The 57,084-nt window shown below is 73.4% G+C and carries 47 protein-coding genes and 1 pseudogene (2 of these 48 running past the window's edge); 19 read left to right on the forward strand and 29 right to left on the reverse strand.

All coding sequences use genetic code 11. The features are described from left to right. The 8 genes from ABZ923_RS07810 to ABZ923_RS07845 form a co-directional block, all read right to left on the reverse strand. On the reverse strand, window positions 1–1,458 hold the 5' portion of the coding sequence (locus tag ABZ923_RS07810; RefSeq protein WP_361468124.1) for a carboxyl transferase domain-containing protein. The gene continues 141 nt to the left of window position 1, outside the view; only the first 1,458 of its 1,599 coding nucleotides appear in the window; it begins with the start codon at window positions 1,456–1,458; its stop codon lies off the left edge, out of view. Continuing rightward, on the reverse strand, window positions 1,455–3,131 hold the full coding sequence (locus tag ABZ923_RS07815) for an acyclic terpene utilization AtuA family protein (protein ID WP_361468127.1): 1,677 nt from the start codon (window positions 3,129–3,131) through the stop codon (window positions 1,455–1,457). The genes ABZ923_RS07810 and ABZ923_RS07815 overlap by 4 nt, the downstream gene beginning before the upstream one ends. Then, complete coding sequence (locus ABZ923_RS07820) at window positions 3,128–3,922, reverse strand: TIGR03084 family metal-binding protein (RefSeq protein WP_361468129.1); 795 nt, start codon at window positions 3,920–3,922, stop codon at window positions 3,128–3,130. Before ABZ923_RS07820 ends, ABZ923_RS07815 begins: the two co-directional genes overlap by 4 nt. Window positions 3,923–3,982: 60 nt before the next feature. Beyond that, on the reverse strand, window positions 3,983–5,695 hold the full coding sequence (locus ABZ923_RS07825) for an NAD-dependent malic enzyme (protein WP_361468132.1): 1,713 nt from the start codon (window positions 5,693–5,695) through the stop codon (window positions 3,983–3,985). 443 nt (window positions 5,696–6,138) lie between these two features. Next, the gene (locus ABZ923_RS07830) at window positions 6,139–7,083 is read right to left on the reverse strand and encodes an EamA family transporter (RefSeq protein WP_361468134.1); all 945 of its coding nucleotides are present in this window, start codon (window positions 7,081–7,083) and stop codon (window positions 6,139–6,141) included. Window positions 7,084–7,195: 112 nt separating this feature from the next. Then, window positions 7,196–9,208, reverse strand: a complete 2,013-nt coding sequence (locus ABZ923_RS07835; RefSeq protein WP_361468136.1) for an ABC transporter ATP-binding protein — start codon at window positions 9,206–9,208, stop codon at window positions 7,196–7,198. An 86-nt stretch (window positions 9,209–9,294) separates the two neighbouring features. Continuing rightward, window positions 9,295–9,426, reverse strand: coding sequence for a hypothetical protein (locus tag ABZ923_RS07840; RefSeq protein WP_361468139.1), 132 nt, complete (start codon window positions 9,424–9,426; stop codon window positions 9,295–9,297). A gap of 166 nt (window positions 9,427–9,592) precedes the next feature. Further along, entirely contained in the window at window positions 9,593–12,832 is a 3,240-nt protein-coding gene (locus ABZ923_RS07845) for an FAD-binding and (Fe-S)-binding domain-containing protein (RefSeq protein WP_361468142.1), read from the reverse strand. A 156-nt stretch (window positions 12,833–12,988) separates the two neighbouring features. Here ABZ923_RS07845 and serC point away from each other — a divergent pair, with 156 nt between their 5' ends. Then, complete coding sequence (serC, locus tag ABZ923_RS07850; RefSeq protein WP_361468145.1) at window positions 12,989–14,107, forward strand: phosphoserine transaminase; 1,119 nt, start codon at window positions 12,989–12,991, stop codon at window positions 14,105–14,107. Between the two features lie 86 nt (window positions 14,108–14,193). Here serC and ABZ923_RS07855 read toward each other — a convergent pair whose 3' ends face one another. Together ABZ923_RS07855 and ABZ923_RS07860 are read right to left on the reverse strand one after the other, a co-directional pair. After that, window positions 14,194–15,750, reverse strand: coding sequence for an alpha/beta fold hydrolase (locus ABZ923_RS07855; RefSeq protein WP_361468148.1), 1,557 nt, complete (start codon window positions 15,748–15,750; stop codon window positions 14,194–14,196). A gap of 164 nt (window positions 15,751–15,914) precedes the next feature. After that, entirely contained in the window at window positions 15,915–16,892 is a 978-nt protein-coding gene (locus ABZ923_RS07860) for a WD40 repeat domain-containing protein (protein ID WP_361468150.1), read from the reverse strand. Between the two features lie 121 nt (window positions 16,893–17,013). Between ABZ923_RS07860 and ABZ923_RS07865 the strand changes: the two genes are divergently transcribed. Beyond that, complete coding sequence (locus ABZ923_RS07865; RefSeq protein ID WP_361468152.1) at window positions 17,014–17,688, forward strand: GDSL-type esterase/lipase family protein; 675 nt, start codon at window positions 17,014–17,016, stop codon at window positions 17,686–17,688. A gap of 90 nt (window positions 17,689–17,778) precedes the next feature. Beyond that, window positions 17,779–18,375, forward strand: a complete 597-nt coding sequence (locus tag ABZ923_RS07870; protein WP_361468154.1) for a Uma2 family endonuclease — start codon at window positions 17,779–17,781, stop codon at window positions 18,373–18,375. Here the strand turns inward: ABZ923_RS07870 and ABZ923_RS07875 are convergent. Further along, on the reverse strand, window positions 18,372–19,493 hold the full coding sequence (locus tag ABZ923_RS07875; protein WP_361468156.1) for a hypothetical protein: 1,122 nt from the start codon (window positions 19,491–19,493) through the stop codon (window positions 18,372–18,374). The two genes, ABZ923_RS07870 and ABZ923_RS07875, sit on opposite strands and share 4 nt — an antisense overlap. Window positions 19,494–19,625: 132 nt before the next feature. Between ABZ923_RS07875 and ABZ923_RS07880 the strand changes: the two genes are divergently transcribed. Beyond that, window positions 19,626–20,618: an aldo/keto reductase gene (locus tag ABZ923_RS07880; RefSeq protein WP_361468159.1), complete on the forward strand. Its 993-nt coding sequence runs from the start codon at window positions 19,626–19,628 to the stop codon at window positions 20,616–20,618. A 218-nt stretch (window positions 20,619–20,836) separates the two neighbouring features. Here the strand turns inward: ABZ923_RS07880 and thpR are convergent, their stop codons facing one another. Next, the gene (thpR, locus tag ABZ923_RS07885) at window positions 20,837–21,409 is read right to left on the reverse strand and encodes an RNA 2',3'-cyclic phosphodiesterase (RefSeq protein WP_361468162.1); all 573 of its coding nucleotides are present in this window, start codon (window positions 21,407–21,409) and stop codon (window positions 20,837–20,839) included. A gap of 39 nt (window positions 21,410–21,448) precedes the next feature. On the opposite strand from thpR, the gene ABZ923_RS07890 reads away from it, so the two are divergent. After that, window positions 21,449–21,973 carry a GNAT family N-acetyltransferase gene (locus ABZ923_RS07890; protein WP_361468164.1) on the forward strand — a complete coding sequence of 175 codons (525 nt, stop codon included), beginning with the start codon at window positions 21,449–21,451 and terminating at the stop codon, window positions 21,971–21,973. 593 nt (window positions 21,974–22,566) lie between these two features. Here ABZ923_RS07890 and ABZ923_RS07895 read toward each other — a convergent pair. Further along, window positions 22,567–23,838, reverse strand: a complete 1,272-nt coding sequence (locus ABZ923_RS07895) for an MFS transporter (protein WP_361468166.1) — start codon at window positions 23,836–23,838, stop codon at window positions 22,567–22,569. Between the two features lie 97 nt (window positions 23,839–23,935). Further along, window positions 23,936–24,373: a MarR family transcriptional regulator gene (locus ABZ923_RS07900; protein ID WP_361468168.1), complete on the reverse strand. Its 438-nt coding sequence runs from the start codon at window positions 24,371–24,373 to the stop codon at window positions 23,936–23,938. A 156-nt stretch (window positions 24,374–24,529) separates the two neighbouring features. Here ABZ923_RS07900 and ABZ923_RS07905 point away from each other — a divergent pair, with 156 nt between their 5' ends. After that, window positions 24,530–24,712: a ribbon-helix-helix protein, CopG family gene (locus ABZ923_RS07905; protein WP_053658239.1), complete on the forward strand. Its 183-nt coding sequence runs from the start codon at window positions 24,530–24,532 to the stop codon at window positions 24,710–24,712. A 16-nt stretch (window positions 24,713–24,728) separates the two neighbouring features. Here ABZ923_RS07905 and ABZ923_RS07910 read toward each other — a convergent pair whose 3' ends face one another. Beyond that, window positions 24,729–26,180: an NCS2 family permease gene (locus tag ABZ923_RS07910; protein ID WP_361468171.1), complete on the reverse strand. Its 1,452-nt coding sequence runs from the start codon at window positions 26,178–26,180 to the stop codon at window positions 24,729–24,731. Window positions 26,181–26,330: 150 nt separating this feature from the next. On the opposite strand from ABZ923_RS07910, the gene ABZ923_RS07915 reads away from it, so the two are divergent. Continuing rightward, on the forward strand, window positions 26,331–26,588 hold the full coding sequence (locus ABZ923_RS07915; protein WP_361468173.1) for a DUF2530 domain-containing protein: 258 nt from the start codon (window positions 26,331–26,333) through the stop codon (window positions 26,586–26,588). A gap of 58 nt (window positions 26,589–26,646) precedes the next feature. Then, on the forward strand, window positions 26,647–29,043 hold the full coding sequence (locus ABZ923_RS07920) for an HAD-IC family P-type ATPase (RefSeq protein WP_361468175.1): 2,397 nt from the start codon (window positions 26,647–26,649) through the stop codon (window positions 29,041–29,043). Window positions 29,044–29,046: 3 nt separating this feature from the next. Here ABZ923_RS07920 and ABZ923_RS07925 read toward each other — a convergent pair whose 3' ends face one another. From ABZ923_RS07925 to ABZ923_RS07940, 4 genes are all read right to left on the reverse strand, one after another. Continuing rightward, the gene (locus tag ABZ923_RS07925) at window positions 29,047–29,880 is read right to left on the reverse strand and encodes a hypothetical protein (protein ID WP_361468177.1); all 834 of its coding nucleotides are present in this window, start codon (window positions 29,878–29,880) and stop codon (window positions 29,047–29,049) included. Between the two features lie 226 nt (window positions 29,881–30,106). Next, window positions 30,107–31,000, reverse strand: coding sequence for a hypothetical protein (locus ABZ923_RS07930; protein WP_361468180.1), 894 nt, complete (start codon window positions 30,998–31,000; stop codon window positions 30,107–30,109). A gap of 40 nt (window positions 31,001–31,040) precedes the next feature. Then, window positions 31,041–31,823: a calcium-binding protein gene (locus ABZ923_RS07935; protein WP_361468182.1), complete on the reverse strand. Its 783-nt coding sequence runs from the start codon at window positions 31,821–31,823 to the stop codon at window positions 31,041–31,043. 133 nt (window positions 31,824–31,956) lie between these two features. Continuing rightward, window positions 31,957–35,085 carry a molecular chaperone Hsp90 gene (locus tag ABZ923_RS07940; RefSeq protein WP_361468184.1) on the reverse strand — a complete coding sequence of 1,043 codons (3,129 nt, stop codon included), beginning with the start codon at window positions 35,083–35,085 and terminating at the stop codon, window positions 31,957–31,959. Window positions 35,086–35,219: 134 nt separating this feature from the next. Here ABZ923_RS07940 and ABZ923_RS07945 point away from each other — a divergent pair, with 134 nt between their 5' ends. Beyond that, window positions 35,220–35,714 (forward strand): hemerythrin domain-containing protein, encoded by a 495-nt coding sequence (locus ABZ923_RS07945; RefSeq protein ID WP_361468185.1) that lies wholly within the window; start codon window positions 35,220–35,222, stop codon window positions 35,712–35,714. A 22-nt stretch (window positions 35,715–35,736) separates the two neighbouring features. Here the strand turns inward: ABZ923_RS07945 and ABZ923_RS07950 are convergent, their stop codons facing one another. Both ABZ923_RS07950 and ppk2 read right to left on the reverse strand, forming a co-directional pair. After that, window positions 35,737–36,699, reverse strand: coding sequence for a YihY/virulence factor BrkB family protein (locus ABZ923_RS07950; RefSeq protein ID WP_361468186.1), 963 nt, complete (start codon window positions 36,697–36,699; stop codon window positions 35,737–35,739). A gap of 15 nt (window positions 36,700–36,714) precedes the next feature. Next, on the reverse strand, window positions 36,715–37,734 hold the full coding sequence (ppk2, locus tag ABZ923_RS07955; protein ID WP_361468189.1) for a polyphosphate kinase 2: 1,020 nt from the start codon (window positions 37,732–37,734) through the stop codon (window positions 36,715–36,717). A 133-nt stretch (window positions 37,735–37,867) separates the two neighbouring features. Between ppk2 and ABZ923_RS07960 the strand changes: the two genes are divergently transcribed. Continuing rightward, entirely contained in the window at window positions 37,868–39,493 is a 1,626-nt protein-coding gene (locus tag ABZ923_RS07960) for an alkaline phosphatase D family protein (protein WP_361468192.1), read from the forward strand. Window positions 39,494–39,533: 40 nt separating this feature from the next. Further along, window positions 39,534–39,620: pseudogene (locus ABZ923_RS07965) on the forward strand (ATP-binding protein); the annotation flags it as partial. Between the two features lie 18 nt (window positions 39,621–39,638). Here ABZ923_RS07965 and ABZ923_RS07970 read toward each other — a convergent pair. Beyond that, complete coding sequence (locus ABZ923_RS07970) at window positions 39,639–40,565, reverse strand: DUF3027 domain-containing protein (RefSeq protein WP_361468194.1); 927 nt, start codon at window positions 40,563–40,565, stop codon at window positions 39,639–39,641. Window positions 40,566–40,831: 266 nt separating this feature from the next. Here ABZ923_RS07970 and ABZ923_RS07975 point away from each other — a divergent pair, with 266 nt between their 5' ends. The 4 genes from ABZ923_RS07975 (at window position 40,832) to ABZ923_RS07990 (ending at window position 44,364) form a co-directional block, all read left to right on the forward strand. After that, complete coding sequence (locus ABZ923_RS07975) at window positions 40,832–42,232, forward strand: MFS transporter (RefSeq protein ID WP_361468197.1); 1,401 nt, start codon at window positions 40,832–40,834, stop codon at window positions 42,230–42,232. An 89-nt stretch (window positions 42,233–42,321) separates the two neighbouring features. After that, entirely contained in the window at window positions 42,322–42,798 is a 477-nt protein-coding gene (locus ABZ923_RS07980) for a DUF2771 domain-containing protein (RefSeq protein WP_361468200.1), read from the forward strand. Further along, window positions 42,771–43,517, forward strand: a complete 747-nt coding sequence (locus ABZ923_RS07985; protein WP_361468203.1) for a futalosine hydrolase — start codon at window positions 42,771–42,773, stop codon at window positions 43,515–43,517. Before ABZ923_RS07980 ends, ABZ923_RS07985 begins: the two co-directional genes overlap by 28 nt. Further along, on the forward strand, window positions 43,507–44,364 hold the full coding sequence (locus ABZ923_RS07990; protein ID WP_361468206.1) for a 1,4-dihydroxy-6-naphthoate synthase: 858 nt from the start codon (window positions 43,507–43,509) through the stop codon (window positions 44,362–44,364). The genes ABZ923_RS07985 and ABZ923_RS07990 overlap by 11 nt, the downstream gene beginning before the upstream one ends. A 16-nt stretch (window positions 44,365–44,380) precedes the next feature. Here the strand turns inward: ABZ923_RS07990 and ABZ923_RS07995 are convergent, their stop codons facing one another. Next, on the reverse strand, window positions 44,381–44,764 hold the full coding sequence (locus ABZ923_RS07995) for a cold-shock protein (protein ID WP_318202817.1): 384 nt from the start codon (window positions 44,762–44,764) through the stop codon (window positions 44,381–44,383). Between the two features lie 175 nt (window positions 44,765–44,939). Between ABZ923_RS07995 and ABZ923_RS08000 the strand changes: the two genes are divergently transcribed. After that, a complete protein-coding gene (locus ABZ923_RS08000) occupies window positions 44,940–45,203 on the forward strand; it encodes a hypothetical protein (protein WP_361468209.1) in 264 nt (87 codons plus the stop codon). Here ABZ923_RS08000 and ABZ923_RS08005 read toward each other — a convergent pair. Together ABZ923_RS08005 and ABZ923_RS08010 are read right to left on the reverse strand one after the other, a co-directional pair. Further along, window positions 45,167–45,811 (reverse strand): HAD family hydrolase, encoded by a 645-nt coding sequence (locus tag ABZ923_RS08005; RefSeq protein WP_361468212.1) that lies wholly within the window; start codon window positions 45,809–45,811, stop codon window positions 45,167–45,169. The two genes, ABZ923_RS08000 and ABZ923_RS08005, sit on opposite strands and share 37 nt — an antisense overlap. A gap of 319 nt (window positions 45,812–46,130) precedes the next feature. Then, window positions 46,131–47,114, reverse strand: coding sequence for a hypothetical protein (locus ABZ923_RS08010; RefSeq protein ID WP_361468215.1), 984 nt, complete (start codon window positions 47,112–47,114; stop codon window positions 46,131–46,133). A gap of 96 nt (window positions 47,115–47,210) precedes the next feature. Here ABZ923_RS08010 and ABZ923_RS08015 point away from each other — a divergent pair, with 96 nt between their 5' ends. After that, window positions 47,211–49,808 (forward strand): helicase-associated domain-containing protein, encoded by a 2,598-nt coding sequence (locus ABZ923_RS08015; RefSeq protein ID WP_361468217.1) that lies wholly within the window; start codon window positions 47,211–47,213, stop codon window positions 49,806–49,808. 21 nt (window positions 49,809–49,829) lie between these two features. Here the strand turns inward: ABZ923_RS08015 and ABZ923_RS08020 are convergent, their stop codons facing one another. Continuing rightward, window positions 49,830–50,369 carry a hypothetical protein gene (locus ABZ923_RS08020; protein ID WP_361468220.1) on the reverse strand — a complete coding sequence of 180 codons (540 nt, stop codon included), beginning with the start codon at window positions 50,367–50,369 and terminating at the stop codon, window positions 49,830–49,832. 175 nt (window positions 50,370–50,544) lie between these two features. Here ABZ923_RS08020 and ABZ923_RS08025 point away from each other — a divergent pair, with 175 nt between their 5' ends. Beyond that, window positions 50,545–52,188 carry a DNA repair helicase XPB gene (locus tag ABZ923_RS08025; protein ID WP_361468223.1) on the forward strand — a complete coding sequence of 548 codons (1,644 nt, stop codon included), beginning with the start codon at window positions 50,545–50,547 and terminating at the stop codon, window positions 52,186–52,188. 4 nt (window positions 52,189–52,192) lie between these two features. Here ABZ923_RS08025 and ABZ923_RS08030 read toward each other — a convergent pair whose 3' ends face one another. After that, on the reverse strand, window positions 52,193–54,211 hold the full coding sequence (locus ABZ923_RS08030; RefSeq protein WP_361468226.1) for an NAD(P)/FAD-dependent oxidoreductase: 2,019 nt from the start codon (window positions 54,209–54,211) through the stop codon (window positions 52,193–52,195). 231 nt (window positions 54,212–54,442) lie between these two features. Between ABZ923_RS08030 and ABZ923_RS08035 the strand changes: the two genes are divergently transcribed. Continuing rightward, window positions 54,443–56,392 carry an NAD-binding lipoprotein gene (locus ABZ923_RS08035; protein WP_361468228.1) on the forward strand — a complete coding sequence of 650 codons (1,950 nt, stop codon included), beginning with the start codon at window positions 54,443–54,445 and terminating at the stop codon, window positions 56,390–56,392. Here ABZ923_RS08035 and ABZ923_RS08040 read toward each other — a convergent pair. Next, entirely contained in the window at window positions 56,389–56,718 is a 330-nt protein-coding gene (locus ABZ923_RS08040; RefSeq protein ID WP_361468231.1) for a hypothetical protein, read from the reverse strand. The genes ABZ923_RS08035 and ABZ923_RS08040 overlap by 4 nt on opposite strands. Further along, window positions 56,682–57,084, reverse strand: partial view of a glycosyltransferase 87 family protein gene (locus ABZ923_RS08045; protein ID WP_361468233.1) — the end only. It continues 785 nt past the right edge of the window; 403 of the gene's 1,188 nt are visible here — the last part of the coding sequence; the start codon falls outside the window, past its right edge; the stop codon is at window positions 56,682–56,684. The genes ABZ923_RS08040 and ABZ923_RS08045 overlap by 37 nt, the downstream gene beginning before the upstream one ends.

Raw genomic sequence — 57,084 nt, forward strand, 5'->3', positions numbered from 1 at the left:
GGGCAGCGACTCGGACTCGATCTGCTGCTCCACCATGGCGCGCAGGGCCGCGTCCGCGTCCTCGTCGTACGGCTGCCCCTTCGCCGCCGCGGACTGCCGGGCGACGATCGACAGCACGCCGGCGAGCTGCTGCGGGCCCATGACGGCGGACTTGGCGCTGGGCCAGGCGAACAGGAAGCGGGGGTCGTAGGCGCGGCCGCACATGCCGTAGTGCCCGGCGCCGTAGGACGCGCCCATGAGGACCGACAGGTGCGGGACCCGGCTGTTGCTGACCGCGTTGATCATCATCGCGCCGTGTTTGATGATCCCGCCCTGCTCGTACTCCTTGCCGACCATGTAGCCGGTGGTGTTGTGCAGGAACAGCAGCGGGATGTCGCGCTGGTTGGCGAGCTGGATGAACTGGGCGGCCTTCTGCGACTCCGCGCTGAACAGGACCCCCTGGGCGTTGGCCAGCACCCCGACCGGGTAGCCGTGCAGGGCGGCCCAGCCGGTCACCAGGCTCGTGCCGTACAGCGGTTTGAACTCGTCGAAGTCGGAGCCGTCCACGATCCGGGCGATGACCTCGCGCGGGTCGAACGGGATCTTCAGGTCGCCCGGGACGATGCCGAGCAGCTCCTCGGGGTCGTACCGGGGCGGCTCGGCCGGGCCGGGGTCCGGGTGGGCCTTGCGGTGGTTGAGGCGGGCCACGACGCGGCGGGCCTGGCGCAGCGCGTCGGGCTCGTCCACGGCGAAGTAGTCGGCGAGGCCGGACACGCGCGCGTGCATCTCGGCGCCGCCGAGGGACTCGTCGTCGCTCTCCTCGCCGGTGGCCATCTTGACCAGCGGCGGCCCGCCGAGGAACACCTTCGCCCGCTCCTTGACCATGATCACGTGGTCGGACATGCCGGGGATGTAGGCGCCGCCGGCGGTGGAGTTGCCGAAGACGACGGCGATCGTCGGGATGCCGGCGGCGGAGAGCCGGGTGAGGTCGCGGAAGATCGCCCCGCCCGGGATGAAGATCTCCTTCTGGGACGGCAGGTCGGCGCCTCCCGACTCCACCAGGCTGATGCAGGGCAGCCGGTTGGCGAGCGCGATGTCGTTGGCGCGCAGGGCCTTCTTCAGGCTCCAGGGGTTGCTGGCGCCGCCGCGTACGGTCGGGTCGTTGGCGGTGATCAGGCACTCCACGCCCTCGACCACGCCGATCCCGGTGACGAGCGAGGCGCCGACGGGGTGGTCGCTGCCCCAGGCGGCCAGCGGGGACAGCTCCAGGAACGGGGTGTCGGGGTCCAGCAGCAGTTCGATGCGCTCGCGGGCGAGCAGTTTGCCGCGCGCCCGGTGCCGCTGGACGTACTTCTCGCCGCCGCCCGCGAGGGCCTTGGCATGCTCGGCCGCCAGCTCGTCGAGCTTGGCGAGCATGGCCGCGCGGTGGGCCCGGTAGTCGGGGCCGGTGGGGTCGAGAGCGGTCTGCAGAACCGTCACAGCAGGGTCTCCGGGATGTCCAGGTGGCGGGAGCGCAGCCATTCGCCGAGGGCCTTGGCCTGCGGGTCGAAGCGGGCCTGCGCGGCGACGCCGGCGCCGAGGATGCCCTCGACGACGAAGTTGAGGGCGCGCAGGTTCGGCAGCGGGTGGCGGGTGACGGGCAGTTCGCGGGTCTCGGGCAGCAGCTGCCGGAAGGTCTCGGTGGTCAGCGTGTGCGCGAGCCACCGCCAGGCCTCGTCCGTCCGCGCCCACACCCCGACGTTGGCGTTCCCGCCCTTGTCCCCGCTGCGTGCCCCGGCGACCAGCCCGAGGGGCGCCCGCCGGACCGGGCCGGGCGGGAGAGGTTCCGGGAAGGGCGGAGGCGGTACGGCGTCCAGGGGCCGCGTCTCCTGGGGCGCCGGCACAGGGATACGGCGTCCGTCGTGGAGGACGGCCCTGTGGTCCACGTCCCCATGGGGCACGTACACATCCTCGAACACCCCATAGGGAGCGCCCTTTCCCGGTGGGGACAGCACATGGAAGCCCGGGTAGCTGGCGAGTGCCAGTTCCACGGCGGCCCCGCTCAGCGCGCGGCCCACGGCCTGCTGGTCCGGGTCGCGGACGACGAGCCGCAGCAGCGCGCTGGCCGTCTCCTCGGTGTCCGCGTCGGCCCGGTCGGTGCGCACCAGGTCCCACCGGACCTCCTGGGGCGGCGACTTGGCGAGGGCGGTGTCGAGCTGTTCCCGCACCAGGGCCGCCTTGGCCTCGATGTCGAGTCCGGTGAGGACGAAGACGACCTCGTTGCGGAAGCCGCCGAGCCGGTTGAGCCCGGCCTTGAGCGTGGGCGGCGGCGCCTCCCCGCGCACCCCCTCGATCCGCACCCGGTCCGGCCCCTCCGTGCGCAGCGTCACGGTGTCCAGCCGGGCGGTGACGTCGGGCCCGGCGTACCGGGCGCCGCCGGTCTCGTACAGCAGCTGGGCGGTGACCGTGCCCACGTCCACGAAGCCGCCGGTGCCGGGGTGCTTGGTGATCACGCTGCTGCCGTCGGCGTGGATCTCGGCGAGCGGGAAGCCGGGACGGCGTACGTCGCCCTCGCCGAAGAACGCGTAGTTCCCGCCGGTCGCCTGGGTCCCGCACTCCAGCACGTGCCCGGCCACGACGGCCCCGGCGAGCCGGTCGTACTCCGTGGGTGTCCAGCCGAAGTGCGCCGCGGCGGGCCCGGTGACCAGGGCCGCGTCGGTCACCCGGCCGGTGATCACCACATCGGCGCCGGCCCGCAGGCACGCGGCGATGCCGAACCCGCCGAGGTAGGCGTGGGCGGCGAGGGTGCCGGGACGGGTGGCGGCCAGGTCGTCGCCCTCGACGTGCGCGACCCGCACCGGGACGCCGAGCCGGTCCGCCAGCTCCCGGACGCGGTCGGCGAGTCCGGCCGGGTTGAGGCCGCCCGCGTTCGTGACGATCCGCACGCCGCGCTCCCGGGCCAGGCCGAGGCAGTCCTCCAGCTGGCGCAGGAAGGTGCGGGCGTATCCGGCGGACGGGTCCTTCAGCCGGTCGCGGCCGAGGATGAGCATGGTGAGTTCGGCGAGGTAGTCACCGGTGAGGACGTCCACCTCGCCGCCGGTGAGCATCTCGCGCAGGGCGTCGAAGCGGTCGCCGTAGAAACCGGAGAAGTTGCCGATGCGCAGCGGCCTCACCGGCCGGCCCCCTTCGGCGGGCGGCCGGTGCCGGGCGGGCCCGCGAAGGCCTGGGCGATGCCGAGCCAGCGGTCGGCGTCCGGGCCCGCGGCCGTCAGGGCGAGGTCGCCGCGGTGGGCGCGCTGGGTGACCAGGAGGCAGAAGTCGAGGGCGGGCCCGGTGACGCGTTGCGGGGCGTCCTCGGGGCCGTACGCCCACACCTCGCCGGACGGCGCGGTGAGTTCCACCCGGAACTCCTCGGCCGGCGGGGTGAGTCCGTGCACTCCGAAGGCGAAGTCACGGGTCCGTACCCCGAGTCGGGCCACATGCCGGAGGCGGTTGGTGGGTGGGCGCACCACACCCAGGGCGTCGGCGACGTCCAGCGCGTGGGCCCAGGTCTCCATGAGGCGGGCCGTGGCCATGGAGGCGGCGGACATGGGCGGGCCGTACCAGGGGAAGCGGGCGCCGGGCGGTGCGCCGCGCAGGGCCTCCTCCAGGGCGGTGCGCCCGGCGCGCCAGGCCGCCAGCAGGTCGGCGGGCGGCTGCGCGGCGCCCTCCTCCGCCCCCTCGTCCACGAACGAGTCGGGGGCGGCCAGCGCCTTCTCCACCAGCGTCCGGAAGGCGCCGGCGTCGGTGACGGCGAGCAGGGCCGAGTGGTCGGTCCAGGCGAGGTGCGCGATCTGGTGGGCGACGGTCCAGCCGGGCGCCGGAGTGGGCAGGGCCCACCGGTCCCGGGTCAACTCGGCCACGAGCAGGTCGAGTTCCTCGCTCTCGGCACGCAGGTCGTCGATGACGGGCGTCGGGTCGGCCATGGGGGGAGCATGGCAGCGCCACCAGAAACAATCAAGCGTGCTTGCATAATTTTCGGGCCGTCACACCGCTTCCACGGGCGGGTACACCGGCTCCCACCGGGCCGCCCGCACCGCCGCCTCGACGTCGTCCAGGCCGACCCGGGCGACACCCTCGTCCACCGCCGCGCGGGCCACGGCCACGGCGACCGCCTCCGAGGTGGCACGCAGGTCGCGGATCGGCGGGAGGACCGGCGCGTCGGCGTGCGCGACCTCGGTGTCACCGGTGCGGCGGGCCACCGCGTCGGCCGCCGCGCGCAGCATGCGGTCGGTGATCCGGGAGGCGCGGGCGACGATCGCGCCGAGGCCGAGCCCGGGGAAGACCAGCGCGTTGTTGGCCTGCCCGATCTCGTACGCCGTACCGTCCCGCTCGACCGGCGCGAACGGGCTGCCGGTGGCCACCAGCGCCGCGCCGCCGGTCCATTCGAGCAGGTCGGCTGGGGTGGCCTCGGCGAGGTCGGTCGGGTTGGACATGGGCAGGATGATCGGCCGCTCGGTGTGCTCGGCCATGGCGCGGACGAGGCCCTCGGTGAACGCGCCGCCCTGGCCGGAGGTGCCGATCAGGATGGTCGGGCGGACCCGGCGGACCACCTCGTCCAGCGGGACGCCGGGCAGGCTCTCGTCCCGGCGCCAGCCGTCGGCCTCGCCGGCCGGGCGGGCGTACGGCCGCTGGACGTCACGGAGCCGGTCGCCCTGGTCGGCGGTGAGCAGGCCGTACCGGTCGACGCACCAGAAGCGGGCGAGCGCCTCGTCCTCGGACAGCCCCTCCGCGATCAGGGCGTCGCGCAGCTGGTCGGCCACGCCGATACCGGCGGTGCCCGCGCCGAAGACGACGATCCGGTGCTCGGGCAGGGGCGTGCCGGTGGCGCGGACGCCGGACAGGACGGCGGCGAGGTTGACGGCGCCGGTGCCCTGGATGTCGTCGTTGAAGGTGCACACCCGGTCGCGGTAGCGGTCGAGGACGCGGCGGGCGTTGGCGGTGCCGAAGTCCTCCCAGTGCAGCAGGGCGTTCGGGAAGAGCCGGGTGGCGGCGGTGACGTAGGCGTCGATGAAGGCGTCGTAGGCGTCACGGTCGGCGCGCGGGTGCCGGTTGCCGAGGTAGAGGGGGTTGTCGAGGAGTTCCTTGCGGTTGGTGCCGACGTCGAGCATGACGGGCAGGGTGCGGCGCGGGTCGATGCCGGCGGCGGCCGTGTAGACGGCCAGCTTGCCGACCGCGATGTCGATACCGCCCACGCCCCAGTCGCCGATGCCGAGGATGCCCTCGCCGTCCGTGGCCACGATCAGGTCGACGTCGTCGGCGCCCAGGCCGCTCGCCCGCAGCGAGCGCTCGATGTCGTCGGGGGCGTCCACGGAGAGGTAGACGCCGCGCGGGCGGCGGTACTCCGTGCTGTAGCGGCGGATCGCCGTGCCCACGGTCGGGGTGTACACGATGGGCAGCATCTCTTCGAGGTGGTCGCCGACCAGCCGGTAGAACAGCGCCTCGTTGCGGTCGTGCAGGGCGGTCAGATGCACGCTCTTGGCCAGATCGCTCGGCTGCTCCCGGAACTGGCCGTAGGCGCGTTCGGCCTGCTCGTCCTGCGTGAGTACGCGGGGCGGTACGAGCCCGACCAGGTCGAGGGCCCGCCGCTCCTCCTCGGTGAACGCCGTACCCCGGTTGGTCCGGGGGTCGGCGAGCACGGCCCGCCCGCGCGCGGCGATCCTCAGCGGCTTCCGGGTGGTGTCACGGGCATCGGTCATGGGATCCGCCTTTCCGTCGACACGCCGGGTTTCCACAAACCCGGGTCCGACTGCATCCCACCCTCGGGGAGGGAGGCGGTGCGTGCCCCGGGTCGTGCGGGGCCCGGCGCGGCGCCGCCGGAGCCGCCGGGGGCGGGGGGCGGCGTCGGGGGCGGGGGCGCGGCGCCGGGGGCGGAGAGCGCGGCGCCGGGGACGGAGGGGGGCGCCGGGGACGGTGAGCGCGGCGCCCGGGACGGGGAGGGGGCGTAGGGGACGGAGGGCACGGCGTCGTGGACGAGAGCACGGCGTCGGGGACGGAGGGGGGTGCCGGGAACGGAGAGCGCGCGCCGGGGTCGGAGGGCACGGCGTCGTGGACGAGGGCACGGCGTCGAGGACGGAGAGGGGGGCGCTGGGGACGGAGAGGGGGGCGGGCGCCGGTTACGGCTTCGTGTGCGGGGGGCCGGTCAGGGGGCGGCGGGGGGTGCGGGGGCCTTGCCTCGGCCGACCTGGGTCCGTACCGCGCCGATGCTCGCCGCGATGACCAGGGCGATCGCGGCGGCCTGGGCCGGGGACAGGGACTGGCCGAGGATGAGGAAGCCGGCCGTGGCCGCGAGGGCGGGCTCCAGGCTCATGAGGATGGCGAAGGTGGAGGCCGGCAGGCGGCGCAGGGCCAGGAGTTCGAGGGTGTACGGCAGGACCGAGGAGAGCAGGGCCACCGCCGAGCCGAGGGCGGCGGTGGTGGGGTCGAGCAGGCGGCTGCCCGCGTCGGCGATGCCGATGGGGAGGAAGAGGAGGGCGGCGACGGCCATGGCCAGCGCCAGGCCGTCGGCCTGCGGGAAGCGGCGGCCCGTACGGGCGCTGAAGATGATGTAGGCAGCCCACATGGCGCCGGCCCCCAGGGCGAAGGCGACACCTGTGGGGTCCAGGTTGCCGAAGCCTCCGCCGCCGAGCAGGAACACGCCCGCGAGGGCCAGGCAGGCCCAGAGCGCGTTGATCGCGCGGCGGGAGGCCAGGACGGAGAGGGCCAGCGGGCCCAGGACCTCCAGGGTGACCGCCGGGCCCAGCGGGATGCGGTCCACCGCCTCGTAGAACAGGCCGTTCATCGCGCCCATGGCGATACCGAAGACGACCACCGTGCCCCAGTCCGTGCGGGAGTGGCCGCGCAGCCGGGGCCGGCAGAACAGGAGCAGGACGATCGCCGCCGCGACGAGGCGCAGGGTCACCACGCCCGGCGCACCGGCCCGGGGCATCAGGGTGACCGCCAGCGCGCCGCCGAACTGCACCGAGATACCGCCGGCCAGCACCAGCCCGACCGGTCCGAGCGAGCCGAAGGGACCGGAGCCGCCGCTGCCGCCGGAGGGGGCGGGGGTGGCTTGGGACGGCGATGTGGTGCTGGGTGCGGCGGTCACGGGCGGTCCTGGTGGCTTGTTCGGTGCGTGCATCGCGATGGACTACCAGGTCCAGGGTAATGGACTTCGACAGGTGCGTGAACCCTTTTTGGGACTGTCCCGGATGCCGGGCTCAACTGCCCGGCCAGGCCTCCTCGTTACGGAACAGGGGACGGCCGTCCGGCAGCACCGAGGGCACGTGTCCGGCGTTCCCGCACGCGGGGGCGTACGCCGCGGAGCCGTATCCGTGTCCGTGTCCGTACCCCTGGCCTTGCCCGTGCCCCTGCCCGTACTCGTACGCCGGCGCGGGTGCCGGGGCCGGGGGCTGGTGCTCCTCCCACAGCGGCATGCGCAGCTCGCCGGTGTCCATGACCGTGCTGTTCTGCGAGCGGTGCAGCCGGGCGTAGGCCCCGCCCCGGGCGAGGAGTTCCTCGTGACGGCCGGTCTCCGCGATGCGGCCCCGGTCCACGACGATGATGCGGTCGGCGTCGGGGGCGAGGTTCAGGTCGTGCGTGATCATGATCGTCGCCCGGCCGGCCATCAGGCGGCGCAGCGGTTTGACGATGCGGCGGGCGGCCATCGCGTCCAGGCCCGTCGTCGGCTCGTCCAGGACCAGGACGGGTGCGTCGCGCAGGAGGGCACGGGCGATGGCCAGGCGCTGGAGCTGGCCTCCGGAGAGCCGGGCCGAGTGGGGGTCGACCCGGGTGTCGTACCCGTCGGGGAGCCTGCTGATGAAGTCGTGGGCGTCGGCCGCCCTGGCCGCCTCCTCGATCGCCCGGTCGCTGGCGCCGGGCCGGCCGCAGGCGATGTTGGCGCGCACGGTGTCGTGCAGCACCAGGGTTTCCTGCGGGAGCAGGGTGACGTACTCGCGCAGCCGGGCCAGCGGGAAGTCCCGAAGGGGTACGCCGTCCAGGAGGACGTCCCCGGAATCCGGGTCGTAGAAGCGCAGCAGCAGCTTGGACACCGTGGACTTGCCCGCGCCGCTCGGGCCCGTAATGATCACCAGCTCGCCGGGGCGGACGGCGAAGGAGAGGCCGTCGAGGGCGGTCCGGTCGGCGCCGGGGTAGCGGAAGGAGACGTCCCGCATCTCCACCGTGCCGTCCGGGCGGCCCGTCTCCGTGCCCCGCCGCGGGTCGGTGACCGACGGCCGTACGTCGAGGATCTCGATGAGCCGCTCGGCGCCCGCCGTGGCCGCGGTGACCGTGAGGCCGAGCTGGGCGAGGCCGCGCACGGGTGGGTAGAGGTAGCCGAGGAACGCGGCGAAGGCGAGGAGCTGGCCGAGGGTCATCCGGCCGGTGGAGATCTCCCAGGCGCCGATGCCGATCACGGCGAGCACGCAGACCGTCTCGATGACCTGGACGAGCTGCTCGTAGGCCTCGTTCAGGCGGGTGGAGCGGACGGAGGCGCGGAACCAGGCGTTCGCCTCCTCGTGCAGCCGGCGGCGCTCGGCGTCCCGGCGGTCGTAGGCCTGGGTGAGCACGATGTTGCCGAGGGACTCCTCCACCACGGAGGTGATCGCGCCGTCGGCGACCCGGCCCGCCCGGGAGACGTCCTTGATGGAGCCGGAGAAGCGGCGGGCGGCCAGCCAGAAGAGGGGGGCGAGGACGAAGGTGGCGGCGGCCAGGTCCCAGCGCAGCCAGAACGCGGCGGCGGCGTAGAAGAGGGCGGAGAAGGCCGCCGAGGCGGCGCCGACCAGCCCGGACACCACCATCGTCTCGATCGCCTCGACGTCGCTGGTCAGCCGGGAGAGCAGGTCGCCCTGGCGGTGGCGCTGGAAGAAGTGCGGGGGCAGTTGCTGGACGTGGTCGAAGACGTGCTCGCGCAGCCGCATCACGAACCGCTCGGTGGCCCACGCGGCCAGCGAGTTGCCCGCGTACGCGACGAGCGCGCCGGCCACCGCGACGCCCAGCCACTTCGCGGCGGGGCTCCAGAACGCCGCCAGCGATCCCTTCTGCAGGGCGTGGTCGGTGAGTTCGCCGAACAGCAGGATGGCCTCGGTCTCGGCGAGCGCGGCGAGCACCGTGCACAGCCAGACGACCAGCAGCCATTTTCTGAGCCCCTTGGTCAGCGGCCAGAAACGACGGAACGCCGCCCGGGCGGGAATAGTGGGTGTTTCGTACTCGAATTCTTCACCCTCGTCAGCCATCAGGAATCCTTTCCGAATCACCTGCCCGCGGGAAGTGGAAAAGGGGTCGACGGTGCACCGTCGACCCCTTTCGGTTCAGCCTCGGATCACTTGTCCTGGCCGGGCAGCGGCTTGGGCAGCGGCTTCGGGCCGTGCTTCTTCGGCTTCGGCTTCGGCGGCGGCGGGAGCTGCTTCGTCTTGGGCTTGGGGGGCAGCGGGGCAAGCTTCTTGAAGCTCATTCCGACTCCTAATGTCGCACGGTTCTTGTGGTGCTGAATTCCGCGTCCGGAACCCGACACCGAAGAACTTACACGCCGACCGGGAGCCGGAACGGCGAATTTGGCAAGGGGGTGCTGTGAATACCTTTGGGGTTCCTGAGAGACCCGTCCGAACCTGGGAATTCCCTTATGCGGACACGTCCAGCGCCTGTGCCAGTACCTCTGCCAGATGGCGGCCCCGGACCCCGGCGAGCTGGTCGAGCTGGGTGCGGCAGGAGAAGCCGTCCGCCAGGATCAGCGTGCCGGCGGGTGCCTGGCGGACCGCGGGCAGGAGCTGTTCCTCCGCGCAGGCCCGGGAGACCTCGAAGTGGCCCTTCTCGAAGCCGAAGTTTCCCGCCAGGCCGCAGCAGCCCCCGCTCAGCTCGCCGGTGAGGCCGGCGGCGGCGCGCAGCCGGCGGTCCGGGGTGTCGCCGAGCACCGCGTGCTGGTGGCAGTGGGTCTGGCCGGCCACCGGGCGGTCGACGGCGGGCGGGGTCCAGTGCGGGGCGTGGCGCTCCAGCGTTTCGGCGAAGGTGAGCACCGCGGCGGACAGCCGGGCGGCTCGCGGGTCGTCGGGCAGGAGTTCCGGGAGGTCGCTGCGGAGGGCCGCGGCGCAGCTGGGTTCCAGGACGACGACCGGGACCCCGGCCCGCAGCACCGGCTCCATCAGGTCCAGGGTGCGGCGCAGGACCTTACGGGCGCGGTCCAGCTGGCCGGTGGAGATGTAGGTGAGCCCGCAGCAGACCCGGGCCCGGCGGGCGGTGAGCAGCGCGGTCACCGCCCTGGTCCGGCCGTCCCCGATCGCCCCGTGGCCCGGCACCCGCGTGGGCGGAAGGGCCACCCGCAGCCCGGCCGCCTCCAGCACGCGAACGGCCGCCTGCCCGACGGACGGCGCCAGATGCTCGGTGAAGGTGTCCGGCCAGAGAACGACCAGATCACCGGCGTCCCGAGCGGGCACCTCCCCTGCGCCGGCGGGCTCCGAAGCCGGCAGCCCACCCGCACCCGCGGCCGGCAGGCCCCCCGCGCCCCCGACCGACGGCCCACCCGCACCGCCAGCCGAAGGACCAGCTCCGCCCAGGGCCGACGGCCCACCCGCACCGCCAGCCAAAGGACCGGCCCCGCCCACGGCCGGCAGCCCACCCCCGCCCGCGGCCGACGGACCGCCAGCGCCCCGCGCAGAGACCTCCCCCTCCCCCACAGCCGAAGGACCACCCACACCCCCGGCCGGCAGGCCCCCCACACCCACGGCCGACGGCCCACCCGCACCGCCAACCAACGGCCCGGCCCCGCCCCCGGCCGGCAGGCCCCCCGCACCTCCGCTCGGCTTCCGCCCCCGCCACCACCCGGTGAACGTCTGTGTCGCCAGGCGGGGGAGTTGTCGTTCCGGGGTGATCCCGGCCAGCCGTTTGCCGAGGCCGGCCAGCGGGCCCACTCGGGCCAGGGCGTTGACCAGCGGAGCCGTCCGCGTGCGGGTGGTCCAGTGCAGCCACTCCGGGAGGCGGCCCATGCTGTGGTGGGCGGCGGGGCGGGGACGGTCGGCGTAGTGGTGGTGGAGGAACTCCGCCTTGTACGTGGCCATGTCGACGCCGACCGGGCAGTCCGAGCGGCAGCCCTTGCAGGACAGGCAGAGGTCGAGGGCGTCCCGGACCTCCGTGGACTGCCAGCCCTCGGTGATCACTTCGCCCGCGAGCATCTCGTGCAGCAGCCGGGCCCGGCCGCGCGTGGAGTGCTGCTCGTCGCCGGTGGCCCGGAAGGAGGGGCACATCACGGCGGGGCCGGCCGCCGTGGCCGTACGGCACTTGGCGACGCCGACGCAGCGGCGGACGGCCGCGGCGAAGTCGCCGCCGTCGGCCGGGTAGCCGAAGGCCACGTCGACCGGGCGGCTCGGCAGGACGGAGAAGCGGAGGTTCTCGTCCAGCCGCGCCGGGCGGACCAGCATGCCGGGGTTGAGCAGGTCGTCCGGGTCCCAGACGGCCTTGGCCCGCTCGAACAGCGCCACCGTCTCCTCGCCGTACATCCGCGGCAGCAGTTCCGCGCGGGCCTGCCCGTCGCCGTGCTCCCCGGACAGGGAGCCTCCGTGCGCCACGACCAGGTCGGCCAGTTCCTCGGAGAAGCGGCGGAAGCGGCCGACGCCGGCGTCGGTGAGCAGGTCGAAGTCGATGCGGACGTGGATGCAGCCGTCGCCGAAGTGGCCGTAGGGCGCGCCGCGCAGGCCGTGCGCGGACAGCAGGGCGCGGAAGTCGCGCAGGTAGGCGCCGAGCCGGGCGGGCGGTACCGCGCAGTCCTCCCAGCCGGGCCAGGCCTCCGTGCCGTCCGGCATCCGGGTGGCGGTGCCGGCCGCGTCCTCGCGGATCCGCCACAGGGCCCGCTGGGCCGCCGGTTCGGTGACGACCAGTGCGGCCACGACGCCGGCGGCGCGCACGATCTCCTCCGCCCGCGCGCGGGCCTCGGCCGCCGTGTCCCCGCCGGTCTCCACGAACAGCCAGGCGCCTCCCTCGGGCAGCCCGGAACCGGGCGGCACCAGGTCGGCGGCCATGCCCTCCACCGTGAGCGGCCGCAGCGGCAGCAGGCCGGCGGCGGCCTCGGCGGCCGCGCCCTCGTCGGCGTACGCCAGCACGGCCAGGGCACGCGCGCGGGGTGCCTCGACCAGGCGGACCACGGCCTCGGTGAGGATGCCGAGGGTGCCCTCGGAGCCGCAGAAGGAGCGGGCGACGTCCGCGCCCCTCTCGGGCAGCAGCGCGTCCAGGGCGTACCCGGAGATGCGGCGGGGCAGGTCCGGGAAACCGGTGCGCAGCCGGGCCAGTTCGCCCTCGGCCAGCTCGCGCAGCCCGGCCGGGGCGCCCGCCCAGCCCGGTCCGAGCCGGAGCCGCTGCCCGCGCGCGGTGAGGACCGACAGTTCGCGGACGCTGTCCGCGGTGGTGCCCCAGGCGACCGAGTGGGAGCCGCAGGAGTTGTTGGCGATCATGCCGCCGAGCGTGCACCTGCTGTGCGTGGAGGGGTCGGGGCCGAAGCGGAGGCCGTGCGGGGCGGCGGCCTCCTGGAGGCGGTCGAGGACGAGCCCCGGCTGGACGACGGCCGTCCTGCTGCCCGGGTCCAGCTCCAGCAGGCCGGTCATGTGCCGGGTGAAGTCCAGCACCACGCCGGTGCCGGTCGCCTGCCCGGCGATCGACGTGCCGCCGCCGCGCGCCACCACCGGCACGCCGCGTGCCCGGCACACCTCCAGCACGGCGGCCACGTCGTCGGCGTCCCGGGGGGCCACGACGCCCAGCGGGACACGCCGGTAGTTGGAGGCGTCCATGGTGACCAGCGCCCGGGCGGTGGCGTCGAAGCCGACCTCGCCCCGCACGGCCGCGCGCAGCTCCGCTTCGAGACCCAAGTGATCCGTCATGCCTCCAGGATGCATCCGGTCACGGACAGTCACCGATACTTGTCCACAACCCCGTCCCTATCGTCGTACAACCTCACAAGTCCACGTCCCGGTGATCTCGTCTCATCGAACGGACACGTCTCCACCTCGCTTTGCGCCACCGGCTAACCTCGTCCCGTGGCCGACATCCAGATTCCCGCTGACATCAAGCCCGCCGACGGACGTTTCGGCGCTGGCCCCTCCAAGGTGCGCACCGAGGCGCTGGACGCCCTCGCCGCCACCGGCACCTCCCTGCTGGGCACCTCCCACCGGCAGGCGCCGGTGAAGAACCTGGTCGGCAAGGTCCGCGAGGGCATCTCCGAGCTGTTCTCCCTCCCGGAGGGCTACGAGGTCGTCCTCGGCAACGGCGGCTCCACCGCCTTCTGGGACATCGCCACGCACGGCCTGATCGAGAACAAGTCGCAGCACCTGAACTTCGGCGAGTTCTCCTCGAAGTTCGCCAAGGCGGCCAAGCTCGCCCCCTGGCTGGCCGAGCCCACCGTCATCGCCTCCGACCCCGGCACCCACCCGGAGCCGCAGGCCGAGGCCGGTGTCGACGTCTACGCCTTCACCCACAACGAGACCTCCACCGGTGTCGCCATGCCGATCAAGCGCGTGGCCGGCGCCGACGAGGGCGCGCTGGTCCTGGTCGACGCCACCTCCGGCGCGGGCGGCCTCCCGGTCGACATCGCCGAGACCGACGTCTACTACTTCGCCCCGCAGAAGTCCTTCGCCTCCGACGGCGGCCTGTGGATCGGCGTCTTCTCCCCGGCCGCGATCGAGCGCGCCGAGCGGATCCACGCCTCCGGCCGGCACGTCCCGGAGTTCTTCTCGCTCCCCACGGCGATCGACAACTCCCGCAAGAACCAGACGTACAACACCCCGGCCCTCGCCACCCTCTTCCTGCTCAACGAGCAGCTGGAGTGGCTCAACGGCCAGGGCGGCCTCGCCTGGTCCACGGCCCGCACGAAGGACTCCTCGACCCGGCTGTACGGCTGGGCGGAGGAGGCCAAGTACGCCACCCCGTTCGTCTCGGACCCGGCCAAGCGCTCGCAGGTCATCGGCACGATCGACTTCTCCGACGAGATCGACGCCGCCGCTGTGGCGAAGGTGCTGCGCGCCAACGGCATCGTGGACACCGAGCCGTACCGCAAGCTGGGCCGCAACCAGCTGCGCATCGCCATGTTCCCGGCGATCGACCCGGCGGACGTCGAGGCGCTGACCAAGTGCGTCGACTACGTCATCGAGAAGCTCTGACTTCTCGAGTAGTACGACGCCGAAGGGCGCCCGGTGACGAACACCGGGCGCCCTTCGTGTGTGTGTGGGGGGGGGAAGCCGGACCGTCAGAAGCGGGGCACCAGAGACGGCTTCGCGCCCTGGCCGGCCGGCGGCTTGCAGGTGACGTCCCGTGCCGGGAGCCTGCCGGTGCTCAGGTAGGCGTTGACCTGGCTGTCGGCGCAGGAGCGCGGGTTGCCGCCGTAGACACCGTGGCCCTCGCCGCCCTTGACGTACACCATGCGGGAGCCCTTCAGGACGCGGTGCATGCCGAGGCCGCTGGCCAGGGGGGTCTGGGAGTCCCACTGGTTCTGGACGGTCAGCAGGCGGACCCTGTTGTCGACCCGGGTGACGGACTCCACCGGCTTGTCCCAGAACGCGCAGGGCGTGATGTTGGAGCCGAAGTCGCCGTAGAGCGGGTACCTGGCCTTGTCCCGGACGGCGTCGCGCCGGTACTGCTCCGGGTCGTGCGACCAGGCCGCGGTGTCACCGCAGAGCACGGACCAGAAGGCGGCGGAGCCGTTGTCCGCCGGGGGCTGCGCGGCCCCCGCGGACGCGGAAGCCCAGCGCGGTGCCTGCCGGACGGCGGGCGGCAGGAGGCCGTGGCGGGAGGAACCGTGGCCGGCCGCGGCCTTCTTGAGCTCGACCACCGCCTCGGCCGCGTACTTGGGGGAGAAGAACGCGGGGCGCAGGCCGGCGCGGATGTCGTCACCGGTGAACTTCTGGCCGCCGTCCTCGATGGGGGTGCGGTCGGCCCGGGCGACCAGGTCCCAGAACGTCTTGCGCACCTGGGCCGGGGTGGTGCCGAGCTGGTAGGTGCGGTGGTGCTGCGCGGTCCACTTCGTCCAGCGGGTGAACGCCGGCTCGGTGCCCGACGCCCAGACCTGGATCATGCCGCGCCAGATCCGGGCCGGGTCCACTGAGCTGTCCAGCACGAAGCGGTCGGTGCGCTGGGGGAACATCTGCGCGTAGACGGCGCCGAGGTACGTGCCGTAGGAGTACCCCAGGTAGGAGAGCTTCTTCTCGCCCAGGACCGCGCGGATGACGTCCATGTCGCGGGCGGTGTTGCGGGTGGTGATGTACGGGAGCTTGTCGCCGCCCTTGGCACGGCACTTGTCGGCGACGGTCCTGGCCCACTTGACGTCGCGGCTGAACGTCTCCGCCTTGTAGGGGTGCTCGATGTTCTGCTCGGCTCCCGTGAGGCCGCAGGTGACCGGGGTGCTCCGGCCCACGCCGCGCGGGTCGAAGCCGATGAGGTCGTACTGCTCGCGGACCTTCTTGGGCAGCACGTCCTTCATGGCGGCGGGCATGTCCAGGCCCTCGCCGCCCGGGCCGCCGGGGTTGAACAGGAGCGCGCCGTGCCGCTTGCCGGGGACGCTGGTCTTCAGCCGGGAGACGGCCAGTTTGATCGTCTTGCCGCCGGGGCGGCTGTAGTCGAGCGGGACCTTGATCGTGGCGCACTGGAACGCGGCGGGCTGCGACGCGTCGCATCTGTGCCACGCGGGCTTCTGGGCCGCGAACCTCCCCAGCGGTTCCGCCGCGGAGGCCTGCGCCGGGGCGAGGGCGGGGACGAGGGTCGCCGTGACCCCCGCGGCGAGCAAGGGCGCCAAGCGTCCTATCCGCACGATGGACGTTCCTTTCCGTCAACTTAAGGGACGGAAAGACGATTTCGTGTCCACGGGGCCGTACGGATCCACCTGGGGGCCGGTCTTGCTCCACCTCCCGGCGTACACGGAAAGGGACTTGCGGAGGAGAACCGGAACGGGCTGTTTTCCCTCCGCCCCCCGGTTCAGCCGCGCCGCAGCCGGCGCAGACCGAACAGGGCCGCCACGCCGACCGCGACGACGACGGCGCCGACCTTGAGACCGGTGCCGCCCTCGTCCGCCGAGGCGCCCGAACCGCCGTTCTTCGAGGGCGACTTCCCGGCCGGCCGGTCGGGGGCGTCCACGGCCTGCACGGCACTGTCCGCGCCCTCGCTGCCGTACATCAGTTTGCTGCCGTCGGCGGAGTACGACACGGACTCCCCCTGGCCCTGCAACGGGACGTCCAGACGCCCCTTGCGCTGGATGCGGCCGCCGTTCCAGTCGTAGGAGATGCCGCCGAAGTAGCCGCGTACGGCGAGGTGCCGGCCGTCCGGGGAGAAGGCGGCGTCGGTGGCCCAGAGGTCGACGGCCGCGACGGGCTTGAAGACGTTCGCGCCCGAGGTGGAGAGGGTGGCCGGGCCCTCGTACAGGTGCCCGCCGTCCTCCTTCTTGTCGATGATGTAGACGCGCCCGGTCCTGGGGTGGACGAGCAGCGACTCGGCGTCGCGCGGCCCGTCGGAGTACTTCACGACGTACTGCGTGGCCGTGACGGTCTGGTCGGTCAGCTTCTCCGGCTCGGGCAGCCGGTAGATCCAGACGTAGGGCCACCTGCCGCCGAAGTTGTCGCCGATGTCGCCGACGTAGATCTCGTTGTGCGGCCCGATGGAGATGGCCTCCACGTCCCGCGGGGAGCCGATGCCGCGCAGGGTGATCCGGGCGACGGTCTTCCCCGTGGCGCTGTCCACGGCGTAGAGGTACGGCCCGTCGTCGCTGTCGTTGTGCGTCCAGTAGACGCCGGGGTGCAGCCGGGAGGCGGCGAGCCCGCTGGACTCGGTGATCCGCGGGTCCTTCAGGGTGAACCCCTGGTCCCCCGCCCCCTCGGCGGTTCCGTCGGCGGCGGTGGCGGGCAGCGCGCAGGCGCCGGCGAGCAGCACCCCGGCGAGAACGGCGAACGATCGACGCATGCCCCAAGCCTGCCATCACCGGCCGGGGTTCAGGGGGCGCGACCACCGGGACCGGCGGACGTGGTCCGCCTCACAACCACCACGGATCCCATGCGTCACCGGGATCGTTCATGATGAGCGAATGCTTAGGTTCATGCCCGTGGGCGACTCCATGACGATCGGGAGCGCGGGCGACCACACATGGCGTTACCGGCTGTGGCAGCACCTGTCCGTGGCGTACGGCGGCCCGTTCACCTTCGTCGGCCCGCGCGAGACGCTCTACGACCAGCAGGCCGACGCCCCGACGTCCCTCGCCTACGCCGAACCCGGCTTCCCGCGCGCCCACCTCGCGGGCTGGGGCGAGGGCTGGCTGCACATGGCCCCGCTGATCGGCGAGGCGGTCCGCGCGCACCGCCCCGACGTCCTGCTGGTCTCCCTCGGCCTGATCGACCTGGGCTTCTACACGAACGCCGAGCAGACGGCGGAGAACGTGCGGGCGTTCGTCGCGGGCGCCCGCGAGGCGGACCCGCGCATCCGGATGGTGCTGCTGCCGGTCATCCCGAACATCCGGGCGGCGGCGGACCCGCTCTTCGCCGAGCAGGTGGACCGGTTCAACGTGCTGCTCGCCAAGACGGTCGCCGACCTGGACGAGCCGCGCTCGCCGCTCCTTCTCGCCTCGCCGCCGCAGGGGTACGACATCCACACCGACACCTACGACGGCACGCACCCCAACGGCCGCGGGGAGCACCGGATCGCCGAGGCGTTCGCGGGGGCGATGCGGGAGGCGTGGGGGGTCGGACAGGGGAACGTGGCCTGATCGGATCTTCGGGCGCGTCCCGGCCCGGGTACGTATCGTTGTACCGCGCGGCCGCACTCTTCCGGGGAGCGGCCGGGGAGGAGCGCCACGATGACCGTCCTGGAAGACAGGATCGAGATCAAGATGGCCGATGCCAACACCAGGCGCTTGGACGAGTGGTTCGAGCGGCTCGAGCGGATGCCCGTCCCCGACGGTTACAAGGTCGAGGTCGTGGGGGGCGATGTCTTCATGACGCCGCAGCGGGACGTCCACTGGCAAACCATCCGCGAGATCCTGTGGGCGCTCGAGGACCGCTTCGGGCGGCGCTCGGCGCGCGTGTTCTCGGACGTACGCATCGACTTCCCCGGCAACGGGAACGGCTTCTGCCCCGACGTGGCCAAGTTCCGCGACGGTGCGGCGAAGGACGCCGACGGGCGCTGGCGTCACGAAGACGTGGAGTTCGTCGCCGAGGTGGTCTGGAAGGGGACGGCGCACAACGACTACGGGCCCAAGAAGACCGCGTACGCTCGCGCAGGGGTCCCCGTGTACCTCGTCGCCGACCCGTACCGGGGCAGGTGCCATGTGTACAGGGAGCCCAAGGAGGGCGAGTACACCAGCGAGCTGCGCGTCGACTACGGAACCGACGTCGACCTCACCGCGACCCCGCTGCGCCTCGTGCTCCGAACCGACGACTTCCCCCGCGACTAACCCCGTTCCCACACGTACAACGCCTCCCCCGAGTCGGCCGGCGTCACCCACCCGCCGTCGCCCAGGGTGGCCGTGGGCGGCCAGGTGCCGACCGGTACCGGATAGACGACCTCCTCCGGCGTCCGCGTGCCCGCCGTGTCGAGGAGCCAGTGCCGCCCCTGCCCCCACTCCTCGTCGCCCTCGACGGTCGAGCAGATCAGGGTCGTCTCGTCCAGGAAGCCGCCCGCCCAGTCCCAGTAGGGAAGCGCCTCGTCGTTCTCGGGGTCGGCCTCGGGATGCCGGGGTACGGCGGCTTCCGCGTCCCACTCCAGGCCGTCCACGACGGCACCGGCCGTGTCGCGCACCGCCAGCGCGTCCTGATCGTGGGTCACGGTCATCAGCCGCTCCCCCGAGGGGCTCACGCCGGTCAGCGCCAGATCGCCCTCGACGTAGGCGACGGACAGCGTCCGCCCGTCCCAGCGGCCCCAGCGCAGCGGCGCCCCGTCCTGGCCCTCCCCGATGCTCAGCCCCATCTGCCCCGGGTCCGCCGGGTGCGGCAGGTGGAAGCTGCCGGCCGCCGCGGCCCCGGCGTCGGCCCGGGCGAGCAGCCGGCCGTCCGCCGGGTCCAGCAGCAGCCACTCGTCCACGACGTGCGGGGCCAGTTCGTCGGCGGACCCGCCCACCGCCAGCGGCCCGCGTACGTGCGCCCAGACGTGGGCCCCGTCCACGGAGAACCCGGCCGAGCCACGCTCGGGGTAACGGTGGTCGGGCCGGTCGCCGTACTCCTCGTAGGACCGGTGCAGTTCACGGCAGGCGCCGTACCAGCAGCCGTGCCGGACCTCCCAGCGCGTCCTTCCCGACGGCTCCACGGCGCGCACCGCGTGCACGCCCGCGAACACGGCGAGGCTCGCGTCCGGCGCCACCGCCCACGCCCCGCGCCGGCGCGGCCACGGCGCGGGCACCCGCACCCGGTCCCCGGCCGGGGCGAAGGCGTCGTCCAGCGGCTGGAGCACCAGCGCGTCGTCGGCGCGCTGGGCCAGCAGCCGGCGGCCCGGCAGGCCGAGCAGTTCGGGGACGTCCGCCTTCGCGGAGGGCAGGAGCGCGGGGACGACGGCACGGAGCCGGGCACGGACGGACACGTGACTCTCCAGGGGTGATGTGGCTGCGCGCACCCTACGGCACGCCTCCGACACCCCGGGCAGGCGTCCCGAAAGCCCTTGCGGAGCCACCCCCTTGCATAGAGCGCACTCGAAGTCGTTGGCTGGTGGACCATGGAGTACACGCAGCTCGGACGCACGGGACTCAAGGTCGGCCGACTCGTCCTCGGGACGATGAACTTCGGACCGCAGACCGACGAAGCCGACAGCCACGCCATCATGGACGCGGCGCTGGACGCGGGCATCAACTTCTTCGACACCGCCAACGTCTACGGCTGGGGCGAGAACAAGGGCCGGACCGAGTCGATCATCGGCAACTGGTTCGCCAGGGGCGGCGGGCGGCGCGAGAAGACCGTCATCGCCACCAAGGTGTACGGCAACATGGACGCGGACGGCGCGACCGTCTGGCCCAACCACGACAAGCTCTCCGCGCTGAACATCCGGCGCGCGGTGGACGCCAGCCTGAAGCGGCTGCAGACCGACTACATCGACCTGTACCAGTTCCACCACATCGACCGGAACACCCCGTTCGAGGAGATCTGGCAGGCGATCGACGTCCTCGTCCAGCAGGGCAAGATCCTCTACGTCGGCTCCAGCAACTTCCCCGGTTACAAGATCGCCCAGGCCAACGAGACCGCCGCCAGGCGGGGATCGTACGGCCTGGTCAGCGAGCAGTGCCTGTACAACCTCGCCGAGCGCCGCGCCGAGATGGAGGTCATCCCGGCCGCGCAGGACTACGGCCTCGGTGTCATCCCGTGGTCGCCGCTGCACGGCGGGCTGCTGGGCGGGATCATCAAGAAGGAGGTCCAGGGCGGCCGCCGCGCCTCGGGCCGGGCCGCCGACACGCTCAAGGACCCCTCGGCCCGCGCGCAGATCCAGGCCTACGAGGACCTGCTCGACAAGCACGGCCTGGAGCCCGGTGAGGTCGCCCTGGCCTGGCTGCTCACCCGCCCCGGCGTGACCGGCCCGATCGTCGGCCCGCGCACCGCCGGACAGCTGGAGTCGGCGCTCCGTGCGGTGGAGCTGGAACTGGGCGAGGAACTGCTGAAGAGCCTGGACGAGATCTTCCCGGGCCCGGGGCCGTCCCCGGAGGCCTTCGCCTGGTAAGGGGGTCGTAAGGGGTCCTCCCGGGACCGTCGGAAGGCAGCGTCCCGAAAGGGCGCGGGGAACTGCGCGACCGGCCACTGCGCGCCCGCAGCCGCAGGGCGGCCGCAGTTCCCCGGCATGCCTAACGCATGGCCGACGCCAAGGCAACCACCACGAACATCAGCACGAGCGCACCGGCCATGATCCGGTTCCGGGTTTTCGGGTCCACGTAAGCGAGACTAACCGGCCCCGCCCAGAGCCCAGCGCCCGACCACCTCGTACCGCGGCTGCTCCCCCGGCACCCCGGACGTCGGCAGCCGGCTGCGCACCAGCGCCACGTCGGCCACGGTCCAGCTCCGCCCGGCGAATTCCGCGAGCAGCCGCACGTACGGCCGTACGTCGACCGTGTCCCTACTGCGGGCCAGCGTCAGATGGGCCTTGTACCGCCGGTGCTCCCCCATCTCCACGCCCGCCTTGCGTGCCGCCGCCTCCGCCCGGTCGGCCAGCAGCCGCAGTTCCTCCACATCGCCCCGGGCGCCGGTCCACAGCGCGCGGCCCCGGCCGAACTGGCCGCCGCCGGCGACGGCGAGGGAGAAGGGCGCCGACCGGCGGGCCGCGCGGGCCAGGCGGTCCGAGAGGGCGGGCACGACGTCGTCGGGGACCTCGCCGTAGAAGGCGAGGGTGAAGTGCCAGCCGGGGCGGTCGGTCCAGCGCAGCCGGCCGGCATCCGGCAGCTGCCGCAACCGGGCCACCTCGGCGGCGAGTTCGTCGACGACGTCCTCGGGGGGCAGTACGGCGGCGAAGAGTCTCATGGCCTCACGATCGCAGACTCCGGGCAGCATGATGGGGTCATGGCGATCATCATTCGAGAAGGCGGCCCGGACGACCTCCCGGCGATACTCGGCATGCTCGACAGCAGTGTGGAGTGGCTGGTCTCACAGGGGCGGACCGTGCAGTGGGGCACCGAGCCCCTGTCGCGGCACGAGAAGACGGTGCAGGCGGTGGCGCGGGCCATGGACGAGGGCACCACGTACATCGCCGAGGTGGACGGCGTTCCGGCCGCCATCCTGACCCTCACCGACGCGCCCGGCTCCTACCTGTCCCACCTGCCGCCACCCGGCGAGCCCGAGCGGTACATCCACTGGCTCGCCTCCGACCGCCGCTTCAAGGGGCGGGGCGCGGGCAGCGCCCTGCTCGCGCACGCCGCGGAGGTGACCCGGCGGGCCGGCGTGGGGCTGCTGCGCGTGGACTGCTACGCGGGCGGCGACCGCAGGCTCGTCGCCTACTACGAGGCCAACGGCTTCACCCCGACACACACCTACACCCACGGCCCGAACAACTGGCCGGGCCAGGTACTGGCCCGGAGGGTGGACTAGCCCCCTCCGGACCGGCCGGAACGCTCACGCCGAGCGCGGCCCGGCACCGGCCCCCGACGAGGGCAGGCCGGCCCGCCGGGCGCCCGCCGCGGCGCCTGCGCGGCCGTCGCCAGCTGGTCCCGTTCGCGGGGCACGAAGCGCACCCGCGGGTGGCCGTGGTACCAGCCCACGGGCAGGCGCAGGCGGACCAGGGCCGATCCCCCGACAGGGGCAAGCCGGCCCGCAGGGCCCGCCGGACACCCGCCGAGCCCGCCGCGGCGCCTACGCGGCCGTCGCCGGCCGGTCCCGTTCGCGGGGCGCCAAGCGGACCCCCGGGCGGCCGTAGTAAAAGCTCACGGGCAGGCACAGGCGGACCAGGGCCGATCCCCTGACAGGGGCAGACCGGCCCGCAGGGTCCGCCGGACACCCGCCGAGCCCGCCGCAGCGCCTACGCGGACGTCGCCGGCCGGTCCCGCTCGCGGGGCGCCAAGCGGACCCCCGGGCGGCCGTAGTAAAAGCTCACGGGCAGGCACAGGCGGACCAGGGCCGATCCCCCGACAGGGGCAGACCGGCCCGCAGGGTCCGCCGGACACCCGCCGAGCCCGCCGCAGCGCCTACGCGGCCGTCGCCAGCCGGTCCCGTTCGCGGGGCACGAAGCGGACCCGCGGGTGGCCGTGGTTCCAGACCACCGACAGGCGCAGGCCGCCGATGCGGGTCAGGACCAGGCCGATCGCGGCGGCCGCCGCGGCCGACACCACACCGCCGGCCGCGAAACCGATCCGGGCACCGTAGGTGTCGGTGATCCAGCCGACCACCGGTGCGCCCAGCGGGGTACCGCCCATGAAGACCATCATGAACAGGGCCATCACCCGGCCGCGCATGGCCGGGTCGGTGGCCATCTGCACGGCCGTGTTGGCGGTGACGTTCACCGTCAGGCCGAACATGCCGATCGGCACCATGAGCAGCGCGAACAGCCAGTACGACGGGGCCACCGCGGCGACCGTCTCCAGCGCGCCGAAGGCCAGCGCGGCGGCGATCAGGACGCGCAGCCGGGCCGTGCCGCGCCGGGCGGCCAGCAGGGCGCCGACCAGGGAGCCGACGGCCATCAGGGTGTTGAAGAGGCTGTAGGCGCCGGCACCGGCGTCGAAGACGTCGTCGGCGTAGGCGGACAGCCACACCGGGAAGTTGAAGCCGAAGGTGCCGATGAAGCCGACCAGGACGATCGGCCAGATCAGCTCCGGCCGCTTCGCCACGTAACGCAGGCCCTCGCGGAGCTGGCCCTTGCCGCGCGGCGCCCGCTCCACCACGTGCAGCTCGCGGGCCCGCATCAGCAGCAGGCCGGCGATCGGCGCGGCGAAGGACAGGCCGTTGGCGAGGAACGCCCAGCCGGTGCCCACCCCGGTGATCATGAGGCCGGCGACGGCGGGGCCGACCAGCCGGGCGGACTGGAAGTTCGCCGAGTTCAGGCTGACCGCGTTCTGCAGCTGCTCGGGGCCGACCATCTCGGAGACGAAGGACTGCCGGGCGGGGTTGTCGACCACCGTGGCGAGGCCGACGGCGAACGCGGCGACGTAGACGTGCCAGACCTGGACCTGGCCGGACAGGGTCAGCGCGGCGAGCGCGAGGCCGGTGACGGCCATCGAGGACTGGGTGACCAGCAGGGTGGGCCGCTTGGGCAGGCGGTCCACGAGGACGCCGCCGTACAGGCCGAACAGCAGCATCGGCAGGAACTGCAGGGCCGTCGTGATGCCGACGGCCGCGGAGGAGCCGGTGAGGCTGAGGACCAGCCAGTCCTGGGCGATGCGCTGCATCCAGGTGCCGGTGTTGGAGACGACCTGGCCGAGGAAGAAGAGGCGGTAGTTCCGGATCTTCAGCGAGCTGAACATCGAGGACCTACGGGAAACGACAGGGGTAGGAGTCGGTGCGGGGGCGGAAGGTGTTCCGGGTCCCGTACTCAAACGGGTTCGCCTCCTTCGGTGGTGCCTACAGGTGTGCGAGCTTCTCCAGTACGGGGGCGGCGGCGCGCAGGGCGGCCCACTCGTCCTCGTCGAGGCCCTCGGCCAGGCCGGCCAGGAAGGCGTTCCGCTTGCGGCGGCTCTCCTCCAGCATGGCCTCGGCCTGCTCGGTCTGGGTGACGACCTTCTGGCGCCGGTCCTCGGGGTGCGGCTCCAGCCGGACCAGGCCCTTGGCTTCGAGCAACGCGACGATGCGGGTCATCGACGGCGGCTGGACGTGCTCCTTGCGGGCGAGTTCGCCCGGGGTGGCGCTGCCGCAGCGGGCGAGGGTGCCGAGCACCGACATCTCGGTGGGGCTCAGCGACTCGTCGACCCGCTGGTGCTTGAGGCGACGGGACAGCCGCATCACGGCGGAGCGGAGAGCGTTCACGGCGGCAGCGTCGTCGCCATGGGAAAGGTCCGGCATGTTCCTTAGCGTAACTCATTACTCTCGCTAAAGACCAGTCGGGCGCGCCCACGATGCCGCGTGACCCCCGCCACTGAACCGCACGATCACCCGTATGAGTGAGTCGGTTCCGGAAAGTGACGCACCGGACGCCCCGCTGTGGCGACCCTCGTACGCATGGGGACCAGTGTGCTCAGCCTGCGGATAGACGGGGAGCTGCTCGAACGGCTCCGGCACCACGCGGCGAAAAGAGGAATGAGCGTCCAGGACTATGTCGTCCGGACGCTCATTCGGGATGACTTCGACGAGCGGTTCCAGACCGCCGTCGAGGAGACGGAGAGGTTCTACGGGGTCACCTGACGGCTCCCGCGCGGGCTCAGGTGAGGCCCAGGGCCGGCATCAGGTAGTAGAAGGCGAAGACGGCCGAGACGACGTACATCGGCACCGGAACCTCCCGGCCGCGGCCGGCGGCCAGGCGCAGCAGGGTGAAGGTGATGAAGCCCATGCCGATGCCGTTCGTGATCGAGTAGGTGAACGGCATCATCAGCATCGTCACGAAGGCCGGGACGGCGATGGTGTAGTCGGCCCAGTCGATCTCCTTGATGGAGTTCGACAGGATCAGGAAGCCGACCGCGACCAGTGCCGGGGTGGCCGCCTGGGACGGAACCATCGTGGCGACCGGGGTGAGGAACAGCGCCACGGCGAAGAGGCCGCCCGTGACGACGTTCGCGAGGCCGGTCCGGGCGCCCTCGCCGACGCCGGCCGTGGACTCCACGAAGGCGGTGGTGGCCGAGGAGGAGCTGGCACCGCCCGCCGCGACCGCGAGACCGTCGACGAAGAGGACCTTGTTGATGCCCGGCATGTAGCCCTCGGCGTCGGTCAGCTTGGCCTCGTCGCTGATGCCCATGATCGTGCCCATTGCGTCGAAGAAGCACGACAGCAGGACCGTGAAGACGAACAGGATGCCGGTCAGTACGCCGACCTTGGAGAAGCCGCCGAACAGGCTGACCTGGCCGACCAGGCCGAAGTCGGGGCTGGCGACCGGGTTGCCCGGCCACTTCGGCACCGTCAGGCCCCAGGAGGGGATCGTGGCGACCGCGTTGACGATCACGGCGAGGACGGTCATGCCGACGATGGAGATGAGGATCGCGCCCGGCACCTTGCGGACGATCAGCGCGAAGGTGAGCAGCGCGCCGAGGATGAAGATCAGCACCGGCCAGCCGGTGAGGTGGCCGCCGGTGCCCAGCTGGACCGGGACGGTGGTCTGGGCGGCGTCCGGCATCCGGGTGACGAAGCCGGAGTCGACCAGGCCGATCAGCATGATGAACAGGCCGATACCGATCGCGATCGCCTTGCGCAGGCCGAACGGCACGGCGTTCATCACGCGCTCGCGCAGGCCGGTGGCGACCAGCAGCATGACCACGAAACCGGCGAGGACGACCATGCCCATGGCGTCCGGCCAGGACATGCGCGGCGCGAGCTGGAGCGCGACGACGGAGTTCACACCGAGGCCGGCGGCGAGCGCGATCGGCACGTTGCCGATGACACCCATCAGCAGCGTGCTGAAGGCGGCCGTCAGCGCGGTGGCCGTCACCAGCTGACCGTTGTCCAGGTGGTGCCCGTACATGTCCTTCGCGCTGCCGAGGATGATCGGGTTCAGCACGATGATGTACGCCATCGCGAAGAAGGTGGCGAAACCGCCACGGACCTCACGGGCGATGCTGCTGCCGCGCTCGGAGATCTTGAAGAAGCGGTCGAGGGCGCCGTAGGCCGGCGCGCCCCCCGGCTTTTCGGGGGTGGGGACCTTGGCCTGAGCCGAGGTGGACATGGAGGACCTCATCCCCAGCGGGGTTCCCCCGAGCCCCGTTGGAGTTTCCTACGATCAGAAGCGGTCAAAGACAAACGGTTTCAGTATGAAGGTATGAGTCGGAGATCGCTATCTCCGCGCGTAGACAGCGGTGGCGCATAAGCTGTGCCCATGGCTAAGTGGACCCCCAAGCACGAGGCGCCGGAGCCCCTGGAGGGGCCCGTGGTCGCCACCATCACCGGCGGCACGATCGTGTGGTTCGTCCTCTTCCTGGTCCAGCTCCCCTTCTACGGCTGGTTCGAGGACCACGGACACCTGTGGTGGCTGTGGACGTGCCTGGCCGGGGGCGGGCTGGGGCTGATCGGCGTCTGGTACGTGCGCAGGCGGGACGCGGCGATCAAGCGGTCGGCGGCCGAACCGGGCACCTGACACCCGGCCCGGCGGGTTCGTGCGGCGGGCGGACACGGACCCACGTACCGTCGAATGCATGAGCCATATAGACGCGGGCGCCGACCTCGACCCCGTCCATCCCGTGGCCCTGCCGGTGAGCCGGCCGTCGGGGCTGACCGGCGCGGAAGTGGCGGAACGGCGCTCGCGTGGCCAGGTCAACGACGTGCCCGTGCGCAGCAGCCGCTCGCTGGGGCAGATCGTCCGGGCGAACGTCTTCACCCGCTTCAACGCGATCATCGGCGTGCTCTGGCTGGTCATGCTGTTCGTCGCGCCGATCCAGGACAGCCTCTTCGGCTTCGTGATCCTCGCCAACACCGGCATCGGCATCGTCCAGGAGTGGCGGGCCAAACAGACCCTGGACGCCCTCGCGGTGATCGGGGAGGCCCGGCCGACGGTCCGCCGGGACGGGGTGGCGACCGAGGTGGCCACCCATGAGATCGTCCTGGACGACCTCATCGAGATCGGGCCCGGGGACAAGATCGTCGTCGACGGCGTGTGCGCGGAGGCGGACGGGCTGGAGATGGACGAGTCGCTGCTCACCGGCGAGGCCGACCCCGTCGTCAAACGCCCCGGCGACCAGGTGATGTCCGGCAGCTTCGTGGTCGCGGGCGGCGGCGCCTTCACGGCCGCCAAGGTCGGCCGCGAGGCCTACGCCGCCCGGCTCGCCGAGGAGGCCTCCCGCTTCACGCTCGTCCACTCCGAGCTGCGCACCGGCATCTCCACCATCCTCAAGTACGTCACCTGGATGATGGTCCCGGCGGCCGTCGGACTGGTCGTCACCCAGCTCGTCGTCAAGAACGACGACCTGAAGGACGCGGTGGCCCGCACGGTCGGCGGGATCGTGCCGATGGTCCCCGAGGGGCTGGTGCTGCTCACCTCCGTCGCCTTCGCGATCGGTGTCATCCGGCTCGGCCGCAAGCAGTGCCTGGTGCAGGAGCTGCCCGCCATCGAGGGCCTGGCCCGTGTCGACACCGTCTGCCTGGACAAGACCGGCACGCTCACCGAGGGCGGCATGGACGTCAGCGAGCTGCGGCCGCTGGACGGGGCCGACGAGTCCTACCTCCGCAAGGTGCTCGGCGCGCTCGGCGAGTCCGACCCGCGCCCCAACGCCTCCCTCCAGGCGATCATCGACGCCTACCCGGACAGCGAGGACTGGCGCTGCGTGGAGTCGCTCCCGTTCTCCTCCGCCCGCAAGTACAGCGGGGCCGCGTTCAGCGAGGGCGACGGCGAGACCAGCACCTGGCTGCTGGGCGCCCCCGACGTGCTGCTCGCCCCCGGCGACCCGGCCCTGGCCGAGACCGAGCAGCTGAACGAGCAGGGGCTGCGCGTGCTGCTGCTGGCCCGCGCGCACCGGGACCTGGACGACTCCGAGCCGGCCCGGGGCGCCCGCCCCGCCGCCCTGGTCGTCCTGGAGCAGCGGCTGCGGTCCGACGCGTCCGACACCCTGCGCTACTTCGCCGAGCAGGACGTCCGGGCCAAGGTCATCTCCGGTGACAACGCGGTGTCGGTCGGCGCGGTCGCCGGGAAGCTGGGCCTGGACGGTACGGCGGTGGACGCGCGGCGGCTGCCCGCCGACGGGCCGGCGCTGGCGCGGGCCCTCGACGCGGGCACCGTCTTCGGGCGGGTCACCCCGCAGCAGAAGCGGGACATGGTCGGCGCGCTCCAGACGCGCGGGCACACGGTCGCGATGACCGGGGACGGGGTGAACGACGTCCTCGCCCTGAAGGACGCGGACATCGGGGTCGCCATGGGCTCCGGTTCGGAGGCCACCCGGGCGGTGGCGCAGATCGTGCTGCTGGACAACAGCTTCGCGACGCTGCCCTCGGTGGTCGCCGAGGGCCGCCGGGTGATCGGCAACATCACGCGCGTGGCGACGCTGTTCCTGGTGAAGACGGTCTACTCGGTGCTGCTGGCGCTGCTGGTGGTGTGCTGGCAGGTCGAGTACCCCTTCCTGCCCCGCCACCTGACCATGCTCTCCACCCTCACGATCGGCATCCCGGCCTTCTTCCTGGCCCTGGCGCCGAACACGGAGCGGGCCAGACCGCACTTCGTCCGCCGGGTGATGCGGTACGCGATCCCCGGGGGCGTGCTGGCGGGCCTCGCGACCTTCGTCACGTATCTGCTCGCCCGCCACCACTACACGGGGCCCGGCGCCCTGGAGGCGGAGACGAGCGCGGCCACCCTGACCCTGTTCCTGATCTCCATGTGGGTACTGGCGATCATCGCCCGCCCCTACACCTGGTGGCGGGTGGCCCTGGTGGCCGCGATGGCCGTGGCCTTCCTGTTCGTCCTCGTGATCCCCGCCCTGCAGGACTTCTTCGCCCTGCGGCTGGTCGGGGTCGCGATGCCGTGGACGGCGGTCGGCGTGGCGGTGGTGGCGGCGGCCGTCCTGGAGTACCTGTGGAGGTGGGTCGGCCGCCGCTTCCCGGACTAGGTGCTACTGCACGTCGACGTAGTCACCCGCGGCGCTGACCGCCGGGGTGGTCGAGGTGCCCGCGAAGGAGAAGCGCCAGTAGCCGTCGTAGTTGGCGGTGGTGGTGGTCTTCAGGTTGCCGTACGAGTCCGTGTTCACGGTCTTGACCGTGGTGTACGTGGTCGTGCCCGCCTTCTTGAACTGGAGCTTGACCGGCTGGCCGGAGTAGCCGTGGTACTGGTGGTCCTCCCAGTTGGCGCGGGTCAGCTTGCCGGTCACCGTGAGGGTCTTGCCCTTGCCGACCGGCTCGGGGCCCGCGTTGACCGTGAGCTTGGAGTAGCGCTGCACCAGGGTGCTGGCCAGGCCGCTCTGGTCCTTGTAGCCGATCTTGCTCATGTCGGCGGGGTTGTCCTGGTCCTGGCCGTTGAAGGCGACCGCCTCGGCGGCCACGCCCCAGGAACCGGCCCAGGCGTTCTTCAGGTCCCCGTCGGCCGGGTAGATGTCGACGGTGCCCTTGCAGGTGGCCGTCGTCGCCGAGGTGGCGGTGCAGGTCGCCGGGTTGTCGCCGTACAGCTCGGCGGTCGCGGTGTCGTACGAGCCCTTGTAGAGGAAGGCGTCGCTGTAGAAGTCCTTCGCGGTGATGTCCACGTCGGCACCGTGCGTCAGCGTGTACGAGTAACTGGCGCTGACCATGTTGGTGGTGCCGACCTTGATCGCCTTGGCGACCGTGACGTTCGAGAAGCTGACGTTCAGCGTGTACGGGGTGCCCGAGTCTCCGGTGGCGTGAGCGGCCGGGACTGCGAGGGCGGAGAGGGCCAGGGCGCCGGAGACGGCGGCCACGGTGGCACGTATGCGCATGTGCGTTTCCCTGGAGGGAGAAGTGATCGTGGAGTCGGTCGACTCACGCGATCAGATCCGCGAGACACGCGAAGGGTTGTACCGCAAGACCACTTCCCGGCCAGATTTGGAATGGCGATTACCTGTACATGGCACAAGTGGGAGGAAACGTTCCGGCCCCGGGAGCGCCACACGCTCCCGGGGCCGGCCCGGTGCCGCCTACTGCACGGCCGGGTACGTCAGCTGGTTACTTCACGTCGACGAAGTCACCGGCGGCGCTGACTGCCGGGGTGGTCGTGGTGCCCGCGAAGGAGAAGCGGTAGTAGCCGTCGACCGTGGCCTTGGTCGTCGTCTTCAGGGCGCCCGTGGAGTCCGACTTGACGGTCTTCAGCGTGGTGTAGGTGCTGGAGCCCTTCTTGCGGAACTGGAGCTTCACGGACTGGCCGGTGTAGCCGTGGTACTTGTGGTCCTCCCAGTTGGCGCGGGAGAGCTTGCCCGTGACGCTGAGGGTCCCGCCCTTCTTCACCGGCTCCGGGGAGGCGTTGACCGTCAGCGTGGAGTTGCGCTGGACCAGGGTGGTGCCCAGGCCGTCGACCTGCACGACCTCCTTCTCGGAGTCCATGTCGAGCGCGACGCCCGCACCGTGCCAGGTACCGGCCTGCGCGTTGCGCAGCCTCAGGTCCGCGTCGGTCTCCCGCGGGTCGAGGACGATCGTGCCCTTGCAGCTGGCGGTCGTGGCCGAGGTGGCCACGCAGACGCCCGGCGCGTCGCCGCCGGCGGCGTTGTCCGGGGTGACGGACGAGCCGTGGTAGATCAGCGGAACGCTCAGGAAGCCGTCCGAGTCGACGTCGACGTCGGCGCCGTGGGTCAGGGTGTAACTGACCGGGACGGAGACCTTGTGGGTGGTCCCGACCTTGATCGCCTTGGCGATCTTGAAGTGGGAGAAGGTGACGTCCAGGTCGCCCTCCGCCGGTGAGGCGGCGACGCCGGCCTTGCCGGCCGCGGCGTGCTGCACGAGGACCTTGGCGAGGTCCGCGGGGCGGACGGACGCACCGCCGTCGGCGGCCTGCGCGGCCGGCACGACGAAGGCGGAGAGGGCCAGGGCGCCGGAGGCGGCGGCCACGGTGGCGCGAAAACGCATGTGGTGTCCTTGGATGGTGGTGGTGCCGGGGTTGCCGCGCTTACTTCACGTCGACGAAGTCACCGGCGGCGCTGACCGCGGAGGTGGTCGAGGTACCCGCGAAGGAGAAGCGGTAGGAGCCGTCGGCGGTGGCCTTGACCGTGGTCTTCAGGCGGCCCTTGGAGTCCGTCTTGACGGTCTTCACCGTGGTGTACGTGTTCGAGCCGTTCTTGCGGAACTGGAGCTTCACGGACTGGCCGGAGTAGCCGGCGTACGTGCCGCCGTTCCAGTTGGCGCGGGTCAGCGCGCCCGTGACGGTGAGGGTGCTGCCCTTCGCCACCGGCTCGGGGGAGGCGTCGGTCGTCAGCTTGGCCAGCCGCTGCGCCTGGAAGGTCTTGGCGTTCTCCTTCTTGACGTAGTCGGTGTCGTTGCCCTGGGCGATCGCCCAGACCTTCCAGCTGCCGGCCACCTCGTTGATGAGGTTCTTCCGGGCCGCCAGGGTGTACGTCGCCTTGCAGGTCGCCTTGGTGGCACTGACCTTGGTGCAGACCGAGCGCTTGTCGGCGGTGTTGGCCACGGCACCGCTGTCGGAGTGCTCGATGTCCTTGCCGTGGTACAGGATCGCCTGGGCCCAGGCGATGCCGGAGTCGTCGGTGGCGGTGAAGGAGACCGTGATGGTCTTGGACCCGGTGGCGCCGACCACGACGGGCTTGCCGCCGTTGACCACGACGTTCGAGATCTTGGTGTCGCCGCGGTGGGCGTCCGCCGCGTGCGCGGCCGGAACGGCCAGAACGGACAGCGCCAGGGCGCCGAGGACGGCCGTACCGGCGACTCGCATACGCATGAGTGTGTGTCTCCCCGTGATCATGAAGCTGGTTACCACATGATCAGATCAACACCACACACCAGAGGTTGTACGGGATCTTCACTTTTTCTCCGGCTGTGCGGGACCCCACATCACTGTGCGGGACCCCACATCAGTCGAACCAGCGGTCCCGGGCCAGTTCCTCCGTCCGCGAGGGGTCCTCCAGCAGCGCGGCCACCTCGAACCGGCGCGGCCACTGCCCCGCCGCCCAGGCCAGCCCGGCGGCGACCCCCTCCAGGGTGGCCGCGTGCAGCACCCCGTCGTCGGTCAGCCGCCAGTCGATCTCGACGCCGTCGACGACCAGTTCGTCGTGCTCGACGTACGTCCGAGGGGTCCGCGGCCCGAGCAGCACCCGCACCGCCTCCGGTACGTCGTGCTCGGTCCCCTCGGAGTGCACCTCGCCGGTGACGGACTCGCTCAGCCGCCGCACCTGGAACAGCTCGGCCAGCTCGGCGGCCCGCGCGGGCCGGACCGGCAGCAGCGGCACACCGGAGGTGAAGGGCAGCAGATCCGGCGAGTCGACCACGACCGCCGCACCGGCGTCCACGACCTCCACCCGCCCGTCGACCACGGCCCGCAGCTCGTCCGGCAGGGTCACCTGCTCGGGATCCAGCTCCGCCAACGCGCTGTACAGACCGTGCAGTTGGGCGGGCTTCACCGGGCGGTCCGGGTCGGCGAGCCGGTCCAGCAGCTCGGCGGCCCCGCCGGGCTCGTCCAGCAGCGCGCCGACCGAGGTGCGCACGCCGAGCGCCCGCAGCACCTGCTCGTCCTCGAACCCGGTGGCGTCGGCCTCGTCGTACAGGCCGTGCAGCAGCGGGTCGCCGCCGGCGGCGAGCAGCCCGGCCGGGCGCCGCCCGTCGAGCACCGGATGCCCGCGCAGCCACCACGCGGTGTACGGCCGTACGACCTCGTGGGTGCCGTCGGGGAGCAGGATCCGCACGGGCTGGGTGAGGGCGTCCCGCAGCGGCGGCCGGGCCAGCAGGGCGAGCGCCTCGGGCCAGTGGTCGTCGTCGACCAGGTCCAGGTCGCGCACGGCGACGAGTTCGGTGGCGACCGGCGGCACCGGGCTGTCCGGGAACCGGTCGAGGATGTCCTCGCACCACACGTCGACGGCGTCCAGCAGGCCGGCGTCGTCGGGTTCGGCGTAGTCACCGTCCCGGGGCTCCAGCTCGTCCGGGTCGAGGACGACGTCGGTGGCGCGGACCAGCGCGAAGTCGGCGAGCACCCCGCACGCGGCGAGCGGCTGCTCGCCCCACTTCTCCGCCAGCTCGGCGTCCACGGCGGCGAGTTCACCCTCCCGGATGACCCGCGCGAAGGGGCTGCCGGGGAGCACCAGCTCACCGGCGGGGGCGAGTTCCCCGTCCTCGTCGGGCAGCGCGAGCGCGCCCAGCCAGGGCTCCTCCCCCGGCTCCAGGCCGGCGTCCCGCACGAGCCCGAGGACCGTGTCGGCCAGTTCCTCGGCGTCCGGCGCGTCCTCCTCCCAGGCGAGGCCGCCGTCGTCCTCCAGGGAGCCGGCCACGGCGGCCCGCACCTGCGGGGTGGTCAGCACCGCGCGCGGGGTCGCGGGCAGTGCGCCGAGCTTCTCCAGCAGCGGGTGCGCGGCGTCCGCGTGGGCCACCTTCAGCCCGAGCCGGCCCAGCACCTCCGGGTCGATGCGGGCGGCGTCCGGGGCGGGCAGCAGCACCTGCCGGGGCCCGATGGTGGTCCGGCCGTCGGCGAGGGGCACCGGCAGCCCGGACAGCCGCTCGGGGTCGACCCCGGCGAGGCTGTCGTACAGCCGCCACCACCACTCCGGCTCCTTCTCCAGTCCGGCGAGCCGGTCGACGGCGTCGGCCAGGGGCAGCCGGGCGACCCCGAGGGTGCGCAGCTCCACGCGCCGCTCCAGGCCGGCCGGGAGCAGGGTGGGCAGCACCTCGGCGAGCACCCGCACGGTGCCGGCCCCGGCGCCCTCCACGACCTCGGCGTCCCGGGGCCGCAGGGCCTCCGGCAGCTCGTCGTCGCCCTTGCCCTCGACGGCCGGGGGCAGGAAGGCGGTGCGCGGCAGCCGCTCCAGCACGGCCTGGCGCAGCGCCCCGTCCAGCTCGGCCTTGCCCAGCGGCCCGGGCACCAGATCGATGATCCCCTCGCCCACCGGCCGCCAGGCGGCGAGCAGTTCGGCGTAGGTGTCGGCCGCGCGCTGCACCAGGAAGTCGGTGAGCGGGCCGGGGGCCGCGTGCCGGCGGGTGGTGTCCAGCGGGAACGAGGCGATGAGCAGCGCGGGCACGCCGAGCGGTTCGTCGCTCGGGGTGGGGGCGTGCAGGACCGGGGTGGTGCGGGGGCGGGCCGGGGCGCCGTAGGCGTCGACGGGTACGGCCCAGGTCACCGACCAGTGCGGGCGCAGCCGCTCCTCGACGGGCCGGTCGGCGAGGAGGTCGGGGGTGAGCGGCCCGTGGGCGGTCGCGGTGCGCCAGTTGGTGATGCCGTCGCGGGAGTCCTCCACGACCGTGAAGGCGCCGTCGGTACGCCGGCCGAGCGTGCGGGGGGCCTCGCCGTCGATCTCCACGACGACCTCCGCCAGCCCCGGCAGGGCGAGGAGCAGGGCGTCGTCGACGCCGGCGAGCAGCCGCTCGGCGAGGTCGGCGGCGGCGGCGTCGCGCAGGGGCAGGATGACGGCGGTGTCGTACGGCTCCGGGGCGGTGCCCTCGGCGGCGAACGGCAGCCGGAGCAGGGGCACGTGCCCGTCCCGGCGCCGCACCTCGTCGCCCAGCCCGGGGCTGTGCCGGGCCACGTCGGAGGCCAGCTCCCGGGCCTCGGCCAGCGACCAGCGCACGCCCCCGTGCCGCCCCACGATCGCCGGCTCGTCGGTCACGGCGAGGACGGCGGCGAAGCCGACGCCGAACCGGCCGACGGCGCTGTGGGACGCCTCGGCGTCCCGCTTGGCGGAGGCCCGCAGGGTGGACAGCGACTCGACGCCGGCCGCGTCGAGCGGGGCGCCGGTGTTCGCGGCCACGAGGACGCCGTCGCGGAGGGTGAGCCGCAGGCGGCCCGGCACGCCCGCGCGGGCGGCGGCGTCGGCGGCGTTCTGGGCCAGCTCCACGACGAGCCGGTCCCGGTACCCGCCGAGCACCAGGTCCTCCTCGGCGTTGGCGTCCTCCCGGAAACGGGCGGGGCTGGTCGCCCAGGCGTCGAGCACCCCGCGACGCAGACGGGCGGTGCCGAAGGGGTCGGCGCCCTCGGCCGCCGGCCGCACGAACTTGCTCACGTTGACTCTCCTCTACGACGTGAGACCGAAGGTACAGCGCGGAGCCGGGGGGCAATCAACGCGGACGGGGAGGGTATGCGGTAGTGACCATCCGTTGGCACGAAGGTGCCGTCGCACGAAAGTGGTGCCCTCCCATGCCCGAGACACAGGACGTAGTCGAGCTGATCCTCCAGGACCACCGGCGTATGGAGGACCTGTTCCGGCTGATGCGCAGTGTGGAAGAGGACCGGACCGCCGCCCTGGAGGAGTTCGCCGATCTGCTGGTCGCGCACGCGCTGGCCGAGGAGGCCGAGGTCTATCCCGCCCTCAAGCGGTACAAGAACATCGACGACGAAGAGGTCGAGCACGGCGAGCACGAGCACGACGAGGGCAACCAGGCCCTCCTGGACCTCCTCCAGGTCGAGGAGGTCGGCTCCGAGGAGTGGGACGAGAAGCTGGAGGCGCTGGTGGAGGCCGTCACCCACCACGCCGACGAGGAGGAGCGCACCATCCTCAACGGTGCCCGCGAGAACGTGGCGGCGGAGCGGCGCGCGGAGCTGGGCGCGGCGTTCCTGGAGGAGCGTGAGCGTCAGCTGAAGTCCGGCTGCGGCTCCCTGGAGAACGTGCGCCGCATCGTGCAGTCGTCCTGACCCGCGCACCGGGGCCGGGCTCTCACGGGCCCGGCCCGGGGTCCGGCCGCACGGCACGGCCCAGGCCGGCCCGGGCCGCCTCCAGCTGCGCGGCGAACGCGATGCCCAGGAACAGGGCGACCCCGGTCAGGTTGGCCCACAGCAGCAGGGCCACGAAGGCCGTGAGCGGCCCGTACACGGCACCGAAGGAGCCGCTGCGGGAGACGTAGAGGGTCAGCAGCCAGGTCGCGGTGACCCACAGCACCAGGTGGACGCCGGAACCGAACGCCAGCCAGGTGTACCCGGGCTGGTCCCGGCGCGGCGACCAGCGGAAGACGACGGCGGAGGCGATCCAGGCGAGGGCGGTGCCCACGGGCACCTCCAGGGCGCCCCACCACGCCGGCGGCCGCGGGGTGCCCAGCGCCTCGGTGGCCGCGGCGGTCACGGCCTCGCCGGCGACCAGGACCAGGAACCCCAGGGCCATGGGCACCCCGGCGGCGAAGGCGAGCAGCAGGGCCCTGCCGTACTTCCGCGGGAAGGGCCGGTCCCGTTCGATGCCGTAGATCCGGTTGGCGCCCCGCTCCACCTGGCCCATGGCCGACGCCAGGTTGATGACGGAGAAGACCAGTCCGAGGCCCAGGGCGAGGGTGCTCCAGGCGTCGGAGCCGGCGGTGCGGCGGGTGCCGCGCAGCGCCTCCCGGATCACGTCGGCGCTGGCGCCCGGCACGATCCGGCCGAGGGTCAGCTCGATGATCCGCCCCACGCTCTCCGTGTGCGCGGCCGTGGCCAGGCCGACGAGCGCGATGGTGAACGGCACCATGCCCAGCACGATCTGGAAGCCGAGGGCGCGGGCGTTGGTGAAGCCGTCGGCGTAGCGGAACCGGGAGAAGGCGTCGACCAGCAGGCGCACGCCCCCGTAGCGCCGCAGCGCGGTGAAGGCCTCGTCGCCGGAGAGCTCGTCCCCGATCATGTCCCGCGTCTGCGGGACGTGGACCACCGTCCCCATGTCCTGCGTCCCTCCTCACCCGCGGCCGCGGCCGGCCGGCACCTCGGTGTCCGGGTGGTTCCCGGGGCCGCCGCCCGGTCCGGCCAGCGGGGTCGGCGACAGGGCCGTGGGTTCCTCACCCGGTTCGAGCAGGGTGTCCGCCGCGCCGACGATCAGCGGGTCGGGGGTGCCGACCGCCTCGTGGTCCTTGGCCGGGTAGTCGAAGCGGTCCAGGAGGCTGCGCATGGCCTCCAGCCGGCCCCGCCGCTTGTCGTTGTTCTTCACGACCGTCCAGGGCGCGTGCGGGGTGTCGGTCGCCCGGAACATGTCGACCTTGGCCGCCGTGTAGTCGTCCCAGCGGTCCAGGGAGGCCAGGTCGGTGGGGGAGAGCTTCCAGCGGCGCACCGGGTCGACCTGCCGGATCGCGAACCGGGTCCGCTGCTCGGTGCGGGACACCGAGAACCAGAACTTCACCAGCAGGATGCCGTCGTCGGTGAGCAGCTGCTCGAACAGCGGCGCCTGCCGCAGGAACTGCCGGTACTCGGCCTCGGAGCAGAAGCCCATGACCCGCTCGACCCCGGCCCGGTTGTACCAGGACCGGTCGAAGAAGACCATCTCGCCGCGGGCCGGCAGGTGCGTCACGTACCGCTGGAAGTACCACTGCCCCGCCTCCCGCTCGGTCGGCTTGTCCAGCGCCACCACACGGGCCCCGCGGGGGTTCAGCCGCTCGGTGAACCGCTTGATGGTGCCGCCCTTGCCGGCCGCGTCGCGCCCCTCGCACACCACGACGATCCGCTGCCCCGTCTCCTTCACCCAGCGCTGGAGCTTGAGCAGCTCGATCTGCAGGATCCGCTTGGACCGCTCGTACTCGCGCCGGCCGACCCGGTGGTCGTAGGGGTGGTTCTCCCGCCAGGTCCCGACCGGCCGGCCGTCGGCGTCCAGCAGCACCGGCCGCTCCGGCTGCCGGTCGTCCACCTCGAACCCCCGCAGCAGGTCGTCCTCGCGCACCGTGCCGCGGGTCCGCTCCGCCTCCGTCGCCTGCTCGTGCTCGGCCACGCCACCGCCTCTCCGTCACCGCTCGCCGGGTCCCGCCCGGTCTCCTCACACGTGCCCGCCCAGCCGGGTCCCAGACGCCTGTACCGTCGCTGGGGTCGTTCCTCCGTACCGTGCGAGACAGGAAGGCGATCACATGCCCGAACTGCGCCTGGGACCGCTGCTGAGGTACACCGACGGCTCCTGCGCGACCGTGTGGGTCGAGACGAGCCGGCCCTGCACGGCCGAGGTGCGCTGCTCCGACGGCGCGGCCGGCACGGCCCCCACCTTCCAGGTGGCCGGGCACCACTACGCGCTCGTCACCGTGACCGGACTGCGACCGGGCACCTCGCCCTCCTACGAGGTGTTCCTGGACGACACCCCGGTGTGGCCCCTGCCCGACTCCCGCTTCCCGCCCTCCGTCATCCGCACCCCCGGCGCCGGCGACGCCGTCCGCGTCACCTTCGGCTCGTGCCGCTGGGCCGCGCCCCCGGCGGACGGCACGGACCCGGTCGGCCCCGACGCCCTCGACACCCTGGCCACCCGACTGGCGGCCGACCCCGGCGCCGAGCGCCCCGACGTCCTGCTGCTCCTGGGCGACCAGGTCTACGCCGACGAGACCTCCGAGGAGACCCGGCGCTGGCTGGCCGCCCGCCGCGACCTCGACCGGCCGCCCGGCGCCCAGGTCACCGACTACGAGGAGTACTGCCACCTCTACTACGAGTCCTGGCTCGACCCGGAGGTGCGCTGGCTGCTGTCCACCGTGCCCAGCTTCATGATCTTCGACGACCACGACATCGTGGACGACTGGAACACCTCCGCCTCCTGGCTCGCCGACATGCGCACCACCGACTGGTGGCAGGACCGGCTGCTGAGCGGCCTGATGTCGTACTGGGTCCACCAGCACCTGGGCAACCTCTCCCCCGCCGAGCTGGCCGACGACCCCACGTGGGCCGCCGTGCGCGCCACCCCGGACGGTACGAAGGCGCTGCGCGCCCTGGCCGAACAGGCCGACGCCGACTCCGCCACGGTCCGCTTCAGCTACCGGCGCGACTTCGGGCGGGTCCGGGTGGTGATGGTCGACTCCCGGGCGGCCCGGGTCCTGGAGGAGGGCCGCCGCTCGATGCTGGACGCGGGCGAGGCCGCCTGGCTGCGCGAGCAGGTCCTTTCCGACGAGGGGGCCTACGACCACCTCCTGATCGGCACCTCCCTGCCCTGGCTGCTGCCGCACCTGGTGCACGACACCGAGAGCTGGGACGCCGCCCTGTGCGCCGGGGAACGCGGCGACCGCTGGGCCCGCTTCGGCGAGTGGCTGCGGCGCGGGGCCGACCTGGAGCACTGGGCGGCCTTCCCCCGCTCCTTCGCCGACCTCGCCGGCCTCATCGCCGAGGTCGCGACGGCGCCGGGCGCCCCGGCGAGCGTGTGCGTGCTCTCCGGGGACGTGCACCACGGGTACGTCGCCGAGGCGACCTGGCGCTCCGGCGACGTCGGCATCCCCGTCGTCCAGCTCACCTGCTCACCCGTGCACAACTCCGTGCCGTCGGCCCTGCGGATCGGTTTCCGCGTCGGCTGGAGCGCGCCGGCCCGCTTCCTGGGCCGCCTGCTCGCCCGGCACGGCCGCAGCCCCCGGCCGCCGGTGCGGTGGCGCAAGCGGGGCGGGCCGTGGTTCGGCAACCAGCTCATGACGCTGACGCTGAACGGCCGCTCGGCCCACCTGCGCCTGGAACTCACCGGCAAGGAGGCGAGACTCGAAACGGTCCACGAGGCAAGCCTCACCGGCTAGCGCCGGGCGGCGTACGAGCCCGGCCGGCCCGCCTGCTCGCCTGCTCGCCAGGGAGCAACTGCGCTCCTGGGGGCTGCCGCTGGAACCGGCGGAACTGATCGTGGCCGAGTCGGCAGCGAACCCGGCCAATGCGGCCCGCGCGGGCTCAGCTGTGGCCGAGCTCCGCCGTCTCGTCGTCGCCGGTCTCCGGGACCGAGCCCGAGTCGCGGGCCGGGCGGAGCGGGAAGGGGTCGACGCGGGTCTCGTCGATGACCGGCGAGGCGGGCTGCGGGGGCTTGGGCATGACCGCTGCCTCCGAGTGGCCGCCACAGCCGTAGGCCAGCGAGACCACGCGGCCGTCCGCCGGCGAGAACTCGTTGGCGCAGACGCCGAAGGCCTGGCCGAGGGAGCCGCCGATGGGGGCGAGGAAGCCGCAGCTCACACAGGAGGCGGGGGCCGCCTGGGCCATGGCGGTCTTCGGGCCGAAGGCCTCCTCCCAGCGGTCCGCGGCGGTGTGCAGGCCGTAGCGGGACAGGACGCGCGCGCGGCGCAGGCCCAGTTCCTCGGCCACGGACGCGATGGTGCCGCGCGTGGGGACCGTCGGCTGGACGGCGGGCGTGCCCGGGGTGACGTCGGCGTCCTCGGCCTCGGCCAGTTCGCGCATCTCCTCGGAGAGCGGCGAGTTCGGCGGCGGCTCCTCCTCGCCCGTGTAGCCGGGCTCCAGGCGCAGGTCGTCCTGGTCGGTGGGGAGCAGGTCGCCGGGGCCGAGGTCGCCGGGGCGCAGGCGCTCGCTCCACGGGACCCACTCGGGGGCGAGCAGGGCGTCGGGGCCGGGCAGCAGCACGACCTCGTCCAGGGTGACGATCTTGGCGCGGGAGGCGCGGGCCACCGTCACCGCCCAGCGCCAGCCCCGGTAACCCAGTTCCCTGCACTCGAAGAAGTGCGTGACCACGCGGTCGCCCTCGGACACCAGGCCGGCGTGCTCGCCGACCACGCCGGGCGCGGCGGCCTCCTCGGCGGCGGCGCGGGCGAGGTCGACGGCCTCGGCGCACAAGCGGTCGGGGGTGCGGCTTCGCGTGGTCGCTGCGCTCACAGGTATCGCTTCTCTCCTACGCCGTCTCGTCGAGTGCGGCTGCCTCCGGCGGTTTCGCCGACGGAGCGGACCTGGGGACCGCATCGACGTCTGCATCCGCGCGCCTGGGCGCACCTCTGCCATCCATTCTGCGTTATGGCTGAGATAGGCACGCTACACCGGACAGGATTCGTGGATTTTCCCACCCGCCCCCTGCCTGGTCCGACCGGGGCCGTACACCGCCACACACGCCGTGTCCGCACTATCCGACGGCATCTCGGGGCACTATGAACGTCGTGGCAGCCGCGGACAGGGCGAGTGGTCGGGGCGGCGGTTCGGGCCGGGTGGGCGGCGCCGTCCGCGCGGTCGGCCGTGCCCTGCACCGTCCGGTCGCGGGTACGGCGCGGGTCGTCCGCAGGGTGACGCACGCGCACGGCGCGGGCGAGTCGGGCCTGGGCAAGCTGATCGAGCTGCACGCGGTGAACGGCGCCGGGGACGTCATGGTCACGGTGGCGCTGGCGTCCACGGTGTTCTTCTCGGTGCCGACGGACGAGGCGCGCGGCCGGGTCGCCCTGTACCTCGCCATCACCATGGCACCGTTCACCGTCCTCGCCCCCGTCATCGGCCCCCTGCTGGACCGGCTGCCGCACGGGCGGCGGGCCGCGATGGCCGGGGCGATGCTGGCGCGGGCGCTGCTCGCGCTGGTCGTCTCGGGGGCGGTGGCGAGCGGCAGCCTGGAGCTGTACCCCGCCGCGCTGGGGGTGCTGGTGGCGTCGAAGGCGTACGGCGTGGTGCGCAGTGCGGTCGTGCCGCGGCTGCTGCCGCCGGGGTTCTCGCTGGTGAAGGCCAACTCCCGGGTCACGCTCGCCGGGCTGCTGGCCACCGGTGCCGCCGCGCCGGTCGCGGCGGGCCTGCACGCGCTCGGCGATCCGTGGCCGCTGTACGGCGCCTTCGTGATCTTCGCTGCCGGTACGTTTCTGTCGTTCTCCCTGCCGCCCACGGTGGACTCGGCGAAGGGCGAGGACGTCGCGCTGCTCGCGGCCGACGAGCAGCACCTGCGCGGGCCGTGCCGGGAACAGGTGAAGCGGCCGGGGCTGCGGACGGTCGGGCCGGCCGTCACGCACGCGCTCGGCGCCAACGCCGCCCTGCGCTGCCTGTCCGGCTTCCTGATCTTCTTCCTCGCCTTCCTGCTGCGCGAGCACCCGCTGACCGGGGAGAGCGCGGCGGTGTCGCTCGGGATAGTGGGGGTCTCGGCGGGCGCCGGCAACGCCCTGGGCACGGCGGTGGGGGCCTGGCTGCGGTCCCGCGCCCCGGAGATCATCATCGTGGCCGTCGTCGTGGTCGTGCTGGGTGCCGCGATCGTCGCCGCCGTGTTCTTCGGGGCGTTCCTGGTGGCCTGTCTGGCCGCGGTCGCCGGGTTCGCGCAGGCGCTGGCCAAGCTGGCGCTGGACGCCCTGATCCAGCGGGACGTGCCGGAGCTGGTGCGCACCTCGGCCTTCGCCCGCTCGGAGACGCTGCTGCAGATGGCGTGGGTGTTCGGCGGCGCGGTCGGCATAGTGATGCCGCTCAACGGCACGGTCGGGCTCCTGGTCGGCGCCGCGTTCGTGGCCGTCGGCTGGCTGGGCACGCTCAGGGGCCTGCTCGCCTCCGCCCGGCACGGCGGCCGGGCCCGGCCGCAGGTGGCGTGAGGCCGGCGGTGACGTCGGCCGGCGTAACGAACCGGGCACGCCGCACCCCGCATGGGCGGACGGCTCCGGGGGCCCGATAGCCTTCGGCCATGACCACGCTGCAATCCGCTGTGCGACGCCGCCGCGCCGTCGCCGTCGCCGGCGCCGTTTCCGCCGGACTGCTCGTCCTGTCCGCCTGTGACAAGCCGACGCCGGTCGCGACGATCACCGTCGGCCAGGACTCGGTCACCTCCGAGGCCCTCTGCTACAACGACGGCAAGCCGCTGGACGCCGAGTCGCTCCAGAAGTGCTCCAAGAAGGCCCGCGACGCCAAGTCGATCAAGGTCGGCCAGGACCAGACCGTCCGCATCGGCGTCGACGAGAAGATCGCGGACGCGGGCTGGGTCCTGCTGATCAACGGCCGCCCGGCCGGTGACATCAGCAAGCTGACGTACCGCACGATCCCGAGCAGCGTCTTCTTCGCCGCCCAGTACGGCACGCAGGGCGAGACGAACACGCTCGCGGTCCAGATGGGCGAGGACAAGTCGAGGAAGGGCCTGTGGACCTTCAAGCTCAAGAAGGCCTGAGCACGACCTCCTTCCCCCTCCTCGTCGCCACCGCGGTCCCCGTCGAGCGGGACGCGGTGGCGGGGGCACTGCCCCCGGCCGCCGAGGAGATACGGCTGCCGGGCGGGTCCCTGCGCCGTACGGCGGCGGGCCTCGACCTGCTCGCCGCCGGTGTCGGCCCGGCGCTCGCCGCCGCCACCACCGCCGGTGCCCTCACCGCCGCCGCGCTGGCCGGCCGGCCCTACCGCCTGGTCGTCTCGGCCGGGATCGGCGGCGGCTTCCTGCCGGACGCGCCCGTCGGCTCCCTCGTCGTCGCCGACGCGATCACCGTGGCCGACCTGGGCGCGCAGACCGCCGACGGCTTCCTCCCGGTCACCGAACTCGGCTTCGGGACCGTCACCCACCGCCCGCCGGAATCACTCGTACGAGTCGCCGCCGAGGCCACCGGCGCGCGTACCGGCACGATCCTGACCGTCTCCACGGTGACCGGCACCGCCGCCCGCGCCGCCGCCCTGCGCGCCCGGCACCCCGGCGCCCTCGCCGAGGGCATGGAGGGCTTCGGGGTGGCGGAGGCGGCCGCCGCGCACGGTGTGCCCGTGCTGGAGATCCGCGCGGTCTCCAACCCGGTGGGTCCCCGGGACCGCGCCGCCTGGCGCATCGCCGACGCCCTCGCCGCCCTCACCGAGGGCTTCGGGAAGCTCGCGCCCGCATTGGAGAGTTGGAACACCCATGACCAGTGAGCAGCGGCAGTCCCTGCGGATCGCCTACTCCCCCTGTCCGAACGACACCTTCGTCTTCGACGCGCTCGCGCACGGCCGGGTGCCCGGCGCCCCCGCGCTGGACGTGACCTTCGCCGACATCGACATCACCAACGGCATGGCCGAGCGCGGCGAGTTCGACGTGCTGAAGGTGTCGTACGCCGTCCTGCCGTACGTCCTCGACGAGTACGCGCTGCTGCCGTGCGGCGGTGCGCTGGGCCGGGGCTGCGGGCCGCTGGTGCTCACCCGGGAGGCGGGTGTCGACCTCACGGGCCGTACGGTCGCGGTGCCGAGCGAGAAGTCGACCGCCTACCTGCTGTTCCGCCTGTGGGCCGCGGACACGCTGCCGGGCGGGGTCGGCGAGATCGTGGTCATGCCGTTCCACGAGATCATGCCGGCCGTGCGGGACGGCAAGGTGGACGCGGGCCTGGTCATCCACGAGGCCCGGTTCACCTACCAGAACTACGGGCTGCACAAGCTCGCCGACATGGGCGAGCACTGGGAGCGGACCACCGGGCTGCCGATCCCGCTGGGCGCGATCATCGCCAAGCGGTCGCTGGGCGCCGGGACGCTCGGCCGGCTCGCCGAGTCCGTCCGGGCCTCCGTACGGGCCGCCTGGGACGACCCGGAGGCCTCCCGGCCGTACGTCATGGCGCACGCCCAGGAGATGGACCCGGCCGTCGCCGACCAGCACATCGGGCTGTACGTCAACGAGTTCACCGCCGGTCTCGGCGAGGACGGCTACGCGGCCGTGCGCGGGCTGCTCACGCGCGCGGCGGCCGAGGGGCTCGTACCGCCCCTCGGCCCGGATGCGCTGGCGTTTCCCTGACTGGGTTCCGCCGGTTCTAGACGTCCAGTTGGTCGGCGACCGCGCGGAGCAGGCCGGCGATCTTCTTGCCGGACGCCTTCTCCGGGTAACGGCCCTTCTCCAGCATCGGCGTGATGTTCTCGAGAAGGGTCGTCAAATCCTGCACGATCGAGGCCAGCTCGTCCGGCTTCTTGCGCTGGGCGGCGGCGACCGACGGGGTCGGGTCGAGCACGATCACCGAAAGCGCCTGGTCACCGCGCTGACCGGCGACGACACCGAACTCCACGCGCTGTCCCGGCTTGAGCGAATCGACTCCGGCGGGGAGAACCGAGGAATGGACGAAGACGTCACCGCCGTCGTCGCGGGAGAGAAAGCCGAAGCCCTTCTCGCTGTTGAACCACTTGACCTTGCCGGTAGGCACGTCTGTCCTCGTCCTCGTACTCGTCGGGAAAACTACTTCGGAAACGGCTCTTGATAGCACTGGGGCGGGTCGACCATGACCCGCCGCCACCAAGCGCTACCAAGGCTAATGGTCTTCGGGCGGGTGACAAGACGTTCCCCGGTTGTTCTCTCGCGCAGGGAACTACCCTGGTCGAGTGCGTGACAAAACCCAAACGAATTCCGCCGCACCCGGCGACCGGCTGATCCGCGCCGGTGCCGTCGTGTTCTTCATCGGTGCCGTGGCCACCCTCGTCACGGTGGCCCCGCTGTTCCTCGGGGCGAAGCCTTTTCCGACCTACATGTTCGGTCTGAGCATGCTCATGGCCGTCGGATTCCTGGTGGCCGGCGCCGGTGTCCTGCGGTCCGTCACCGCCGGACGGCGTCAGGCGAGGGAGACGGCGCCGGGTGCCTCGCGGTAGCCGGTGAGCCACGCGGGGAAGTCGGACAGGGCGCTCAGCACGACGTCCGCGCCGGCCTCCCGCAGCTCGTCGGCCGGGCAGGGACCGGTCGCCACGGCGACCGAAAACGCACCTGCCGCCCGGGCGCCGCGGACGTCTCCGACGTGGTCGCCGACGTACACGCCGGCGCCGTACTCGCGCAGCGCCGCCGCCTTCTGCTCGGCCCACAGGTCACCGACGACGACGTCCGGTTCTATGCCGAGGTGCCGCAGGTGCAGCTTGGCGTTCGGCTCGTACTTCGCCGTCACCACCATCGTCCGGCCGCCGGCCGCCCGCACCGCGTCGACCGCCTCCCGGGCGCCGGCCATCGCGGGCGTCGCGGCGATGGCTATCGAGGGGTACATCTCCCGGTACAGATCGGCCATCGCCGGCACGTCCTCGGCCGGGAACCAGTTGATCAGCTCGTCCGCGAGCGGGGGGCCCAGCCGGGTCACCGCCAGGTCGGCGTCGATGAACGTACCCGTCCGCTCGGCCAGCGCCGTGTAGCACGCACGGATGCCGGGCCGGGAGTCGATGAGGGTCATGTCGAGGTCGAATCCGACGGTCAGCGAGAAGGCCATGGGGGACATTGTGCCGGGTACCTCCGGCGGTTCGGCCGAACGGGGACTGCGCCGTGGGGGTGCTGTGGTGTGCCGGGTGCGGGTACCTCCGGCGGTTCGAGCGGGCCGAGTCGCGCCAAGGGGGATGGCTGCGGTGAGCCTGGCGCGGGTGCCCCCGGCGGTTCCGCCGGACGGAGCCGCGCTGGGGGGCTGCGGTGAGCCGGGCGCGGGTGGCTGGTCGGCTGGGCGCGCAGTTCCCCGCGCCCCTTGGGTGGGCGAGCGGCAGCTTGGTCAAGGGGCGCGGGGAACTGCGCGAGCGGCCACGGCGCGCCCGCAGCCGTCCCCGGCGCTAGCGCGCGCGCTGGGAGCGCCAGACCAGGTAGGCCGCCGAGGCGAGGGCCGCGCCCCTGACCACCCACGGCCAGGTGTCGCTCACCGCGTCGTTCATGTGGCCCTGGGCGATCGGGTCACCCCAGCGGCCCTCGTTGCGGCCCCACAGCCACACCAGCCCCGCCGCGACCGCCGTGCCCGGCAGGACCATCACGGCCCACTTGGTCTCCGCGGCCGTCAGCCGGCGCGAGCCGTAGGCGATCGCCCAGCCCAGGAGCAGCGCGAACCAGTTGCCGAGCACGGCCCCGGCGACCAGCGCGGCGGCGGCCAGCAGCAGGAGGGGGTTGGACCAGCCGGCGGCGGGGGCGGGCAGCAGGCGGCGGCGCCGGGCGGGCGCGGCCTCCGGCGCGGGCTCCGGCGCGGGCGCCGCCGCTGGCTCGGCCTTCTCGGCGGGCGCCGCCTGCGGGGGGCGTTTGAGCAGTTCCGGGATCTCCACGCCGCCGACGAACCCCGGCACCGGATCGGTGTCGCCCAGGGGGCCGCCGGTCCGCCACCAGTCGGGCGCCAGCGTGCCGTCCCCCAGCTCGTGCGCGGGAGCGAGGTGCGGCGGGGCCGGGGTGTCGCGCGGGGCGGGCGGTTCCGGCTCGGCGGGGCGCGGGCGCGGTACGACCCGGCGCAGCCCCCTGGGCCGCTGCTGCCGCGCCGGCTCCGGCGTCCGCTCCCCGGAGGACGGCTGGGCCGGTACGGCGGCGGGGGGCGGCTGCGGGCTGCCACCGGCGCCGCCGGCCGCGGCGACCACCTCGTCCGGGGTGCCCAGGCGGTCCAGGATGCGGCGGACGGCGGCGGGCGAGTCCACCGTGGTCTGCGCCCGGTGCCGGTCGATCTCGTTGCGCAGTTCCGACACGAGCCGCATCCGTGTCGCGGACGGCAGCTGCCGCTGCTGAGCGATGTCTCCGACGCGGCTCAGATACTCGTAGACGACCTGGTCGCTCTCGATCCCCACGGAACCCCTCCGGGGTGCGCCGACTGATACCCGGTGAGGACGGTACCGCTTCTCGCGGACGCCCCCGGCATGGGGAAGTCCGCTAACGTTGGCCGGATGAGCCCCGAGGCCCACTCAGCCCCTCGGTCCCTCGCGGAGGCGCTCCGCGCGCGGGACGACACGTCCCTGGCCGCGCTGCTGCGCAGCCGCCCCGACCTCATCACCCCCGTCCCCACCGATCTCACCCAGCTCGCCACCCGCGCCGGCACCCGCGCCTCGGTGCTGCGCGCGCTGGAGCGGCTGGACCGGTTCGCGCTGCAGACGGCGGAGGCGCTGGCCGTGGCCCCGGACCCGGCGTCGTACGGCACCCTGCTCGGGCTGATGGCCGGGGACGCCGGGGACGAGACGGTGGCCGGCGCGTTGCCGCGGGCCCTCGGCACCCTGCGCGAACAGGCGCTGGTATGGGGCGGGGACGACCGGCTGCGGCTGGTGCGGACCGCCCGCGAGCTGCTCGCGCCGTCGCCGCAGCACCCGTCGCCGACCGGTCTCGGGCCGACCGTGCAGGAGGCCACCTCGGGCATGTCGCCGGGGCGGATCCAGGAGATCGTGACGACGGCCGGGCTGCCGTCGACGCACGACTCGGTGTCCGCCGTGACCGCGCTGACCGGGCTGTTCACCCACCGGAAGAAGATGGCGAAGCTGCTCGCCGGGGCCCCGGAGGCGGCGCGCGAGGTGCTGGCCCGGCTGGTGTGGGGGCCGCCGTACGGGCAGGTCACGGCGGAGCCGGCGGCGCACCTGCGCTGGCTGCTGGACCGCGGTCTGCTGCTGCCGACCGCGCCCGGGACGGTCGTCCTGCCCCGCGAGGTCGCCCTGCACCTGCGGGAGGGCCGCGCCCACCGGGCGCCCGAGCCGCTGCCGCCCGCCGTGGCGCCGGCCGCGACGCACAGCCCCCAGGTGGTGGACGCCACCGCGGCCGGGCAGGCGTACACCGCGCTGGCCACCGTGGAGGAGCTGCTGAAGGACTGGGACGAGGGCGGTCCGGCGGTGCTGCGGGCGGGCGGCCTGAGCGTCCGCGACCTGAAGCGGACCGCCGTCGCCCTGGACGTGTCCGAGCCGGTCGCCGCCTTCTGGACCGAGCTGGCCTACGCGGCCGGCCTGATCGCCTCCGACGGCGAAGCCGACGAGCGGTACGCGGCCACGCCCGCCTACGACGAGTGGCTGGAGCTGCCGCCCGCCGAGCGCTGGGCCCGGCTCGCCCAGGCCTGGCTGGCGGCCACCCGGACGCCGGGGCTGGTCGGCGGGCGGGACGCGAAGGACCGGACCCTGTCGGCGCTCGGCCCGGGCCTGGACCGGTCCGCCGCGCCGGAGGTACGACACCGGGTGCTGTCCCTGCTGGCCGGTCTGGCGCGGGGCGCGGCCCCGGACGCGGAGTCGGTGCTGGCCCGGCTGCGCTGGGAGCGCCCGCTGCGCGGTGCCCAGCGCGACGGCGGCGACGACGACCTGCGCACCCGGCTCGCCCGCTGGACGCTGTCGGAGGCGGAGCTGCTGGGCGTGACCGGGCGGGGCGCGCTGTCGGCGCACGGCCGCGCGCTGCTGGGCGCACCGCCCGCCGCGGGGACGGCCGCCGGCCCCGCTGCCCGGGCCGGCGAACCCGCCGCGCCACCCGGTGCCCCGGCGGTCGGCCCGTCCGAGCCCGCCGGTCCCGGGGACAAGCTCCCGGTGCACCACCACCGGGCGCCCGACCGGCTCGCGCCCCTGTCCGCCGCCGAGCAGGCCGTCGCGGGCGCCGCCGCGGCCCGGCTGCTCGCGCCGCTGCTGCCCGAGCCGCTGGACCACGTCCTGCTCCAGGCCGACCTGACGGCGGTCGCGCCCGGCCCGCTGCGGCGGCCGCTCGCGGACATGCTGGGGGTGCTCGCGGACGTGGAGTCCAAGGGCGGCGCGACCGTGTACCGGTTCACGCCGGCCTCCGTCCGCCGCGCCCTGGACGCCGGCCGGACCGCCGCCGACCTGCACGCCTTCCTCGCCGAGCACTCCCGCACCCCGGTCCCGCAGCCGCTCGCCTACCTGATCGACGACGTGGCCCGCCGGCACGGCCACCTGCGGGTCGGTGCCGCCTCGGCGTACGTCCGGTGCGACGACGACGCGCTGCTGAACGAGATCCTCGCCGACCGGCGGGCCGCCGCCCTGCGCCTGCGCCGCCTCGCGCCGACCGTGCTGGCCACCCAGTCCGACCCGGCGACGCTGCTGGAGGGGCTGCGCGCGATGGGGTACGCGCCCGCCGCCGAGTCCGCCGAGGGCGATGTGCTGATCACCCGGGCGCACGCCCACCGCACCCCGCCGCGCACCGCGCCCGAGCCGGTGCCGGACGGCCCGCCGCCGCCCGACGCCACGCTGCTCGCGGCGGCGATCCGCGCCATCCGGGCCGGTGACCTGGCCGCCACCGCCCCGCGCAAGGCCGTCGGCGAGCCCCTGGCGGGCGGCGAACTGCCCCGCACCTCCGCCGCCGACACCCTGGCCACCATGCAGGCCGCCGTCCTGACCGGCGACTCGGTGTGGATCGGCTACGTCAACGCCGACGGCGCCGCCAGCCAGCGGGTCATCGCCCCGATCCGGGTGGAGGGCGGCTTCGTGACGGCGTACGACCACACGGCGGACGAGGTGCGCACCTACCCGCTGCACCGGATCACCGGGGTCGCGGAGCTGGCGGACGACTGAGGAGGCCCGGGGCGACAGGCCTCAGCAGTCCCTGACCGGCGCGTCCGCGGTCAGCCCGAAGTGGGCGCGGGCCGCGCTCTCCAGCGCGCCGGACGGCATCGTGTCGTCCAGGGCGGCCCGGGCGAAGAAGCCGAAGTGGGCCTGCGTCCACTCCCCGTTCCCGGCGCCGTCCGGCGGCGCCTCGCGCGCGACCACCCGGTAGCCGCCGTGCGGGTCCCGTGCCAGCCGCACCACCTGCGGGACCCGTCCGCCGCTGCACTCCACCAGGCCGCCGTCGCGCACCCCGTACTCCAGGCACAGCGTGTCCACGCCCGCGCGCACCTCGTCGCCGCGCTCCGCCAGGTCCAGCGCCTCGGCCCGGCAGAACCAGCGCGCGTGCAGCGCGGGCACGTCCTCGCCGTAGCCGGTGCCGTGGCTCTCCGCCGCGAGCCGGGCCTCGATGACCGGGCGCACCTCGGCCCACAGCCGCGTGTCGACGCTCCCCGGCCGCATCGCCCAGGTGCCGGTGCCCACCAGTACCACCACGGCTCCGGTGCCGACGGCCCATCTGCGTGCCGACATCCCTGAACTCCTCACCCGGCCGCGCGCCCGCGCCGCCTTCCGTGTGTCAGGACTCGCGGCGGGGCGAGGGGGTTGCACACGGCGTCCGGTTCCGCCGTCGATCTTGCGACCGTGGAGCGCCCCGGCCGCATGAGGCACACTGGACGTTTGGCCGTTATGGAAGGGTGTGCCGCGCGTGAATGGTCCGCTGATCGTCCAGTCCGACAAGACCCTGCTCCTCGAAGTCGACCACGAGCGGGCCGACGACTGCCGGCGGGCCATCGCGCCCTTCGCCGAACTGGAGCGGGCACCCGAGCACATCCACACCTACCGCGTCACCCCGCTGGGCCTGTGGAACGCGCGTGCCGCCGGGCACGACGCCGAGCAGGTCGTGGACGCACTCGTGCAGTACAGCCGCTACCCGGTGCCGCACGCGCTGCTGGTGGACATCGCCGAGACGATGGACCGCTACGGCCGCCTCACCCTGTCCAAGCACCCCGCGCACGGTCTGGTCCTCACCACCACCGACCGGCCGGTGCTGGAGGAGGTGCTGAAGTCCAAGCGGATCGCCCCGCTGGTCGGCGCCCGGATCGACCCGGACACCGTGGTCGTGCACCCCTCCGAGCGGGGGCAGATCAAGCAGACGCTGCTCAAGCTGGGCTGGCCGGCCGAGGACCTCGCCGGGTACGTCGACGGTGAGGCGCACCCGATCGAGCTGCTGGAGGACGGCTGGGCGCTCAGGCCGTACCAGAAGCAGGCCGTGGAGAACTTCTGGCACGGCGGCAGCGGGGTCGTCGTGCTGCCCTGCGGCGCCGGGAAGACGCTGGTCGGTGCCGGGTCCATGGCCCAGGCGAAGTCGACCACGCTGATCCTGGTCACCAACACCGTCTCGGCGCGGCAGTGGAAGCACGAGCTGGTGAAGCGGACCTCGCTGACCGAGGACGAGATCGGCGAGTACAGCGGCACGAAGAAGGAGATCCGACCGGTCACCATCGCCACCTACCAGGTGCTGACGACCAAGCGGAAGGGCGTCTACCCGCACCTGGAGCTGTTCGACTCCCGGGACTGGGGGCTGATCGTCTACGACGAGGTGCACCTGCTGCCCGCGCCGGTGTTCAAGTTCACCGCCGACCTCCAGGCGCGGCGGCGGCTGGGGCTCACGGCCACCCTCGTGCGCGAGGACGGCCGCGAGTCGGACGTGTTCTCCCTCATCGGGCCCAAGCGGTTCGACGCGCCCTGGAAGGAGATCGAGGCGCAGGGCTACATCGCGCCCGCCGACTGCGTCGAGGTCCGGGTGAACCTCACCGACTCCGAGCGGCTGGCGTACGCCACCGCCGAGACGGAGGAGAAGTACCGCTACTGCGCGACCACCGAGACCAAGCGGAAGGTCACCGAGGCGATCGTGCGCCGGTTCGCCGGGCAGCAGATCCTGGTCATCGGCCAGTACATCGACCAGCTGGACGAGCTGGGCGAGCACCTGAACGCCCCGGTGATCAAGGGCGAGACCTCCAACGCGCAGCGCGAGAAACTCTTCGACGCGTTCCGCGAGGGCGAGATCAACGTGCTGGTGGTGTCGAAGGTCGCCAACTTCTCCATCGACCTGCCCGAGGCCACGGTCGCCGTCCAGGTGTCCGGCACCTTCGGCTCCCGGCAGGAGGAGGCCCAGCGGCTCGGCCGGGTGCTGCGCCCCAAGGCCGACGGCCACCAGGCCCACTTCTACTCGGTCGTCGCCCGCGACACCATCGACCAGGACTTCGCCGCCCACCGGCAGCGCTTCCTGGCCGAGCAGGGGTACGCCTACCGGATCGTCGACGCGGACGAACTCCTGGCCGGCAGCTGATCCGTCAGGCCGTGTGGACCTCCAGGGCGGCGCGCACGGCGGATTCCAGCGCGCCCTCGATCCACGCCGGTTTGACGGAGGTGTGGTCGCCCGCGAAGTGCAGGGGCCCCTCGGGCGTCGGGATGGACGGGAGCAGTTCCGTGTGCTGGCCGGGCAGGAGGACGGACGCCTCGCCGTAGGCGTAGGGGTCGCGCAGCCAGCTCTGGGTCCGGCCCGCGCCCGTGTAGAGGACCTCGATCCGCTGGCCGTAGACCTCCTGCAGGCCGCACAGGGCGTGCGGATAGCGGGCGTCGTCGTCGAGGGAGTCCCAGCGCAGGGCGTCGTCCGCCCAGCTGTAGGAGGCCAGGACCACCCCGCCCGGGCTGCCGGGGACCGGGTGGGACGGGTGGTACATGAAGCGGTTGGCGTTGTCCGACACCGAGCCGCCGCCGATGACGCCGGCCGCTTCCGGCTGGTCGCGGGCGGCGGCACGGTTGGCGGCGTAGTGGACGCGCTGGCCGGGGGTGATGTGGCCGGACGGGACGGACGGGTGGGCGCCGAGCAGGCGGCCGTCGTCGGGGGCCCGTCCGGTGCGGTAGGCGTCGTACAGACCGGGGTCGATGCGGTGCAGCTCCCGCTTCCAGTCGGACTCGTCGAACTCCCACCAGCGGCGGCTGAACTCCAGCAGCACCTTGGTCGCGCAGTCGTAGTGCAGTTCGGTGATCGCCCGCCGCTTCGTGTACGACATCGGCGGGCTGACCTGCACATGGCGCAGGCCGGAGAAGGGCACGGTCACCACGGCCGCGTCGGCGGTGAACTGCTCCCGCACGACCGGGCCGTCCCGCCCCTCCGAGACGGTGTCCACCCAGACGTGGGGCCCCTTGGCGTGGACGTGCCGCGTGTCGCCGCCGGCGCGGTCGGGGTCGTAGTACTCGATCCGGGTGACCCGCCGGTCGAACCGCACGGCGTCGCGGACCTTGGCCAGCAGGGCGTCCGGCAGGACGGCCGTGCCGCCCTCCAGCTCCCAGAACGCGGTGTCCGGGCTGATCAGGGAGGAGCCGATGAAGCTGTGGACGAAGGACAGGGGCAGCCGTGAGGTGAGGTTCTCGATCGTGCCGATGAGGTCGACCGTCCGCTCGTCCAGGCCCGCGTGCTCGGTCAGGAAGCGGAACATCGACCAGTCGCCGAAGCGCTGGATCACCCGGGCCCAGCCGCGGACCCGCTCGGGCAGCGGCTTGTCGATCCGCTTGCCGTCGGGACCGACCGTGCTGAACTCGTCGCGCACCGGATCGAGCACCGAACGCAGGATGGCCGCGGCCGGCGTGTCCCAGTGGGCGCGCGGGACGCCGAAGGAGCGGTTGATCCGCCGGGGCGCGCGGGCGTAGTCGGCGCGTCGCATGCGGATGCCGTTGACATGGATCCACGTGTGGGCGACGGGACGTCCGTCCGCGTCGACGTCGACGTAGTAGAACGGCCTCTTCCGCAAGCCCAGTTGACCGATGAGGTCCATCACCAGCGGGTGGCTGCCGGGCAGCCGCATCGCACCGGCCTCGGCGTACTGGCGGGCGTCGGCGAAGGGCTGCGCCGCCTCCTCGTGGCCGCCGCGGCGGAACGTCTTGATGCGTCCGCCCGCCCGGTTGCCGTTGGCCTCCAGGACGGTCACGCGGTGTCCGGCGCGCCGCAGCAGCCACGCCGTGACGAGGCCGGCCGGGCCCGCCCCGACGACGAGGACGCTCTTGGGCCGGCCCGCCCGCGCCCGTGGGAGACCGTCCCTGAGGACCCGCTGGTAGCCGGGGACGAGGGGCCGGTCGCCGGAGTCCACGACGAGCAGGGCCCGGGCGGCGGCGAGGCAGCGGTCGAAGTCCGCGCCGCGGGCCCGGGAGGGGGCCGCCGGGGCGGGGGCCCGGGGAGGCGCCTGGGCGGGCAGGGCCGCCGCGCTGCCGGCGCCGAGGAAGGTGGCCGCGGCGGTCGTGCCCGCGGCGGTCGTGAGCGTACGCCTGGTCAGGCAGCCGTTGCCGGCGTCCGCCTGGTGATCTTCGGTCATGGCGAACTTCTACTGGCCCGCCGAGCCGGTGCGCGCCCGGTTGCGGCGGATTGCCACGGACGGGCGAAGGCCGCGGCCCAAACCCGCGGGGCCCGGGTGCGCGGAGGCACGGCGGGGCGGCCTGCTGCATCCGGTTACGGCGAAGGGATGAATCGTGCGCCGTGCCGCGCGGCGCACGGCGCCGGATCAGGACACTGCCCCCAACGGCCTGCGGTGCGGAGGGGGAACAAGGTGGAACAGCGCGGTCCCGGGGTGGGTGCCCGAGCGCGGTACTGGTTCGACACGACCCTGGCGCGCGGGACCTCGGCCCTGGTGGGCTGGCTGGTGGTGGTCTGCCTGGCCGTCGTCGTCCCCGCGAGCGCGGTGCTGGTGTGGACGAGCGGGCACGCCCCCGCCACCCTCCCCGGCAGGCTGGCGGCGGTCTGGCGCCTGACCGGGGAGACGCTGCGGCTGGGCGGCACCACCGGTACGCCGGTGCGGGTGGTGCTGTCGGTGCTGCTGGCCCTGGTCGCCCTGGTGTACGTCTCGACCCTCGTCGGCCTCATCACGACCGGGCTGACCGAGCGGCTCATCGCCCTGCGGCGCGGCCGTTCCACGCTGGTCGAGCGCGGCCATGTGGTGGTGCTGGGCTGGTCGGAGCAGGTGTTCACGGTGGTGGGCGAACTGGTCGCGGCGGGCGCCAACCAGCGGGGTCCGGCCGTGGCGGTCCTGGCCGACCGGGACAAGACGGCCATGGAGGAGGCCCTGTACGGCAAGGTCGGCCCCACCGGCCGGACCCGGCTGATCTGCCGCAGCGGTCCGTCGGCCGATCCGGCCGTCCTGGCCCTGACCAGTCCGGCCACGGCCGACTCGGTGATCGTGCTGCCGCCCGACGAGTCGCGCAGCGACGCGGACGTGGTCAAGGCCCTGCTGGCCCTGCGGGCGACGGCGTCCGGGGACGAGGCCACCGCGCCCGTCGTGGCCGCGGTCCGCGACAGCCGCTACCTGCTCGCGGCCCGTCTGGCCGCGGGAGCCCGCGGCATCGTCGTGGAGAGCGACACGATCACCGCCCGGCTCATCGCGCAGGCCGCGCGCCGCCCCGGCCTGTCCCTCGTCCACCGCGAGCTGCTCGACTTCGCCGGGGACGAGTTCTACCCGGCCTCACACCCCTCGCTGGTCGGCCGGGACTTCGGGGACGCGCTGCTCGCCTACGGCAACGCGAGCGCGGTCGGCCTGATCCGGGACGGCACGCCGTGGCTGAACCCTCCGGCACGGACGGTGATCGAGCCGGACGACCGGCTCATCGTCCTCACCGCCGACGACGACACCGCGGAACTCGCCGACTGCACGCGGTTCGTCGAGGAGCGGCTCATGGCGGGGCCCCGGCCGCCGGACATCCGGCCGGAGCGCGTGCTGCTGCTGGGCTGGAACCGCCGGGCGCCGCTCGTGCTGCGGGAATGGGGCCGCAACGCACCCCCTGGTTCCGTCGCCGACGTGGTGGCCGACGAGGACGAGGCCACGGTGCGGGCCGCGTCCGACGCCGGCGGCGCCGACTGGAGCTGCGTGCCCCGCAGGGGCGACACCACCCGGCCCGAGACCCTGTCCGGCCTGGACCTGGCCTCCTACGACAGCGTCATCGTGCTCGGCCGGGAGCCACGGCCCGGCGAGCCCCCGGAGGAGCCGGACACCAGCACGCTCGTCACCCTGCTCGTGCTGCGCCACCTCGAACAGCGCACCGGCCGGGAGCTGCCGGTGGTCACCGAACTGACCGACGACGGCAACCGGCCCCTCGCGCCGCTCGGCCCCGGCGCCGACGTGATCATCAGCGGCAAGCTCATCGGACTGCTGCTGGCGCAGATCTCCCAGAACCGCCACCTGGCGGCGGTGTTCGACGAGCTGTTCTCGGCCGGCGGCACCCAGGTCCATCTGCGGCCGGCCGCCGACTACGTCCTGACCGGCCACGAGGCGTCCTTCGCCACGGTCGTCGCCGCGGCGCGCGACCGGGGCGAGTGCGCCATCGGGTACCGCGGCCACGCCGAGGCCGGCCGCGCCCCCGGCTACGGGCTGCGGGTCAACCCGCCGAAGTCCGGCCGCCGGCGCTGGGACACCGGTGACGAGATCGTCGTCATCGCCGGTGACGGCGCGGGCCGTCCGGGCGGCGGTGTCCCGCGCAGCCGGGGTGCGCGGGAGCGTCCGGCCTAGAAGAACGCGTGGTACTCCATCCAGCCCTTGGTCTTGCCGGACTTGCCGTAGTACCAGTCGCCGCCCTTCGCGGTGCAGTAGACGCGCACGCTGCTGCCCGCGAAGACGGACTTCTTCACCTTGGACTTGAAGCTGGGGCTGGTGTACATGTCGGCGTGGTCCCACTGGACGACCTGCAGCGTCCGGTCCTTGATGTTCTTGGTGCAGGCGGAGGAGCCGACGGCGGAGGCGCCGGGAGCGGCCATGAGGGTGGCGCCGAGGGCGAGGGCGGTGGCAGCGGTCAGACCGCTCACCGCCTTGCGGAGCGGAAGCTTCGAGAAAGCCATGTCAGTGTCCCCGTTTGCTCGGTCGAAAGGGTTGGACAACGGCTGATCATGCTGTCATACGAGAGGAGCAGCCCGAGCACCAGGACCGGATAAGCGGCCGCCAACGGCTGCTGCCACCACGGCAGTTCCAGGTCCAGGTCCCCCTCGTGGGGCACCAGCCACATCGTGCGGGCGGTGAAGACGAGGGCCGTCAGCGCGGCCGTACGGGTGCACCCCTCCGCCAGCAGCACGGCGAGCAGCGGCACGCACCACACCCAGTGGTGGGTCCAGCTGATCGGGCAGACCAGCAGGGCGGTGAACGCGGTCAGCAGGACGCCGTGGCTGTCCCGCGGGGTGCGGACCGCCAGCGCCAGGCCCGCCACCGCG

The sequence above is a fragment of the Streptomyces sp. NPDC046881 genome, from assembly GCF_040645015.1.
Taxonomy (GTDB): domain Bacteria; phylum Actinomycetota; class Actinomycetes; order Streptomycetales; family Streptomycetaceae; genus Streptomyces.

Coding starts and splice junctions, on each gene's coding strand:
- ABZ923_RS07820 (WP_361468129.1), bottom strand. CDS start 3,922: ATGGCCGACCCGACGCCCGTCATCGACGACCTGCGTGCCGAGAGCGAG.
- ABZ923_RS07825 (WP_361468132.1), bottom strand. CDS start 5,695: ATGACCGATGCCCGTGACACCACCCGGAAGCCGCTGAGGATCGCCGCG.
- ABZ923_RS07835 (WP_361468136.1), bottom strand. CDS start 9,208: ATGGCTGACGAGGGTGAAGAATTCGAGTACGAAACACCCACTATTCCC.
- ABZ923_RS07840 (WP_361468139.1), bottom strand. CDS start 9,426: ATGAGCTTCAAGAAGCTTGCCCCGCTGCCCCCCAAGCCCAAGACGAAG.
- ABZ923_RS07845 (WP_361468142.1), bottom strand. CDS start 12,832: ATGACGGATCACTTGGGTCTCGAAGCGGAGCTGCGCGCGGCCGTGCGG.
- ABZ923_RS07860 (WP_361468150.1), bottom strand. CDS start 16,892: ATGCGTCGATCGTTCGCCGTTCTCGCCGGGGTGCTGCTCGCCGGCGCC.
- ABZ923_RS07865 (WP_361468152.1), top strand. CDS start 17,014: ATGCTTAGGTTCATGCCCGTGGGCGACTCCATGACGATCGGGAGCGCG.
- ABZ923_RS07870 (WP_361468154.1), top strand. CDS start 17,779: ATGACCGTCCTGGAAGACAGGATCGAGATCAAGATGGCCGATGCCAAC.
- ABZ923_RS07880 (WP_361468159.1), top strand. CDS start 19,626: ATGGAGTACACGCAGCTCGGACGCACGGGACTCAAGGTCGGCCGACTC.
- thpR (WP_361468162.1), bottom strand. CDS start 21,409: ATGAGACTCTTCGCCGCCGTACTGCCCCCCGAGGACGTCGTCGACGAA.
- ABZ923_RS07890 (WP_361468164.1), top strand. CDS start 21,449: ATGGCGATCATCATTCGAGAAGGCGGCCCGGACGACCTCCCGGCGATA.
- ABZ923_RS07895 (WP_361468166.1), bottom strand. CDS start 23,838: ATGTTCAGCTCGCTGAAGATCCGGAACTACCGCCTCTTCTTCCTCGGC.
- ABZ923_RS07900 (WP_361468168.1), bottom strand. CDS start 24,373: ATGCCGGACCTTTCCCATGGCGACGACGCTGCCGCCGTGAACGCTCTC.
- ABZ923_RS07905 (WP_053658239.1), top strand. CDS start 24,530: ATGGGGACCAGTGTGCTCAGCCTGCGGATAGACGGGGAGCTGCTCGAA.
- ABZ923_RS07910 (WP_361468171.1), bottom strand. CDS start 26,180: ATGTCCACCTCGGCTCAGGCCAAGGTCCCCACCCCCGAAAAGCCGGGG.
- ABZ923_RS07915 (WP_361468173.1), top strand. CDS start 26,331: ATGGCTAAGTGGACCCCCAAGCACGAGGCGCCGGAGCCCCTGGAGGGG.
- ABZ923_RS07920 (WP_361468175.1), top strand. CDS start 26,647: ATGAGCCATATAGACGCGGGCGCCGACCTCGACCCCGTCCATCCCGTG.
- ABZ923_RS07925 (WP_361468177.1), bottom strand. CDS start 29,880: ATGCGCATACGTGCCACCGTGGCCGCCGTCTCCGGCGCCCTGGCCCTC.
- ABZ923_RS07930 (WP_361468180.1), bottom strand. CDS start 31,000: ATGCGTTTTCGCGCCACCGTGGCCGCCGCCTCCGGCGCCCTGGCCCTC.
- ABZ923_RS07935 (WP_361468182.1), bottom strand. CDS start 31,823: ATGCGTATGCGAGTCGCCGGTACGGCCGTCCTCGGCGCCCTGGCGCTG.
- ABZ923_RS07945 (WP_361468185.1), top strand. CDS start 35,220: ATGCCCGAGACACAGGACGTAGTCGAGCTGATCCTCCAGGACCACCGG.
- ABZ923_RS07950 (WP_361468186.1), bottom strand. CDS start 36,699: ATGGGGACGGTGGTCCACGTCCCGCAGACGCGGGACATGATCGGGGAC.
- ABZ923_RS07960 (WP_361468192.1), top strand. CDS start 37,868: ATGCCCGAACTGCGCCTGGGACCGCTGCTGAGGTACACCGACGGCTCC.
- ABZ923_RS07975 (WP_361468197.1), top strand. CDS start 40,832: ATGAACGTCGTGGCAGCCGCGGACAGGGCGAGTGGTCGGGGCGGCGGT.
- ABZ923_RS07980 (WP_361468200.1), top strand. CDS start 42,322: ATGACCACGCTGCAATCCGCTGTGCGACGCCGCCGCGCCGTCGCCGTC.
- ABZ923_RS07990 (WP_361468206.1), top strand. CDS start 43,507: ATGACCAGTGAGCAGCGGCAGTCCCTGCGGATCGCCTACTCCCCCTGT.
- ABZ923_RS08005 (WP_361468212.1), bottom strand. CDS start 45,811: ATGTCCCCCATGGCCTTCTCGCTGACCGTCGGATTCGACCTCGACATG.
- ABZ923_RS08015 (WP_361468217.1), top strand. CDS start 47,211: ATGAGCCCCGAGGCCCACTCAGCCCCTCGGTCCCTCGCGGAGGCGCTC.
- ABZ923_RS08020 (WP_361468220.1), bottom strand. CDS start 50,369: ATGTCGGCACGCAGATGGGCCGTCGGCACCGGAGCCGTGGTGGTACTG.
- ABZ923_RS08030 (WP_361468226.1), bottom strand. CDS start 54,211: ATGACCGAAGATCACCAGGCGGACGCCGGCAACGGCTGCCTGACCAGG.
- ABZ923_RS08040 (WP_361468231.1), bottom strand. CDS start 56,718: ATGGCTTTCTCGAAGCTTCCGCTCCGCAAGGCGGTGAGCGGTCTGACC.